The 57,671-nt window shown below is 45.0% G+C and carries 43 protein-coding genes and 1 pseudogene (2 of these 44 running past the window's edge); 21 read left to right on the forward strand and 23 right to left on the reverse strand.

Annotated features, from left to right (window positions below; translation table 11 throughout):
- Together fusA and FCL48_RS07445 are read left to right on the forward strand one after the other, a co-directional pair.
- On the forward strand, positions 1-1,862 hold the 3' portion of the coding sequence (gene fusA, locus FCL48_RS07440) for an elongation factor G (RefSeq protein ID WP_136871626.1). It extends 202 nt beyond the left edge of the window; 1,862 of the gene's 2,064 nt are visible here — the last part of the coding sequence; its start codon lies beyond the left edge, outside the window; its stop codon occupies positions 1,860-1,862.
- A 12-nt stretch (positions 1,863-1,874) separates the two neighbouring features.
- Positions 1,875-2,387, forward strand: coding sequence for a molybdenum cofactor biosynthesis protein B (locus tag FCL48_RS07445; RefSeq protein ID WP_136871627.1), 513 nt, complete (start codon positions 1,875-1,877; stop codon positions 2,385-2,387).
- A gap of 253 nt (positions 2,388-2,640) precedes the next feature.
- On the opposite strand, the gene purM is transcribed toward FCL48_RS07445, so the two are convergent.
- The gene (gene purM / locus FCL48_RS07450) at positions 2,641-3,693 is read right to left on the reverse strand and encodes a phosphoribosylformylglycinamidine cyclo-ligase (protein WP_136871628.1); all 1,053 of its coding nucleotides are present in this window, start codon (positions 3,691-3,693) and stop codon (positions 2,641-2,643) included.
- A gap of 193 nt (positions 3,694-3,886) precedes the next feature.
- Here purM and FCL48_RS07455 point away from each other — a divergent pair, with 193 nt between their 5' ends.
- The 3 genes from FCL48_RS07455 (at position 3,887) to FCL48_RS07465 (ending at position 6,813) form a co-directional block, all read left to right on the forward strand.
- Positions 3,887-4,087, forward strand: coding sequence for a DUF2065 domain-containing protein (locus tag FCL48_RS07455; RefSeq protein WP_136871629.1), 201 nt, complete (start codon positions 3,887-3,889; stop codon positions 4,085-4,087).
- Between the two features lie 206 nt (positions 4,088-4,293).
- On the forward strand, positions 4,294-5,676 hold the full coding sequence (gene mgtE, locus FCL48_RS07460; protein WP_136871630.1) for a magnesium transporter: 1,383 nt from the start codon (positions 4,294-4,296) through the stop codon (positions 5,674-5,676).
- A 27-nt stretch (positions 5,677-5,703) separates the two neighbouring features.
- Entirely contained in the window at positions 5,704-6,813 is a 1,110-nt protein-coding gene (locus tag FCL48_RS07465) for a S1C family serine protease (protein WP_136871631.1), read from the forward strand.
- Positions 6,814-6,861: 48 nt separating this feature from the next.
- On the opposite strand, the gene FCL48_RS07470 is transcribed toward FCL48_RS07465, so the two are convergent.
- A complete protein-coding gene (locus FCL48_RS07470; protein WP_240744781.1) occupies positions 6,862-7,908 on the reverse strand; it encodes a hemolysin family protein in 1,047 nt (348 codons plus the stop codon).
- 154 nt (positions 7,909-8,062) lie between these two features.
- Between FCL48_RS07470 and FCL48_RS07475 the strand changes: the two genes are divergently transcribed.
- Positions 8,063-9,580 carry a leucyl aminopeptidase gene (locus FCL48_RS07475; RefSeq protein ID WP_136871633.1) on the forward strand — a complete coding sequence of 506 codons (1,518 nt, stop codon included), beginning with the start codon at positions 8,063-8,065 and terminating at the stop codon, positions 9,578-9,580.
- A 198-nt stretch (positions 9,581-9,778) separates the two neighbouring features.
- Here the strand turns inward: FCL48_RS07475 and FCL48_RS07480 are convergent, their stop codons facing one another.
- Positions 9,779-9,994, reverse strand: coding sequence for an RNA-binding S4 domain-containing protein (locus FCL48_RS07480; RefSeq protein WP_136871634.1), 216 nt, complete (start codon positions 9,992-9,994; stop codon positions 9,779-9,781).
- 761 nt (positions 9,995-10,755) lie between these two features.
- Between FCL48_RS07480 and FCL48_RS07485 the strand changes: the two genes are divergently transcribed.
- The 3 genes from FCL48_RS07485 to FCL48_RS07495 all read left to right on the forward strand — a co-directional run bounded on the left by FCL48_RS07485 (position 10,756) and on the right by FCL48_RS07495 (position 14,052).
- Positions 10,756-11,259 (forward strand): hypothetical protein, encoded by a 504-nt coding sequence (locus tag FCL48_RS07485; protein WP_136871635.1) that lies wholly within the window; start codon positions 10,756-10,758, stop codon positions 11,257-11,259.
- A gap of 256 nt (positions 11,260-11,515) precedes the next feature.
- Positions 11,516-12,793, forward strand: coding sequence for an O-acetylhomoserine aminocarboxypropyltransferase/cysteine synthase family protein (locus FCL48_RS07490; protein WP_371418668.1), 1,278 nt, complete (start codon positions 11,516-11,518; stop codon positions 12,791-12,793).
- Between the two features lie 203 nt (positions 12,794-12,996).
- Positions 12,997-14,052, forward strand: a complete 1,056-nt coding sequence (locus FCL48_RS07495) for an ATP-grasp domain-containing protein (RefSeq protein ID WP_169309123.1) — start codon at positions 12,997-12,999, stop codon at positions 14,050-14,052.
- A gap of 218 nt (positions 14,053-14,270) precedes the next feature.
- On the opposite strand, the gene FCL48_RS07500 is transcribed toward FCL48_RS07495, so the two are convergent.
- On the reverse strand, positions 14,271-14,876 hold the full coding sequence (locus FCL48_RS07500) for a superoxide dismutase (RefSeq protein WP_371418669.1): 606 nt from the start codon (positions 14,874-14,876) through the stop codon (positions 14,271-14,273).
- Positions 14,877-15,302: 426 nt separating this feature from the next.
- Here FCL48_RS07500 and FCL48_RS07505 point away from each other — a divergent pair, with 426 nt between their 5' ends.
- Complete coding sequence (locus FCL48_RS07505) at positions 15,303-16,958, forward strand: PAS domain S-box protein (RefSeq protein ID WP_136871639.1); 1,656 nt, start codon at positions 15,303-15,305, stop codon at positions 16,956-16,958.
- A gap of 49 nt (positions 16,959-17,007) precedes the next feature.
- On the opposite strand, the gene FCL48_RS07510 is transcribed toward FCL48_RS07505, so the two are convergent.
- The 5 genes from FCL48_RS07510 to FCL48_RS07530 all read right to left on the reverse strand — a co-directional run bounded on the left by FCL48_RS07510 (position 17,008) and on the right by FCL48_RS07530 (position 21,756).
- Positions 17,008-17,427 carry a hypothetical protein gene (locus tag FCL48_RS07510; RefSeq protein ID WP_136871640.1) on the reverse strand — a complete coding sequence of 140 codons (420 nt, stop codon included), beginning with the start codon at positions 17,425-17,427 and terminating at the stop codon, positions 17,008-17,010.
- Positions 17,428-17,547: 120 nt separating this feature from the next.
- Positions 17,548-18,342: a DmsC/YnfH family molybdoenzyme membrane anchor subunit gene (locus tag FCL48_RS07515; protein ID WP_136871641.1), complete on the reverse strand. Its 795-nt coding sequence runs from the start codon at positions 18,340-18,342 to the stop codon at positions 17,548-17,550.
- The gene (locus FCL48_RS07520) at positions 18,339-18,905 is read right to left on the reverse strand and encodes a 4Fe-4S dicluster domain-containing protein (protein WP_136871642.1); all 567 of its coding nucleotides are present in this window, start codon (positions 18,903-18,905) and stop codon (positions 18,339-18,341) included. Before FCL48_RS07520 ends, FCL48_RS07515 begins: the two co-directional genes overlap by 4 nt.
- An 11-nt stretch (positions 18,906-18,916) precedes the next feature.
- Positions 18,917-21,199 carry a molybdopterin-dependent oxidoreductase gene (locus FCL48_RS07525; RefSeq protein ID WP_136871643.1) on the reverse strand — a complete coding sequence of 761 codons (2,283 nt, stop codon included), beginning with the start codon at positions 21,197-21,199 and terminating at the stop codon, positions 18,917-18,919.
- Positions 21,196-21,756: a molecular chaperone gene (locus FCL48_RS07530; RefSeq protein ID WP_136871644.1), complete on the reverse strand. Its 561-nt coding sequence runs from the start codon at positions 21,754-21,756 to the stop codon at positions 21,196-21,198. The genes FCL48_RS07525 and FCL48_RS07530 overlap by 4 nt, the downstream gene beginning before the upstream one ends.
- Positions 21,757-22,225: 469 nt before the next feature.
- On the opposite strand from FCL48_RS07530, the gene FCL48_RS07535 reads away from it, so the two are divergent.
- Complete coding sequence (locus FCL48_RS07535; protein WP_136871645.1) at positions 22,226-23,746, forward strand: bifunctional GNAT family N-acetyltransferase/carbon-nitrogen hydrolase family protein; 1,521 nt, start codon at positions 22,226-22,228, stop codon at positions 23,744-23,746.
- Between the two features lie 304 nt (positions 23,747-24,050).
- On the opposite strand, the gene FCL48_RS07540 is transcribed toward FCL48_RS07535, so the two are convergent.
- From FCL48_RS07540 to FCL48_RS07560, 6 genes are all read right to left on the reverse strand, one after another.
- A complete protein-coding gene (locus FCL48_RS07540; RefSeq protein ID WP_136871646.1) occupies positions 24,051-24,434 on the reverse strand; it encodes a response regulator in 384 nt (127 codons plus the stop codon).
- Positions 24,427-26,151 (reverse strand): PAS domain-containing sensor histidine kinase, encoded by a 1,725-nt coding sequence (locus FCL48_RS07545; RefSeq protein ID WP_169309124.1) that lies wholly within the window; start codon positions 26,149-26,151, stop codon positions 24,427-24,429. The genes FCL48_RS07540 and FCL48_RS07545 overlap by 8 nt, the downstream gene beginning before the upstream one ends.
- Positions 26,138-26,503: a hypothetical protein gene (locus FCL48_RS24945; protein ID WP_169309125.1), complete on the reverse strand. Its 366-nt coding sequence runs from the start codon at positions 26,501-26,503 to the stop codon at positions 26,138-26,140. Before FCL48_RS24945 ends, FCL48_RS07545 begins: the two co-directional genes overlap by 14 nt.
- Before the next feature lie 132 nt (positions 26,504-26,635).
- Positions 26,636-28,039, reverse strand: coding sequence for a sigma-54-dependent Fis family transcriptional regulator (locus FCL48_RS07550; RefSeq protein WP_136871648.1), 1,404 nt, complete (start codon positions 28,037-28,039; stop codon positions 26,636-26,638).
- Positions 28,040-28,141: 102 nt separating this feature from the next.
- Positions 28,142-28,582 (reverse strand): response regulator, encoded by a 441-nt coding sequence (locus FCL48_RS07555; RefSeq protein ID WP_136871649.1) that lies wholly within the window; start codon positions 28,580-28,582, stop codon positions 28,142-28,144.
- 16 nt (positions 28,583-28,598) lie between these two features.
- The gene (locus FCL48_RS07560) at positions 28,599-29,834 is read right to left on the reverse strand and encodes a response regulator (RefSeq protein ID WP_136871650.1); all 1,236 of its coding nucleotides are present in this window, start codon (positions 29,832-29,834) and stop codon (positions 28,599-28,601) included.
- Between the two features lie 558 nt (positions 29,835-30,392).
- On the opposite strand from FCL48_RS07560, the gene FCL48_RS07565 reads away from it, so the two are divergent.
- The 6 genes from FCL48_RS07565 (at position 30,393) to FCL48_RS07590 (ending at position 42,094) form a co-directional block, all read left to right on the forward strand.
- Positions 30,393-30,917, forward strand: coding sequence for a CBS domain-containing protein (locus FCL48_RS07565; RefSeq protein WP_136871651.1), 525 nt, complete (start codon positions 30,393-30,395; stop codon positions 30,915-30,917).
- A gap of 41 nt (positions 30,918-30,958) precedes the next feature.
- Positions 30,959-32,446: an SLC13 family permease gene (locus tag FCL48_RS07570; RefSeq protein ID WP_136871652.1), complete on the forward strand. Its 1,488-nt coding sequence runs from the start codon at positions 30,959-30,961 to the stop codon at positions 32,444-32,446.
- An 82-nt stretch (positions 32,447-32,528) separates the two neighbouring features.
- Positions 32,529-33,965 (forward strand): sodium:proton antiporter NhaD, encoded by a 1,437-nt coding sequence (gene nhaD / locus FCL48_RS07575; protein WP_305791008.1) that lies wholly within the window; start codon positions 32,529-32,531, stop codon positions 33,963-33,965.
- Between the two features lie 934 nt (positions 33,966-34,899).
- Positions 34,900-38,448: a hypothetical protein gene (locus FCL48_RS07580; protein ID WP_136871653.1), complete on the forward strand. Its 3,549-nt coding sequence runs from the start codon at positions 34,900-34,902 to the stop codon at positions 38,446-38,448.
- 907 nt (positions 38,449-39,355) lie between these two features.
- The gene (locus FCL48_RS07585) at positions 39,356-39,895 is read left to right on the forward strand and encodes an outer membrane beta-barrel protein (RefSeq protein WP_136871654.1); all 540 of its coding nucleotides are present in this window, start codon (positions 39,356-39,358) and stop codon (positions 39,893-39,895) included.
- Between the two features lie 435 nt (positions 39,896-40,330).
- Positions 40,331-42,094, forward strand: coding sequence for a SulP family inorganic anion transporter (locus FCL48_RS07590; RefSeq protein WP_136871655.1), 1,764 nt, complete (start codon positions 40,331-40,333; stop codon positions 42,092-42,094).
- Positions 42,095-42,328: 234 nt separating this feature from the next.
- Here the strand turns inward: FCL48_RS07590 and FCL48_RS07595 are convergent, their stop codons facing one another.
- The 3 genes from FCL48_RS07595 to FCL48_RS07605 are packed head-to-tail and all read right to left on the reverse strand — an operon-like array spanning position 42,329 to position 45,311.
- Positions 42,329-43,135 carry a mechanosensitive ion channel family protein gene (locus FCL48_RS07595; RefSeq protein ID WP_136871656.1) on the reverse strand — a complete coding sequence of 269 codons (807 nt, stop codon included), beginning with the start codon at positions 43,133-43,135 and terminating at the stop codon, positions 42,329-42,331.
- A 9-nt stretch (positions 43,136-43,144) separates the two neighbouring features.
- A complete protein-coding gene (locus FCL48_RS07600; RefSeq protein ID WP_136871657.1) occupies positions 43,145-44,365 on the reverse strand; it encodes a hypothetical protein in 1,221 nt (406 codons plus the stop codon).
- Positions 44,366-44,420: 55 nt separating this feature from the next.
- A complete protein-coding gene (locus FCL48_RS07605; RefSeq protein ID WP_136871658.1) occupies positions 44,421-45,311 on the reverse strand; it encodes a mechanosensitive ion channel family protein in 891 nt (296 codons plus the stop codon).
- A 745-nt stretch (positions 45,312-46,056) separates the two neighbouring features.
- On the opposite strand from FCL48_RS07605, the gene FCL48_RS07610 reads away from it, so the two are divergent.
- The 4 genes from FCL48_RS07610 (at position 46,057) to FCL48_RS07625 (ending at position 51,713) form a co-directional block, all read left to right on the forward strand.
- Positions 46,057-47,889 carry a SulP family inorganic anion transporter gene (locus FCL48_RS07610; protein WP_136871659.1) on the forward strand — a complete coding sequence of 611 codons (1,833 nt, stop codon included), beginning with the start codon at positions 46,057-46,059 and terminating at the stop codon, positions 47,887-47,889.
- Between the two features lie 575 nt (positions 47,890-48,464).
- Positions 48,465-49,370 (forward strand): iron dependent repressor, metal binding and dimerization domain protein, encoded by a 906-nt coding sequence (locus FCL48_RS07615; protein WP_169309126.1) that lies wholly within the window; start codon positions 48,465-48,467, stop codon positions 49,368-49,370.
- A gap of 1 nt (position 49,371) precedes the next feature.
- Positions 49,372-50,190 (forward strand): FeoB small GTPase domain-containing protein, encoded by an 819-nt coding sequence (locus tag FCL48_RS07620; RefSeq protein WP_136871661.1) that lies wholly within the window; start codon positions 49,372-49,374, stop codon positions 50,188-50,190.
- A 98-nt stretch (positions 50,191-50,288) separates the two neighbouring features.
- Entirely contained in the window at positions 50,289-51,713 is a 1,425-nt protein-coding gene (locus tag FCL48_RS07625) for a nucleoside recognition domain-containing protein (protein WP_136871662.1), read from the forward strand.
- 244 nt (positions 51,714-51,957) lie between these two features.
- Here FCL48_RS07625 and FCL48_RS07630 read toward each other — a convergent pair whose 3' ends face one another.
- The 5 genes and pseudogenes from FCL48_RS07630 to FCL48_RS07650 form a co-directional block, all read right to left on the reverse strand.
- Positions 51,958-53,622, reverse strand: coding sequence for a response regulator (locus FCL48_RS07630; protein ID WP_136871663.1), 1,665 nt, complete (start codon positions 53,620-53,622; stop codon positions 51,958-51,960).
- 48 nt (positions 53,623-53,670) lie between these two features.
- A pseudogene (locus FCL48_RS25865) lies at positions 53,671-54,015 on the reverse strand (PleD family two-component system response regulator); the annotation flags it as partial.
- Between the two features lie 13 nt (positions 54,016-54,028).
- Positions 54,029-54,616, reverse strand: coding sequence for a chemotaxis protein CheB (locus FCL48_RS07640; protein WP_136871664.1), 588 nt, complete (start codon positions 54,614-54,616; stop codon positions 54,029-54,031).
- On the reverse strand, positions 54,617-55,441 hold the full coding sequence (locus FCL48_RS07645) for a protein-glutamate O-methyltransferase CheR (protein WP_136871665.1): 825 nt from the start codon (positions 55,439-55,441) through the stop codon (positions 54,617-54,619).
- A gap of 20 nt (positions 55,442-55,461) precedes the next feature.
- Positions 55,462-57,671 carry the 3' portion of a response regulator gene (locus FCL48_RS07650; protein ID WP_136871666.1) on the reverse strand. The gene runs 1,705 nt beyond the window's last position, so the window shows 2,210 of its 3,915 coding nt (coding positions 1,706-3,915); its start codon lies beyond the right edge, outside the window — the gene reads right to left on this strand; its stop codon occupies positions 55,462-55,464.

Genomic DNA, 57,671 nt, shown 5'->3' on the forward strand with positions numbered 1-57,671 from the left:
AATGGAATAAGCACGATGTCTATCTCATGGATACCCCAGGGGATGACAATTTCCTCAATGATACCATGTTCGCAGCCCATGTAGCGGATGGTGCATTGTTTACTATTGGTGCTGTGCTTGGAGTTAAAGGACAGACGATCAAGTTTGCCAAGATTATAAAAGATCAGGGGCTTCCAACAGTGATTGCGATCAACAAGATGGATCGTGAACGCGCTGATTTCAGAAAGACCGTAGCCGAAATTAAGGAATTGCTGCCAATTAAACCCGTTGTCATTCAATTGCCCATAGGTGAGGAAGAAAACTTTAAAGGTTACGTCGATGTTGTGACTGAAAAAGCATTTCTTTTCGATGGAGACAAGGGGCTGGTGACACCAACAGAGTTTCCTGCCGATTTGGTCGACGAGGTCGCAAATTTACGTGAATCGTTGATGGAAAATGTTGCAGACAGTGATGATGACCTTATCGAAAAGTTTTTAGAAGAAGGGGAATTGACCACCGAAGAAATTGCAACCGGTCTTAGAATCGCTGTAAGAAAGGGCCTGCTTGCACCGATCTGTGTATGCTCAGCGACCCATAATCAAGGTACGGCGCCTCTTCTTGATGTCATTAATGATCTTATGCCATGCCCGTCTGACAGACAGCCTGTTACCGCTACCATTGAAGGCAAGGAAGAGCTGGTTGAAATCAAGCCTGAGGCTGATCAACCATTTGCTGCACTGGTTTTTAAGACCATGGCTGATCCATATGCCGGACGGTTGACTATTTTCAGGGTGTTTAGCGGTGTTTTAAAAGGTGATTCTTTCTATAATCCCAATAAAAAGACCAGTGAAAGGTTTGGCCAGTTGTATGTTATGGAAGGAAAAGAGCAAAAAGCTGTAGACAGTGCAGGTCCTGGTATGATCATTGCCGTAGCCAAGTTGAAAGAGACGACGACGGGTGATACGCTTTGCGATGCTTCTTTCCCTGTGATTATTGACTCTCCTGAGCCCTTAAAACCAGTTATATCTTTTGCTGTGAGTGCTCAGAAAGGTGATGAAGAAAAAGTATTTTCATCGATCACGAAAATGCTTGATGAAGATCTGACACTCAGTCTTACCAGGCAGCCACAAACCAAACAGGTCCTGCTCTCTGGTGTCGGCAAGGTTCATCTTGATGTCGTTGGTTCCAGAATTAAAAGAAAATTCGGCGTTGAAATGGAGCTGAGCACTCCGCGGATTCCGTATATGGAAACTATTCGTAAGTCTGCAAGAGTACAGGGGAAACATAAGAAACAAAGTGGTGGTCGCGGCCAGTATGGTGACTGCTGGATCGAGATTTCTCCTCTGCCTGGTGGAGGATATCAGTTTGAGGATAAAATTGTGGGTGGTGTTATTCCACAGCAATATCGGCCGGCTGTAGATAAAGGTATCCAGGAGGCAATGGAGAAAGGTGTTCTCGCCGGTTACCCTGTAATAGATGTAAAAATCGCCTTGGTAGACGGATCGTTTCACAATGTTGACAGTTCTGAAATGGCCTTTAAGATTGCCGGTTCACTTGCTTTTAAAAAGGGTGCTCAGGAGGCAGGACTTGTTCTGTTAGAGCCATACATGAATATGGAAATAAGAGTGGGCAAGGACAATGTTGGTGATGTCATGGGAGATCTTAACTCCAGAAGAGGTAAGGTGATGGGCATGGATTCTATTGATGGCCTGGAAATAATTAATGCTCAGGTTCCACAATCCGAAATTTTACTCTATGCAACAGATCTGACCTCAATGACAGGCGGTCTTGGAAGTTTTAGTATTAGTTTCTCCCATTACGAGGAAGTCCCAGCGCAGATAGCCGATAAAATTGTTGCCGAGGTTAACGCTGAAAATGCGTAAGTGGTAAAGTTGATGAGATCTACACCTGGCCATTACACATTCGCCGTCGTCACCATGAGTGACAAAGGTGCGAGGGGGGAGCGTGAGGACACCAGCGGCGCCTATCTCAAAGAGACACTCAGCGCTGAAGGTTATGTTTGTGTAGACTATCTGGTTATTCCAGATCAGGTAGACGTTATTGTGAAATCTCTGGTCGAGCTTGTCGACAAGAAAGGTGTGGACCTCATTGTCACCACAGGTGGAACAGGGGTCTCTCCGACCGATGTGACCCCTGAAGCGATGGATAGGGTGTTTGAAAAAGATATTCCGGGAATGGCTGAAGCAATGCGCAGTGCAAGCCTTGCCAAAACTTCAAGAGCCATGCTTTCAAGAGGCCGGGTCGGCATACGAAAAACGAGTCTTATTGTTAACCTTCCGGGAAGTTTAAAGGCCTCACGGGAGAATCTCGACGTGGTACTTCCTGTACTTGAACACGCTCTTGAGAAAATCAAAGGTGAAACAAGTGACTGTGGTGCGGTCGAGTAGTGTATAAATGGGTTTCTTGTTTCTTTTCTGCAGAAATCAAGGAGTCAGCATACTGCTGTTCCCCTGTACTGTATGAGGAACTGGTAACTTGGGGGTGTTCGTTATCTTGCCGTAGTCAAAAACCGCAATGAAATTCGCTTGAAAAAGTAAAGGCTGCTCTGATATCAGAGCAGCCTTTACTTTTTGTCTCTTTCGACTGGCCGCTTTTGACCAGGCAATGGATATTTAAGACAGTGCTGTTGTTAGATGCGGGTTATTGTATTACAACCAGATCAGTGGCATCTTCTGAGTGGTGTGATATTTCGCCTATTATGCTCGCAGTCTCGCCCAGAGCCTGAAAATGGTGACAGATGTCATCTGCTTTCGCCTCATTTACAATAACCATAAGGCCAATCCCCATATTAAATGTGCGATACATTTCCTCTAAAGGAATTTCGCCCCGTTTCATGAGGAAATTGAAAATTGGATGTCTTTTCCAGGCGGTGCTGTCGATTACTGCTTTACAGCCTTTTGGCAGTATTCTAGGAATATTATCTATGAAACCGCCTCCGGTATTGTGCACCATCCCATTGATGGGAAAATTTTTCAGCACATTTAAAACCGATTGTACATAGATTCTGGTTGGTCGAAGTAATTCTTCACCCAGAGTGCAGCCCAGTTCACTATAATATTCGTTTACTGCAAGATTGTTATCGGTGAAGCAGACTTTTCGAACCAGAGAATATCCGTTGGAATGAAGGCCACTTGAAGCAAGGCCAATAATTTTATCTCCGGAACGAATATCCGAGCCATCAATGATCGCGTCACGATCGACAATGCCGGTTACAAATCCTGCAAGGTCATAATCTTCATTTCTGTAAAGACCCGGCATTTCTGCAGTTTCTCCTCCGACAAGGGAACATAATGACTGTTTGCATCCCTCTGCGATACCGGTCACAACTTGCTTTGCAATTTCAAGGTCAAGTTTGCCAACCGCAAAATAATCAAGAAAACAAAGAGGTGTTGCACCGCCTACAATGAGGTCATTGACACACATTGCAACAAGATCGATACCGATGGTATCATGTCTTTTGCAAAGATGGGCGATGGCAAGCTTTGTCCCGACGCCATCGGTCGAATTCACGATGACAGGCTTTTTGTATTTCGTTGTGTCGATTGCGATGTGTGAAGAAAATCCTCCAATTCCACCAAGCACACCCCGTTGGTGGGTTGATGCAACAATTTCTTTAATTTGCTCAACAAATGCGTTGCCCTTATCGATATCGACGCCGGCCTCACTGTATTTTGACTGTGTAGGTTTTGTCATGTTTTTGTAGGTTATGAGGAGTGCTTTCTAAAAATGAAAGAGATGAAAACGTTATTATCAGTTTTCCTATAATATTCAGAGGTTCATCAAAAAGCAATGCAATTGAACTCTGAAGGAACAATCAAATGCTACAAATGGGTACAGAATAATCTGTGCATTGAAAAATTTGAAACCTTTTGTTAGAAGGCTCCCTATGAAACTCTTTATACTACTCATCGGATTGATACTGGTACTCGAAGGTTTACCGTATGTCGCAGCCCCTGAAATAATGCAGGACTGGCTTAAGAAACTGAGCACCATGGAACCAGGTAAGCTCCGTGCCATGGGACTTATTGCCATGCTTACAGGTTTGATTATCTGCTTTGTCATGCAGAAAACAACTTTGTTTATCTAGAGCTGAGCTTCGTCAGATGAAATCTGTATTTTCTAAAAATGCGATTTCTTGATGGTGTCTTTCTGAGCACGGTAGTTCAGGTTGAATTATTTTTTAGGGTAAGAGTAAATAGGCTCGATATTCATTCTTGAGTAGGGTAAGCATCTTGTAAGGTTCCTCATGGGTGATCCTTTAATTTACTTAATATTTTTTTCGTCGGTGCTGCTATGGAAGGTAAGGTTAAAAAAGAGTTAGTCGGTAGCGAAGGGATGGTTATCCTTGACATGGTGCGCCGTCTTAACAGACGGGGCGCGATGGAACACCTGTCCAAACTTATTAATAAAACCCACCCTGCTGATATGGCCTGGGTGTACCGATATTTGAATGATGCCGAAAGGGAAGCGGTTTTCAACCTGATTGTTAAGCTGAATTTTGTTGGTCCATTCCTCAGTGAACTTGACACTCTTCTTGTTGCAGACCTCGTAAAAGGCCTGACCCCTCAGTATATGGCAAGTATCGTCGCTGACATGCCGTCAGACGATGCTGTTGATATCCTCGAAATTCTGCCCGAAAGCATTGCCGACGACATCCGTATGCATATGGAGCAGGAGGACCGGGATGAGGTAGAAGAGTTATTGCAATACGATCCAGAGAGTGCCGGTGGTCTTATGTCTCCGGACTTTATGTGTCTGGATGAAGAGCTGACGGCAGGAGACGCTATCGGCAGTATTCAGAAAAGAAGCGAAGAAAAGGAGATGGTGTTCTATCTGTATTTAACCCATGGCGAGCATAAGTTGTCTGGAGTCATTTCTCTGAGAGAACTACTCATGCACCCCGCCGAAAAGAAACTTCGCGACATCATGAATCCCAATGTTATTTCTGTGACCACGGATACCGATCAGGGTGAAGTTGCCCACGTTGTATCCAAATATAATTTCCTGGCGGTGCCAGTGGTCGACTCAAATTATACTCTGGTTGGAATTGTTACCGTTGACGATATCATTGATGTTATTCGTGAAGAAGCCTCCGAGGAATTTCTGCAGATGGCCGGTGCCGGTAAGGATCGGGAAATTCTCCTCAAATCAACAAAGGAGAGTGCTTTTATACGTGCTCCATGGCTTTTTGCGTCATGGATTGGTGGTATAATGGCGATGTTAATCATTGGAGCCTTTGAGGAAGAGCTTTCCAAGGTTATAGCCCTTGCGTCTTTTATTCCCATTGTCGTAGGAATGGGGGGCAATATTGCAACACAATCTTCAACTATTGTGGTGCGTGGGATAGCCACAGGCCGGATTAATCTGGAAGAATCTTCCAAGGTTGTTTTTAAAGAAATGCGGGTCGGTCTGATTCTGGGTCTTATTTATGGCCTGTTTCTTGGTGTCATCGCATTTTTTGGCTTTAGAGATCCGGCTCTTCTTGGAGTTGTTGTCGGTATTTCAATTTTCTTTTGTATGGTGATGGCGGCAACCCTTGGAACCATTATTCCGCTTATCCTGAAACGTTTTGATATCGATGCCGCCATTGCAACGGGGCCTTTTGTTACCACTTCCATTGATATTCTCGGGGTGTTGATGTATTTCTGGGTGGCAAAGATTTTTCTGCATCTTTAATGGATACAAACCCGGCAGAGGCCTTTCATGACCATCAAAACCTCACCGATCACTTTAATTGTGATTCTTGGGCTGCTTGTCTGGCTCCTTGTAGACCCCATTGAACGTTTTTTCCCTCCAACAGAAGTTGTCCCACGACCAGTCACAGCAAGAGGCGAACTTGCTGCGGATGAAAATAACACGATAGAAATCTTTCGGCAGAATTCGCCATCGGTGGTGTATGTCACCAGCATTGCCCTGCGGCGGAGTCTTTTTTCCTTTAATGCTGTGGAAATTCCCCAGGGAACCGGTTCAGGTTTCATCTGGGATCTCAAGGGGAGAATTGTCACCAACTATCACGTTATCAGTGACGCCAACAGGATTGAAGTTACTATGGCGGATAATTCTACCTGGAAGGCAGTTTTGGTAGGCGTTGCACCGGATAAAGACCTTGCTGTTCTGCAACTTATCTCATTGCCCAGCAAACTCAGGCCCATTGCAATAGGGGAGTCTGATAACCTGCTGGTCGGGCAGAAAGTTTTCGCCATTGGCAATCCGTTTGGTTTTGATCAGACAATCACCTCCGGAATCATATCGGCTTTGAACAGAGAAATTCAGTCCATCACCGGAAGGAATATACGAGGTGTTATCCAGACAGATGCAGCTATTAACCCAGGCAATTCAGGGGGGCCTCTCCTCGACAGTGCAGGGCGTTTAATTGGCGTAAACACAGCAATATACAGTCCTTCTGGTGGGTATGCGGGCATTGGTTTTGCGGTACCCGTCGATACCGTCAACGCAATTGTACCTCAGATCATCCAGCACGGGAGAGTTGTCGAACCTGGTATTGGTGTTACTTTTGTTGACAAAAGGATTGCACAACAGCTTGGGGTTGAGGGGTTGCTTATCTTGCAACTGGCGGAAAATGGTCCCGCGGCTCGTGCGGGACTACAGGGAACGACACAATATCGGGGTGAAATTATCTTGGGCGATACCATTCTAGAAATTGACGGGGTGAAGGTTTCAAGTGTTTCCCAACTGCAAAGCGAAATGGAACGTCACGGACTCGGCGCCGAAGTTGAATTTACTATCGCCAGGAACGGAAACGTGAGAAAGGTTCTACTTCGTCTTGTTCCAGTGAGTGAACATACCTCCTGATCCACCAGTAAAAACCTTGCTCCCTTCAATATAAGATGTATTTGCCGTCTAATCCTCTTCTTGAGGACGGGCTTCAATGTTCTGGGCGCGAGCCAATTCCCGCATATCCTGGGTGTTATCCGTTTCATCGATAATCTCCCATCCGACAATCTCTTCAATAACATCTTCAAGAGAAATAACCCCTGTCATGGTGCCATATTCATCGACTACGACAAAAAGATGGGTTCTTCGATCAAAAAAATCGACAAGGATCCGGTTCAGCGGGGCGGTTTCAGGGACAAAATGTGCGGGTATTTTAAAATCGGCAAGAGATACATCTTTGTCTCCGTCTGCTGCAGCCCGCAGAACATCTTTTAACATTATGATGCCAGAAACATTGTTTGGCTCTTCATGGTAGACGGGGATTCTGCTGTGACTTCCAAGTTTTTTTAGGAGTTCTATGGCTTGGGAGACTTTGAGGTTCTCATCCATTGAAAAGGTTACGGTCCGTGGAGTCATAACCTGACGGACAATTTTTGCTTTGAGGTCGATGATGTTATTAATGACTTTTTCCTCATTTTCTTCCAAATCCCCCGATTCTCTGGAGAGGCTTGCAATGGTCTGCAACTCTTCTCCTGTGATGGTATCTTCCGATCGTTGGGGTAACAGCCTCGTTATGGACCTGCAAAGCCAGACAATGGGTTTTAGAATAAAAACCATCCCCTGTAAAGGGTAGGTGATCATAGGCGCAAGTCTATAGGCATAAGTTACGCCGATGGTTTTAGGTAGAATTTCTGAAAAAAGAAGTATTGTAAGAGTGAAGAATGCAGAAAAGAGAATCAGATTTTCATCCCCAAAGAGTCTTGAGGCTGCAGCACCGGCGACTGCAGCTCCGATGGTGTTGGCTATTGTGTTAAGAGTCAGTATGGCGGTGATCGGTTCGTCTATGTCTGCTTTGAGTCGCTGGAGATGTTCGGCGGTCGCGTGGCCGCTTTTTTTCAGCATCTCCACCTGGCTTGATGATACAGAGTATAAAACAGCTTCACATACAGAACACAGGGCGGAAATGACAATAGCAAGGGAGACGGAAACCACTAATGTTTGAAGCAAGGACATTCTTTTTTATGAAGGTATAGGGTTTGTAAAACAATTTGACCTGTAATCTCTACAGGCACTCAACGAGTACATCTTGGCAATTAGTATTTACAGTTATATATTAGATTATTAAATAGTCGATGTTTTTAAAATAATTATTCTTTCAGGGTTTGATATGAATGTACCTAAAATTGTTGTGTTCGGCAAGAATGTCTCGGAGTTTAAGGGTGATTTACTTGTAGCCTTTGTTGCTGCTGATAAAAAAAATAAGTTCATCTGTGACGATTATGTCGCCACGGTTCTTAAGCAGTTTGCAGGTCAGGCTGACTTTGAGGCAAAAAATGATGAACAACTTCTTTTGTATGCACCATTTTCACAGGATAAAGCTTTTTTAAAGGCGAGCAGACTTCTTCTCATCGGACTTGGAAAAAAAATTTCCAGATTAAAGCCTGAAGAACTGTTTGAACGGTTGCGGGTCGCCGGTGGCAATATTGCAAAAGTTTGTAAAAAAAATAAGCTATCAGAAATCGGTCTCTGGCTCCCTGAGGTAAAGGGTGTCGAAGAGGCGATAATGGCACGCTATTTGGTTGAGGGTGTTGGCCTTGGTGTGTATGAGTTTTCAAGTTATAAAAAAAAGGATGAGGACGAGTATCAGGGACTTAAAAAGATCGCACTGGTAAATGTAAGTGATGAGCAGGTCGTAACCGGTGAGGTAGAACGTGGTCTCAACAATGTGCGGGCAACCCAAACAGCAAGAGATATGGCCAATGAGCCAGGGAACCGGTGGACACCAACGCATTTCGCGCGGTTTGCAACAGATTTGGCCAACCAATACAAGTTGAAATGCACGGTCATCGAAAAAGGAGAAATGGAAGAACTTGGGATGGGTGGAATTCTTGCCGTAAACCAGGGTTCACATGAAGCTCCTAAATTGATCATCCTTGAGTACAGTCCTGCAAAACCCGAAAAAACCATCATGCTGGTCGGAAAGGGTCTTACCTTTGATTCTGGAGGTATCAGCTTAAAACCTGCTCAGGGAATGATGGATATGAAGTATGATATGTGTGGGGGAGCAGCAGCACTTGCGGCAATGGAAGCTGTGGCCAGGGAAAAACCATCGGTTCGGGTTATCTGCCTTGTTCCCTCAACAGATAATATGAACGGTGGGGGAGCGATTAAACCAGGCGATGTTATCACCCATTATGGTGGGGTAACCGCTGAGATTGAAAACACAGATGCAGAAGGGCGACTTATCCTCGCCGATGCCCTTGCCTATGGCATTGAAAAGTACAGCCCTGATTTTATCATCGATCTGGCAACACTTACGGGAGCAGTTATTATTGCTCTTGGTCATCATTTTACCGGTTTATTGAGCAATAACAAGACACTGACCAAAGCCCTGAAGGATGCGGCAAGCCTGGCCGGTGAACCTGTATGGCAACTGCCCCTGCACGAAGCTTTTGCAAAACAGATTAAATCAGAGGTCGCTGATATTAAAAACACTGGCGGGAGACCTGGAGGAACGATTACAGCTGCTGAATATCTGCATACATTTGTCGGTAAAACGCCCTGGGCTCATCTGGATATTGCAGGAACAGCCTGGGATTACACGAGTAAGAGTTACATCCCCAAAGGTCCCTCAGGTATTGCCGTGCGAACGCTCATTGAGTACATACGCAAGGTTGGAGCATAGTCTCTTGCTTCCATTCTCTTGATTTTTTCAGCTGACAGGTTTTCTACCATGTCCCAGACACAGTCCGGTCTTATCTGGGGCATGGTAGAAAAAATGGAGTGGAACCGCTGTGCAATATTCTGCTCATTGATAATGGCCAGTCGGTCTCTGGCTGTATGTCTGCACTCGGCCCTGTGAGCTACCGGGATACTGTTGTGACTAAATGTTATGTACGACCCGGGCCTCCATATTGGATAGAGTCACAACGTCATTGTGCTGAAGCTGTCTGCCGCGTCTGGTTTCTCGTTCACCGTTAACCGAGACTTCACCCTCCTGAATTCTGATTTTTGCCTCAATGCCGTCCTGTACCATATCGGCAAACTTGAGAAACTGTCCTAAACGAATGGGAAGTTTCTCGACGATTATTATCTTCATGGCTCGATGTTCCTGTTTTTGAAAAATATTCATAATTGATTTTTAAGTATAAAATCGAGTAAATTTTCTCAGCTCTCAGTTGATCTATCTTTTGGGGGCTGCCCCCGTAACTCTCTAATTCCTATCTCCCCGGCCTGCAACGTAGATTTCCTTTTCAAGGTAAAGATTTTAGATGAGGCTACCTGTGGTAAAAATAGTCAACAGTTAATTAAGTGACATCATTTAACGGATTCTTATGGATATCTCGAGTTTCAGCCGGGCGGGTAACGCCGACAATACTTTTAGAAAAGCATCAGAAATAACTAATAAAATTGTCACAGGTGAGGTATAATTCTCCAATTTTGTGGATCTCAGCCTTGGCAAGAAGGGTATCAGCCTGATAGTTGGCGATGAGCAAAGATATTCCGCTCAGCGACTGTTTTGCTATATGTTGCTCCCGATCTGGTGGTTGAATATTCGTTATTAAAATTATTTGCTTGATAGTTTTGTCTTATATGCTGCAGTCACCAGGGTTTGAAGTAAAGGGGGAAGATGTCTCTTGTGTATTGTTTACCCCAGAGGAGTGTTCTTAGCTTTTTACTTCTAACCTGGAAAGTTGAGTAGAAATGTTTTAAAAACACAAGGATGTTGACTGATTCCTCTTGCTTTGTTGTGACTTTTCTTCAATAATAGTCGATTAATGATGAGAAGCGAAATGAAACCCTGCAGTTTTATGTTGTTACAACTGCAAGATTTAATCTAATTTTAGGGGAGTTTTGATTATGCAAATTATGACGCATTGTAAAAAACTGGGATATTATTGCTGTGTACTGTTATTGGCAGGGCTTATAGGTGGATGTGCATCGCGGTCAAACAAATCCATGGAGCCCATGGGTGACAGTCAACTGGCACCAGTAGCCACTATGGTTGAGAGCTATGGTGATATCGAACTGCCTATTGAAATGGTTCTGGATGCAAATAAAAGTATGGCCATGCGCACGGATTCTTTTCAGGGTGGTATCCACGTGTATAAGGGGAGGGTTCAGGTCTCTTCACTTCGCGATTACATCATTGCATCAATGCGTAATAACAAATGGAAACTGGTTGGTGAGGCTTCCTATAACAATGTAATGCTTGCCTTTACCAAGCCCAATAAGACCTGTATGGTCGTACTTGCAGATTCTGCAGCTGGTGCTCTTGGAAAAACCCAGGCGAATTTTTATGTCACCATGGATGTTGCGGCTGCAAACCGCCTCAATCCTTTTGGGGAACCAATAAAACAATAATTTCATTTACTTGAAAATGGCTGGAAGTCTTTTTTAATGTAGACTTTCAGCCAAACTGTTGCTTTCTGAATTCCAGATCTTTTTTTTATTTCCCACCGTTTTTCCCGCCAGAAACGCATTACCTTCTTGATATCTTTGTTGAAGAACTTATCTCTTATCGTTCAATGTTTAGATTTACCCGGATAAGGTTTGTTGTAATTTCTCTTTTCAATGAGATTATTTAACATACACAGATACATATTTATGCAATGGTGAAATAGTGAGCAGTGAATGGAGCATTGAAACGAAAGCGGTTCAGGCAGGATATAGCCCTAAAAACGGTGAGCCACGGGTTATGCCTATCGTCCAGAGTACCACCTATAAGTACGATACCTGCCAGGGGATTGCTGACTTATTTGATCTTAAAGCCGCCGGGCATATGTATTCGAGAATCAGTAATCCGACGGTGGAAGTGTTTGAAAATAAGATGGCCCAGCTCGAAGGTGGAGTTGGTGCCCTGGCTTTGTCCTCAGGGCAGGCAGCATCGACCATAGCCGTACTCAATATATGTGAGGCTGGCGATCATATGGTGGCCCTGTCAACCTTATATGGAGGGACGTTCAATCTCTTTAAACATACCTTGAAAAAACTGGGAATTGAAGTGACCTTTCTTGATCCGGATCTGCCGGTTGAAGAGATAAGGGCAGCCTTCAAGAGGAACACCAAGCTTATCTTCGGTGAAAGTCTCTCTAATCCCGGAACAAAAGTTTTAGATTTTGAAAAATTCGCGGCCATAGCCAAAGAGATGGCCGTTCCTTTTATTGTCGATAATACTTTTCCCACCCCATATCTTTGTCGTCCCCTTGAACTTGGCGCAGATATTGTCATCCATTCAACGACAAAATATACCGACGGGCATGCAACTAGTGTTGGCGGCATGATCATTGACGGCGGAACCTTTAACTGGAGTAATGGCAAGTTTCCAGGTTTAACTGAACCCGATGATTCCTATCACGGCCTCAGATACGTAGAAGCCTTCGGCCCCTCCGCTTATATCGTCAAGGCGAGGGTGCAATGGGTGCGTGATGTTGGTTGTTATATGTCACCTCAGAACGCCTTTCTTTCCAATATGGGCCTTGAGACCCTGCATCTCAGAATGGAACGGCACAGTGACAATGCCCTGGCCCTTGGCCGGTTTCTTGAAAAACATGAGAAGGTGACCTGGGTAAAATATCCGCTCCTTGAAAGTGATCCTAATTATGAATTATGTAAAAAATACATGAAGGCGGGTAGCGGAGTTCTTACTTTTGGCGTTAATGGTGGTAGCGTAAATGCCGAGAAGGTGATGAATGCACTTACCCTAGCTGAAAAAGTTGTCCATGTTGCCGATGTTCGTACCGGTGTCCTCCATCCTGCAAGTATGACCCATAGGCAACTCAGTGAAGAAGATCAACGTAGGGCAGGGGTGTTGCCGGAACTGATCCGGGTTTCCGTTGGAATTGAATCCATTGATGATATTATTAAGGATTTTGACCAGGCATTGCAGCAAATCTGAGGCTTTCCGCAGTACAAGGCTCCGATCATATAACAAAAATGATATTGGAGCCTTGTGTTTATTTCTTTCAATTAATCAACCATCTCCCTGCAATGTTTATTTTTGACGCGCCGTATATCTCTGATGTAGCCGTAAATTATTTGCTTGAATCCCAGCAACCTGTTTTCCAGACCGCATTCTCTCAAACACTTTTGCCAAAAGGAGTGAACGAGGTTTCTTGCTCCCAGGCAAGAGAGATCCTTGCCAAGAGTCGTTACAGCTGGCTCTATACCAATAGTGAAAATGCCATTGCTGCAATTGTTGATCTTTTAGGAAAAGAATCAGAGGTGTTGAAAAAGGTAGAGCTCTTTAAAGACAAACTGAAATTTAGAGTAGCCACTTCTCAGATGTTTCCTGATATTTATTTTAAGGAATTTGGAAGAGATGAAATTGGTGCGCTGAATTTTTCAGAGATAGCCCAAGCATTTATAATAAAACCTACTGTTGGGTTTCTCAGCGCGGGTGTGTACCGGGTCAATAGTGAGATAGAATGGTTCGAGGTACAAAAAGAAATCCTTGAAAAAACCGATGTAGTCTCCGCCTCATTTCCAAAAGAAGTTCTTGATGGCAGTAAATTTATAATTGAATCGGTGATAGAGGGAACCGAGTATGCCATTGATGCATATTATGATGATGATAACACCCCGGTTGTGCTCAATATTTTAGAGCATAGATTCAACGGCGAGCATGATATGGGTGATCGACTCTATATCACCTCCGCAGAAATTGTTACTACGCATCTTGATGCCGTTGAAAATTTTCTTCGTCAACTCGGAACTCTTCTTGATTTGCGGGGAGTACCGCTCCATGCTGAAATCCGAATAGATCAACATGGAACTGTGAGGCCGATCGAAATCAATCCTCTACGTTTTGCAGGCTGGTGCTCAACGGATATTGCCTTGTATGCATTCGGAATAAATGTGTACGAGTATTTTACAGAGAAAAAGCGGCCTGTCTGGTCTGAGATTTATGAGGTTAAAAAAGGGCTCCAATTTGCTATGGTGATTGTGGAAAAAAGATCTCCTGTGGCTGATGGCCAGATGTTTGATTATGAAGCGCTTACGAGTGTATTCTCTTCTTTTCTTCACTTGCGTCCGATCGACTACCATACCAAGCCCCTCTTTGCCTTTTTATTTTTACAGGTTGATGAAAATCACACAGACGAACTTGATATGGCACTGAATCTGGATCCTCAGGGTTTTATCCGCCGTGTTGAGTAGAGCTTTTTTATGTGCCGGGTGATTCAGCGTTGTTTCTTATTCCCAGTTGTTCTTTGTTCTATCTGCTGCTCAAGGTAAAATACTATTTGCCTATCTATTCATTGGAGTGTTGTTGGTTTTTGCCAAACCTTTGCATATTGGTGACAGGAATTTGATAGAAGACCGTCAGTTGTCTGAAACTGACCAACCACCGACTATCAAGTCGGTGGTTGTGTAGTTTAAACCACAGCTTCGTAATTTTCGTTGACCTTATGCCAATTGATAACATTAAAAAATGCCTCGATATACTCTGGTCTCCTGTTTTGATATTTAAGATAATAGGCGTGTTCCCATACATCTAAGCCAAGGATGGGCTTTTTCCCAAGGCTCAAAGGGCTGTCCTGGTTGGGTGTTGTAATTATAGCAAGGCCACCCTGCTCAGCGACAAGCCAGGTCCAGCCGCTACCAAACAACAGTGCTGCGCTGTTGGAAAATTGTTTTTTAAAATTGTCAAAATCGCCGAACTGTTGAACGATCGCGTCTACAACTGGTCCTGTTGTCGGGACGTCTTTTTTAAGGATTGGCCAAAAAAAAGAATGGTTTGCATGGCCGCCACCGTGGTTTCTCACAGCTGTTCGTATTTGTTCCGGAACTTCTGATAAATTACTCACGAGCTGATCCAGACTAAGCTCAGAAAGCGCGTTGTGATTTTGTAATGCACCGTTTAACTTATCTACGTAGGTCTGGTGATGCTTGGTGTGGTGGATCTCCATCGTTTTGCTATCAAAAAATGGCTCAAGAGAGTCATATGAGTATGGTAAATCTGGTAATTTATGGTTCATTATATTCTCCCAAATAGTACTTTAAACATGCAACGAAATACTTTTCTTTTAGATCACATTTAATCTCGACGTAGACATTCTCTCTGCAAATGCTATGTTCGGGATAATTGACTACTACGATGTGGCAATTATGTTCATTTGTCAATAAAGTGAAAAACTATTTATTATATGATTTCAGGAGATAGAGCGGTGTTTATGTTTTCTCTTATTACATTTGTACGGCATTCAAAATAGGACATAAAAAGGCTCAAATAGGACCTGATACAGTTTTTTAGCTTGCAAAAGCACAATAAAAAGTCTGGTTCAGAACGGATTTTTCTTAAAGTATCTGCGGCAGATATTCCGGTCAGATGGTACAAAATAATATTTTAAAGTAGAGGAGATCTGCTCAATGGAATACAGGACGGTTACTTTTAGAGGAGTCGGTTGGTGAAGAAACTGCTCAATCACATACTGCAGGAAATGGAACTCTTCCTTGTGAAATGGACAGAATATATGGAGGAGGCGGGTTATCTTGAGCATACTACGGCTAAAAAAGAGGACTGTATCCTCAGTCTTCGTGGCCTTATTGAACCGATGTTATCCCTGCTTGAAAATGACTCACCGTCTCTACGTTTTTCTTCAATTTTGCAGAACAACAGGGAGCTGGCGTCTTTTCTTGTACAGACCGGCAGGCGCCATCAGGCGCGGGGCCTGCAGGCTGAAATGTTTTTTGGCTGTTTCAAGACGCTGGTACACGCGGTGGAAGATATCATTCTCCATTGTGATTATGACGACGGCGAAAAGCTCCAGAGCTACATGACGTTTCGCAGGATTGTAGATGCTATTGAGACAATCACCATAGCGGAGTGGGAGAACCCGACCCTTGATACCAGACTGGATACTCTGGCGGCAAAAAATCGAAGTCTCACCTTAGAGAAAAACAAGTATGAAAATATTTTTGAGGCGACCTCCGATCTTGTTCTGGTAATCAATGATGCCGGGACGATACTTGAGATGAATGTCGTTGCCAGAGAATATTTTGGTACGAAATGCCTCGGCGATAGAGTGTTTCGCCATATTGAACATGCCGACTATGATCTGGAAATGTTTCTCCAGAGATACCCACACAGTCGGAGCCATGAGTTGCGATTGAAAGACAGTCAGATCAGTTACTCGATGGTTGTTGTCCCCCTCAAAAAAGTGTCTCTTGCCTCTGCTGGCTATGTCATCATTCTCAGCGATATAACCTCGATCGTGGACCACAGAAAACAGCTGGAGCAAACTGTCCTGGAACGAACGGAGGCCCTGCGCCAATCAGAGCAGCTTTTCAAGTCACTTTTTTCTTCAGCCGGTGAGGGTATCCTCCTGGTGGATACATCCCTGAATATTGTCCAGGCAAATGAAAAGGCCACTAAGATGTTCGGTATAGGCCGTGGCCAGATCAAGGGCAGGAGCTGTGTACGGATAATACACCCGGACAGTATAGACAGCTTTCTTGAGGCATCATCGATAAAGGATGGAGAGGTCTGGCACGGAGAGGTAAATTGCATTTGTGCAGGTGAAGACATTTTTCCAGCCAGTATAACGGTTAATAAGTTTTTTCTGGGTGGCGACGTTTTCCTTCATATTATTGTCTGTAATATTACTGAGCAGAAGGCCATGGAAAGTCATTTGCGGGACGAGAAAACAAAGGCCGAGGAGATGAATGTTACCTTGAAAAATGTGATGAAAGCAATAGATCGGAATAAAGAAGAGTTCGAACTTTCCATAACCCAGAAAATCACCACCAGCATTATTCCATCCCTGCAAAAACTGGCTTCTGAAGAAAATTCTGAAATTCGCGATATGTATATGAAGATACTGCGTGATCAGCTGGCGGGCTTGACCAAATCTGCCAACTCGATACGCAATGAAGACATCATTCGTCTGACAAAGTCGGAGGTACAGATTTGCCAGATGATCCAGTCTGGCTCGACTTCCAAAGATATTGCCGATGCCATGTCAATCTCCCTGGAAACCGTACAGACACATCGCAAGAACATTAGAAAGAAACTTGGGTTGAGTCGAAAGGGTGTAAATCTTTATTCTTATCTAAACAAATAATCTGCAGTTAGATGTCCTGCGGTTTTTGCGAGAACCAACAAGCAGCGGTTCACCTCTCCGTCGCCTTAATTGTAAGAGCCTTTTCAAATATCTCTGTAGCATCTACTCCTGCGCAACTTGATTTGCTTATCAGGGAAAGGCGGATTGACATTTTGTATGTACCAGCCTTCATCATCTTCAGCTGAATCGCCGGGAAACCGGGGAGTATTTCCGGTTTGGCACCTGCAGGGTATTCGAGCAGATCAACCAGAGTTGAGACGGTATAGCCTGGCGGGAGGGTTTTGGGAAAAAGGGTGAGATGGATAAAATATGGTTCGCGGGCATAGGCCTTATCCTCGCTGGGAGCAAGGGTAACGGTATATGGCTCATGGGTTACGGGAGAGACGACCTGTGGCCTTGCAATGACCGGGGATGACATATAAAGGCTCCAACAAAGGATAACTGTCAACAGGGGAGTTTTTCCAATCATCTTTCTTCTCTTTAAAATAAACCGGAAGACGAGCTGTGATAGGCTGTCCTCCGGTAAAGGACCTCATCTGTAACCAGACATTTCAATTTTTTAACAATGGTTCTTGAAATATCGAATGTATTATAGACCGCCAATGTTGCTTGCAGCATGTACCGTTTCTTGAAAAAAAGCCGCCCGTCCCAAAAGTTCTCCGATGAGAATGATCAACGGCAACCAGGGTGGAATGTCCTTTATTTTCCAGATCAGAAGCAATGGTAGAACCAAACCTATAACAATTCGCCCCCAATACAAGGGTGATTCGATCCAGGCCTCCGCCGTTTGTGCCATCACGGTGCCTCCGGACAGCCAGATACAGGGCACTATCAGGTAGACAACCAGTCCAACGATCAGGCTGACGGTCAATATTCTGCAAAGCCAGGACCTATCTTCTGAAGGGGTGAACCAGGCGGAAAAACTGGTACCCAGAAGAAGGGCTGTGAGCAGGAAGAAGACCATGGGGAGGGCGTTATTGAGCGCCGGATACCCCGGAGGTGCGTACGTCATCCCCATAAAAACCAGGGTAAGTAAACCAACCAGGGCCGTGAGAAAGGCAACCAGTCCGCTCTTTTTCTCTTTTTCCGTAAAAAAGCCAAAAAGAGCAAGACAGAGGAAAATACTAACGCCAAGTAGCTCCCATGAAAGCCAGGCTGTGCTTAAATGCTTCAGAGCCGTATAGGCCTGCAGGGGGTGGCCAAGGTGGAAAAAGGAAGCGACCATACCCGTTACCAGAAAGGCGAGTACTATTCCCCATTGCCTGCGGCCTTCGCCGATGAAATCATCACCGGCAATCTGTCTGCCACTATTCATTATCGTAAGTCCAATTGCTGTCTGACTGAGGACGCTGAACAGCACCAGCGGCATTTCTATATTACTCATATGTCTTCCCTCCCGATAACTTTTGGTAACTGCGGTACCACGAATCGTACCGATGGGTTGAGTTTTTCGTGCTTGGGAAACCCTGGAGGATATTGCACCGTATCCGGTCTGTCAAACGTTGCCAGATCGACAATCTGAAGGGCTTCCACCGGACAGCTCTGGACGCACTGGGGTTTAAGCCCAGCATCGACCCGCTGCCAGCATAGGCTACACTTCTCGGCTTTTTTCTGTTCCGGGTTATAGCGAGGTGCTCCGTATGGGCAGGAGCGAATACAGTTACCACAACCGATACATTTATCCTGCTCATGGACGACAATGCCATCTTCCCGCTTATAATACGCCTTTACCGGACAGACATTCAGACAGGTTGGATTTTCACAATGGTTACAGGCAAGTGAATAAAAAGCGCGTTCGTGATATGGGTAAATCTCTTCACTTATAGGATAAACCTGTCGCCAGACAACAGTCTCAGGTTGATGGTATTGGTTCTTGCACGCCATAGCGCAGGTAAAACAGCCGATACATCTTTCTGCATCGATAAAAAAACCATAATGTTTCTTCATGGGGCTTCTCCTCAAACTTTGGCCAAATCGGCGAACTGATCATGGATGGCAACACCGGGTTGACCTGTTTTATAGGCTCCCATATCAGAGGAGGTATCATCAACCACATTCTGGACATTGTATGGATTGTTTCTAAACCATGCCTCGTACATGAGTATGGCGTCGCTGGGAACTACGGTGCTCAGCTTCGCTGTGGTCTTCACTTCTCCGATGGAATTGAAGACGCGAACGGTGTCACCATCTTTGATGTTTTTTTCAGCAGCCAGTTGTGGATGAACATATACAAACGGCTTTGGATTGAACTCTTCACTCCAGTCCAGATTAATGAACTGTGAGTGTAAACCAAACTTAGTGTGCGGGGTGAGAACTCGGTATTTATCTGTTTTTTCACGCGGAGCAACATATTCGGGCAAAGCCTTGTTTCCCCACTCAGCAGCCAGTTCTGATTTGAATTCGTATTTCCCTGAAGGTGTTCCAAACTTAAGATCATGCCAGGCAGCGGACGGCATTTTGGCTTTTGCAGGGCCTTTTTTCAGATCTTCCCAGGATTTGATGCCAAACAGATCATAAATGCCCTGGTTGAATTCTTTAGTCATCCACTCCTTGCTGTCGATCTCCGTTGGAAAGGTGCAGGAGCCTGGTTTGAGGGCATTCATTTTCTTTGACAGGGTTGCTGCAATCTGGATGTCCGATTTGGTCTCGTACATCGGCTGAATGGCCCTTTCATTAATGGAAAGCCAATAATGCCAGTAAGAAGCGTTGATGGTCCATTCCTCAAAAAGTGTTGTCACCGGTAAGACAATGTCCGACATATTGACGGTTTCATTAAAGAACTGGTCAACGGTCACAACCATTTCAAGTTTTTCAAAGGCCTTGACCATCTTGTTGCGGTCGAAGTCCTGGCTGAAAGGGTTCTTGCAGGCCACCCAGAGCATGCGTATTGGTGGATCATTTGCGTCGAGAATAACCTGGGCGGTTTTGTTGATATTGAGAATTCGGTCCGAGTAGGATACGGCGGCGGCATCATTACCTCCCGCAAAATGAAAGTCTCCTTTAACCTCCGCTTTTCCCGGTACGCCTTTGGCCCCCTCGGGCTGTTTTTGTAACAAGGCGTGGTAATTAAAGCCCCAGGTTCGCAGGTGGCCGTATCGTGCTCCACCGCCGACCTTACCGACATTGCCGGTCATGGCAACCAGGGCATCAATCGCCCTTACTGCAGCTCCTCCATTGACATGACGCTGCAAACCGTATCCAATCCAGATGGTTGCCGGTTTGGCTGTTGCAAACTCTTCGGCCATTTCGATAATATTTGTGGCCGGGACACCAGATTCTTTAGCGGCCCATTCGACGGTCACATTTTCTCTTAGATAACTTGCAAACTCTTCAAAACCAACAGAGTTGGCCATGACCCAATCTCGGTCATAGAGTTTGTTGTCGAGAATGTGTCTGGCCATACCAAGGGCCAGGGCTCCGTCGGTTGAGGTCCGTATCTGCCAATATTCATCAGCTTTTGCAGCCATCTGGGTCATGATAGGATCGATGACCACAATTTTGGCACCACGCCGTTTTGCTTCATAGACGTATTTGACGGAATGAACCGAGTTCCAGGCCGCATTGCCCCCCCAGAGGATGACATAACGGGCATGAACCATATCTTCCGGGTCGTTACACCACATGTCGCCCATATCAAAATTCTGGGCGTCGATGCCAGCCGGCCAGCACGGTGTTCCTGTCAGTCTGGTCGTGTACCCCAGGGAACTCATCATGCCCTCAATGCCGTAATTGGTGATCCCGAAGTTTCCGGAATATTTAGACAGGGCCAGCCCCAGAAGATTGCCGTCCTTTTCCTGGATCTGGAGTATTTTTTTGGCAATACGGTCCATGGCTTCGTCCCAGGAAACCCGCCTCCAGTTACCGGTTCCTCGTCCCTCCTGAACCATAGGGTACTTGATGCGGTCCGGACTGTAGGGACGACGGGTATACCCATACCCTTTTACGCAGAGCCCACCTCTGGTAAAGGTTGACTCTGTCGCTCCTTCAATGAATTGTACCACTCCATCTTTGACGTAGGTTTTGATGGAGCAGGTATCGTAGCAGTTTCGTGGACAGGCGTTTCGAAAGATTTCATAGTCTCCCGCGTAAACAATTTCCCCCGCCTCTGTGCGCGTGGGCCTGAGCAGGCCACATGGCAGATTGGCTAAAACTCCGGCTGCCAGAAGGCCTTTCATAAATCTTCTTCTGGTCAGGGGGCATATCCCGGCTTGTGTTTCAGGTGTGTTCTCGGTTGTGCTCATACCTTTTCCTCTCTTGCTGATTGGTAATTCTTAAGTCCGCAGGTCTGTTTATCCAGCCAGTCGGACAAACACAGCACTACATGGTTTATAGCTGGGTGACGTGATGGGGCCGTCAACACCCTGTCGGCAAACAGTGGGACCCACCTCGTCATATGGTTCATAAAACGTGCATGAAGTTCCTGTATCTCTGAGTGGCCCAGCTTTTTGAGAACATGGTTCATTGCCAGAGCCGCATCGAGTTCCAGGCTGATATGGTCATCGGGAAGGCTGTTTTTCCATGGAGATTCCAGACCAAGAGCTGCATACATCTGTCGTACAGCCATTGTCGTCTGGCCCATAACCAACCCCTGGGCATCGAGATAAACGGAGGAGAATGGTGGTGCCTCAAGGGCGGCGGGACCAACGAAGAGGCGGTTAAAAGCAAACTCTACCTCCTGCCAGTCTTCAACTACAGGTGGAGTCGCCTCAAAGCTGCCACTCAGTTGCTGGTAAGAGCGTTTTAGTTTGCCGGCATCACCTGCCAGAAAAAAATCTCGAATCGCTTCAATGTCGTTCATAATCTTTTACGGAGTCTTGTTTAGCAAAATGCCAGTCCTTGATGTTTTTATGGGCTTCAGTATTGTCTTTACAGGATTGAGGAGTGAACGACAAGGTGAGGTAATGGTTAATTACTGGGTATATTTAGATACCCAATAGAGGAGTGTAAATAGGTTGTTTGGTTAAATAGAGATGGAAGTACACTTTTTAAATCTCAATGAGAAATGCCCAAGCCATAAATGTGAAGGTGTCATCAGGAGATGTATAAATTCATAGTCTTTTATTCTTTTACTTTTTACTATAAGGTGGTGACATTTGTTGGGATCATATAAGCCTTCGCACGAAGGTTTCATGATGTCCAGTCTGTTGTCTTGTTTTTTTCCAAGAAAAAAATATCTTAAAGGTGCTTGTTCAGCTCTGCTGGCCTGGCTTAATAATCAACGCCATGACAACATATTTCGTTTAAAACTCAGGATAACGGTCACAATAATGGACACCATAGATAAAATTGAACTTACCTACCTCTCCTTAGAAGATCATGCCAACATAGTTGCCTTGATGGAGGATGAATACCGACATTTAGATGATTCAAGCTGGACATATCAGGAATTTTCAACACTTCTGAAGAAATTTCCCAAAGGTCAGGTCGGAATAAAGATAAATGGCAGTCTTGCCGGTTTCGCCCTCAGTATCGTCGTCGACTACAGTAAACTCGATGATTCTCATACCTATAAAGAAATAACTGGAAATTATACGTTTGACACGCATGACGATGATGGAGATACGCTTTACGGCATAGATATCTTTATCCGTAAAAAATATCGGGGATTGAGACTCGGAAGACGTCTCTATGAATTCAGGCAGGAGTTGTGTGAAGAACTTAATCTTAAAGGCATTATGTTTGGTGGAAGATTACCAAATTATAAAAAATATGCAGATAGACTCACTCCAAGAGAATACATAGCAAAGGTCAAGGCCAAAGAAATTCATGATCCTGTCTTGAACTTTCAACTCTCAAATGATTTTTATGTAAAAAGGGTGTTGCGAAACTATCTTGAAGGCGATGTTGACAGCTGTGAATACGCATCGCTGATGGCATGGGATAATATTTATTATTCAAAGCCGTCAAAAAAACCAATGCCCCAAAAAACGGTAATTCGCTTAGGGCTTATTCAATGGCAGGTTAGACCATTTAAGAATATTGAAGAGGTTCTGGAACAAGCTGAATATTTCGTGGACGCGGTATCGAATTATAGAAGTGATTTTGCGTTGTTCCCTGAGTTCTTCAATGCACCGTTGATGGCGACGTTTAATCATCTTGGAGAAGCTCAGGCCATCAGAGAACTCGCCAAATTTACCCCGATCTTTGAAAAGGAATTTTCGCGTCTGGCTATTACCTATAACATCAATATTATAACTGGCAGCATGCCTGAGCTTATCGATAATAATCTGTATAATGTTGGTTTCGTGGCTAAAAGAGATGGAACAGTTGAGAAATACGAAAAAATACACGTTACTTCAGACGAGCAAAAAGTATGGGGATTGAAGGGATCCAACAAATTAAAAACATTTAACACTGACTGTGGCAAAATAGGTGTACTCATCTGCTACGATAGTGAATTTCCGGAGCTGAGTAGAATTTTGGCACAGGATGGAATGAAAATTCTTTTTGTTCCTTTTCTGACGGATACGCAAAATTGTTATTCAAGAGTCAAAATCTGCGCCCAGGCAAGAGCAGTTGAAAACGAGTGTTATGTCGCTATTGCAGGTTGTGTTGGCAACCTGCCGCAAGTTGAGAACATGGATATTCAGTATGCGCAATCAGCAGTCTTCACCCCATGTGATTTTGCTTTTCCACCAGACGGCATTAAAGCACAATCCACTCCCAACACAGAAATGATACTTGTTGTAGATGTCGATCTGGAATTGTTGAATGAACTTCACAATGTGGGGAGTGTTACCAATCTCAAAGACAGACGCACCGATATCTACGAGATACGATTGAAGTAGGGGAGGGATTCCGTCAATTCTTTATAGAGACAGAACAGATCTTCATGGAACTGACGGGATGGGAAGATCCGTTCTTTGATCGTTTTGATTTCAGAATCTATTTCTGGGAGTGTGATTAAAGAAATTATTTTCACATTGTTCAAAGACTCTGGATATTTGCACCTTGATAGAAGGGCTCAACCGGTCTTGATATTATTTGAATTAAAGTTTCCCTCGACAACATGTTTGCGGAACTGTTCCTCAGGGGAAATACCTACAGCTGTTTTAGACTCCCCCCGATTCTTCGGGGGGTACCTATGAGAAATCATGTCGCAGCTGTGGCTTCGGTAATTTTTTTAAGGAGCAGGCTGAGCTCAACCGGTTTGATGATATAATCAATCGCACCAAGCGCCATCCCTTGATTTCCCAGGCTAAACGAGCCGTGGCCGGTCAGGATGATCACTTTAAGCTCCTTATGGTTTTCCCGTAATTTGGCTAGAACCTCGAGGCCGTCGAGATCCGGCATTTGAAGATCTAGCAGGAGAAGATCTGGAACCTGGCTGGCGATCGCCTCAAGGGTTGCTTCCCCAGAATGAACTATTCTTGTAGTATAGCCCCGTAGTTCAAGCCTGGTGGCCAGTGTCGAGGCAAATTCTTCCTCGTCGTCAGCGATAAGAATATTAAAGTTGCTGTGATTGTCTTTATTCATTGTTTTGGTTTTGTAGTGGAATGGTTATTGTGAATGTGGTTCCTTGGCCAAGGCGGGATTGTACACCGATATCTCCACCTAATTTCTTGACAAGTCCATATGTTATTGACAATCCGAGACCTGTTCCTTTTCCTGTCTCCTTGGTCGTGTAAAAAGGCTCAAATATGTTTGGCAGTACTTCTTCAGCTATCCCCGGACCATTATCTTCTATGCTTATCTGCAGGTCAGACCCTGCTGCTTGGGAGCGTATCCGGATGAGTCCATTTTTACCAATGGCATCTATCGCATTGTTGATAATATTAAGAAAAATTTGTTGTAACTGAACCCGATCACTTGTGGCCAGTGGTAACTTATCATCAAGATCAAGATCAAGACCTATCCTGTTATACAACATTGCATTTTCAAGAAACTGTAAGACTTCACGGATGACTTCATTTATATCAAGTTGTTCTGGGTGGACCTCTGTTCGTCTGGCAAAGCCCAGCAACCTGTGGGTGATAACTTTACAACGGTCAACACTCTGATTTACTGCCTGCAGACTTTTCAGGATTGTTCCTTTGTGGTCGAAGTCATCCTCTGACATTGCCAGAATATCCTCAATAAGGCCTATTTTTTGGTCAATGATCGCGAGCGGATTATTGATCTCATGACCAACACCTGCGGCAAGCCTGCCGATGGAGGCAAGTTTGTTCGTATGTTCAGCTTTTGTAATCATTGCCAGCTGGGTTTCGTCTGATTTCCGGATCAAGTTTGTCAGTAGTCTAACAAGGCTAAGGCTAACGATTAAGCTGATAATCAGGCAAGCCAGAATGATTTGGAAGAGACGACTCTGAAATCTTTTCCAGTCATTTTGGTGAATATACTGTTTTTCGACAAGCACCAGATTCCAGGGACTGCCTTGTATTGCTCCAACTGCTTTAAAGATATTCTCGCCACTCTCAGAAAAGCTACGCTGAATTCCTGGTTTGATTGAGTATTTGAATTGGGAGTGAATTTTCCCAAAATAGAGCGACGATGTCTGCAACCTGCCCTGGTTGTCCACGAGAAAGAGATCATTCGTGGCATTACTTTTGATGGTATTGGTAAATTGCTGCAGGGCTGCGGCATCAATGGTAGCTCTCAGCACCCATCTAGACTGGGTTTTCGGGTCATAGTTACCAACAGCAATGGCAAAGTGGGCAACACCCCTGTTGCCGGTATACACGTCGCTGACATACACCTCCTGATCAAAGGTTTTCTTAAACCACTCTTCACTGGAGTAGTCAGTACCCTGGAGGTCATAATTGCCGTAATATGCCTGCTGGATCCCACGTTCATCAATCACCCCAAGATCTGCAAGTAAGGGATAATAAGATTGGATCCGGGTAAAAAGCTGTTCCAGCTGATTACCTGAGATCAGTTCGAGAAAACGATCTTGTTTCGCTGCAAACTGAATAACCGTTTTGAGACTTTCAATCATGTGCTCTATGGATTGTATGGAACGATCAAGCTGCCATTCAAGTTGTTCTTCTTCTGATATTTGCAACAGGTCCTGGTAGTTGTAATAGCCAATGCCACCTGCCAGCAAAAGAGGCAGCATGGCCATACCGAACATGGTGGAGAAGAGAATAGTACGCAATTGCTTGTAACTTCTTTTTTTCAGCCCGAGATCAAAAAAACTCTTGAAGACGTTTGGGCTCAGCTTGGAAATTACAGCTTCGCGTTTATTTGCTTTCATAAGAAGAGGCCTCTCTTTCATCTGGATAAAGGACGGCCCCCTGCTGCAAGGTGCCATCAAGTATTTTTTCAAGAGCCGTCTGCCAGTTACCGATGATTCCGTCCAGCACATTTACCTTTTTCCAGAGGAGGAAGTTGTAATGCAACTCCTCGATACCATTGCAGACCAAGGATGTAATGTGCTCTTCAACGATCATCTGGCATAACCCTTCATCAGAGGCCCGGTCCATAATTATGGTTTTGGGCTCCCCAAGCAAGGTGCCATTGTTATATTGAACAATGAGAATTTCAGTAGCTAAATCAAATCTTGGAGCTACAAAATCGCCTCGAATGGGCATCATTAATTTATTCACAAAAGAACCTCTTAGCTTGTATGTACGATGGGCTGATTGCCTGAAGGTTTATAAAGCATCCGGCAGAACCTCGTCAGAACCATGTGTGTTGATGTCGAATAAACCAATGCGTTGGTGTATGCCTCATTTTTCTCAGGGAAGCAGACCGTATTTTTTCATCTTGCGCCAGAGCTTCATCCGCGTCCATTCAAGATCCGACGCTGCCAGCTTTCTACTGCTGTTATGTTTTTTTAAGGTATCGATGATCATTTGGCGTTCGATATCACTCCAGCTCTCAGGTGTTTTTTCCGGTAAAACCACCAAAGAAGGTGGCCTTTCCTGGGGCTGTGATGTTTGGTGATTAATGTGGTTTATCTCATCGTCTCCTGCTGCAACGGGGCTATCAGCGACTGGTTCAAAAATATAACCCGGCAAATGTTCGAGGCCTACCTTCTTTTTTTTGCACATGTTCACGGCATACTCAATAATATTACTCAGCTCCCTGACATTTCCGGGATATTTATAACCGAGTAAAGTTTCCATTGCCTCAGAGGTGAAGCCAGCTATGTTTCTTCCCAAGCCCGTCATGAACTTATTCAGGAAATGATCAAGCAGGTACCGTATGTCTACGTCTCTCTCGCGAAGGGGCGGGAGGTGAATATATAGGACATTCAGACGGTAAAAAAGATCTTCCCGGAACATTTTCTTTTTTACCTGTTCCCGGAGTGAGCGATGGGTTGCAGCGATGATTCGAACATCAACGCTGATAATCTGTTCACCACCTATTGGGTAAAACCGTTTGTCGTCAAGGACAGAAAGCAATTTCACCTGCAACTGAAGGGGCATATCTCCGATTTCGGTCAGAAACAGGGTGCCCCTGTCAGCCAGTTTAAACATTCCTGCTTTATTGCGTGTTGCCCCAGTAAATGCACCTTTTGTGTGACCAAAGAGCTCAGATTCGAGAAGGTCAGCGGGAAGGGCACCGCAGTTTATTTTAATAAATGGAAACCGGGCCCTGGGTGAGTGGTTGTGAATGATCTCGGCAATTTTATCTTTGCCTGTACCTGTTTCACCTGTTATCAGGGCTGAAGCATCGGTTTGCGATATGAGCGGTATTTTGTTAAATACCTGTTGCATCTTGGGGCTGTAGCCAATTATTCCAGCTGACGAAAAACTCTTGTTGCTTTGTTCTTTTTTAATCTCTTCAACGTGCAACACTTCCGCGACAACAAGCAAGCCACTTCTCACATTTTCACTATTTGAAAGAGGGGATATATGGTAGTGGACCGGGATCTTGCGTCGATAGCAATTGAGAATATCTCCCTCTGTGGACACAGGCTCTCCTGTTTCCATGACTGACTTAAACAGCCGGTCTCTGCTGTTGCCAACATTACTGCGTAACACCAGTTCACTGTGAATCCCACGGACCTCATCAGTAACGTGGCCACACATTGCTTCCATGAGCCGGTTCATATCAATGATTCTAAAGATATGGTCAAGAATCATGGCTGGACATGGTATCCCCTCAAGGAGGGATTTTATGTCCGGAGTAAACATAATACCTCTTGCACATGCCGCCTGGTTATCAAAAATGATCTCGATCTTTGTTTGTTGGCAGGTCGCGTATTGAACAAGATGTTACACAGCGGAGATACCATTTCACCAGCCTCTACTTTTGATAATGTTTTCAATCTCCTTTTTGGATTGTTTCTGTAAGATGACAACTCTTTTTTTATGGGCTTCTTCAATCTTGTGAAGTAGAGCGGTTATGTCGACCGGTTTCTCCAGCAGGTCCTCTGCTCCGATTTTCATCGCTTTGACACTGCTTTGAACAGAGGCATGACCTGTGAGAATAATAATTTCTGCATCGGGGTGATTTTCCTTAATGCGCTGCAAGGTTTCCAGGCCATCCATGCCGGGCATGGAAAGATCAAGTATTATGACGTCAAAAGAGTGTTCATCAACCATCTGGACTGCGTCTTCACCCCGGTTGACTGTTTTCACCTTGAGATTTCGGGCCTCAAGTCTTTTGGAAAGAGCATCGGTGAAATCCTCTTCATCATCGACCAGAAGTACTTTTGCGTGCAGTTCTTTGTCCACTTGTATCCTCCTTTTATCAGCCTTTTTTCGAGGTAAGGTTTTTACCAACTGCAGCGGCTGCCTTTTCACTTGCAGCTTTTATTGTGGCTGACAATTCTTCGATATCTACGGGTTTGTTCATGTAGGCAAAGGCGCCTAACTCCATACACTGTTGCATGTCATCCATGGTCCCATGGCCCGTCAGAACAATAACTTCCACTTCCGGCGCGAGTTCTTTTGTCTGGCGCAGCACCTCAACCCCGTGGAGACCAGGCATTTTTAAATCGAGAACCATCACATCTGGCTGGTCTTCATTCACCAGCTCAAGTGCAGCCTCACCATCATACACCCCATAGGTTCCAACATCACGGCTGATTAAGCGCTCGGAGACTGTTTGGACAAACTCTTTTTCGTCATCAACAAAGAGGACCTTGGAAGGCAGTTCGAATTTCTGTCGCCGGTAGATAGAGTTTTTTGCACCGGGGCTTTGTTTGACGGTGATTTTACCCACACCTTCCACCTGACGGGCTAGGTCAGAAAGCTCTTCCTCGAGTTTTCGGAGATTAAAAACATCCTCCTCGACGGTCAGAGTGACATCACGATTTACCACAACTATACCAATTTTATGACCTTTTTCGAGAAGTATGTGTTCGATTTCTGTCATTAACAACATGTCGCTGACAGCTTGTTGTGACTCATTGGTATGCAATACGGAAGTTGTGTGAAAACACTTTATAATAGTTTCCACCAATTCGGTTTCAGTTTTCTGAGCCACAGGAATGACCAGATCGTAAAGAGAGCTTTCGTATGCCTCTTTGTTAAAGAGAAAATCAGTCCAGCCATAGGCCAATTTATCAAATTCTTTTCTTGATTTCTGGGCCTGTTTTTCGCTCATTCCAACGGATCTAGCGTAGGAAACACGCTCTGCATGGGGAGCCACAACCAACACCTTGAGAACGTGACTGATGCTGGCGGGAATGAGTGAGGTGAGAAATCCATCAAAAAGCCATTGATGAGTGCTATTCAGCTTCTGGTACAGGGTGTGTCTGAACATGTTGATCAGCTTTTCTCTTTCCAGGGTAAACTTGTTGAACACAGAAGTTTTCCCGAACATTGCGTTTCTCAACTTGTCTTCACTGATGCCAAATTCTGCGGCAGTATCAGTTATCAGATTGTCGTCAGTGTAAATTTTCAAGGTCAACCTGTGAGCTAATTCTTTGGCAATGTTTTCGGCTGGGGTATGGCGACATGGAAATATAGCTATTGATGACATGGTTACCTCTTTGAAATTATTTTGAGCATATCAGTGTAACTGACGGGTTGATGTAACAATCTTTAAATGGTTATAGCACCAATCATGCCATAAACGATAAAATAGTTAATAATATATTAATATCAGTAACCTACCTGTGATTCTTGTGGAAATAGCAGGGCAGTCGTGTGGTCGTTTGATGTAACATGTAACGAAAAGTAACGATACGTTTCGTTTTTGAATGTATTGTGAGCTTTGAGCACTGTAAAGTTATGTTTATACGATTAATATCAATTTGTGGTCTCACTGTTTTTTTTCGTTACCAAGTTAACTTTGATTGTCAATCTGTCTGTAGTGTAACATAAAACAACGATATGTAACATGAAGGTGAGGGCGCTGCTCGCGTTCTTTATAGGCAACACAGCTTGATAATCTGCTTATGTGATTGATATGGATAGTATATTTCAAAAATAATCGGAGGTGGATCGTGTTTTGCAATATTTGTGTTAGGCCTGTTGTTTTGAAGATGTTCCTGCTGAGAAGGAACCCTTTCAAAGAAATCAAATTTATGGAGAAGCCATGAGCAATATTACCCCCAATGTTCAGAAAATTATGATTCCAATTGACAGCTATCCTTGCATACGTGTGGAGGAACCTATTGGAAGCGGTGTGGCTCTGTTATTACAGCACAGTTCTGCAGATAACCAGCACCTTCACTACGAAGAACTGCTCGTGTTAGACACCAATGATAACCTGGTTGGTATGTTGAATATCACCAATATATTATCAAGCTTCTTTCCATCGATACTGGGACAACTTCCCGACCAGATGTACGCTGGCAAAAAACAGGCTTTTACCGACCTCTCGGTTTTGCTGGGAGAAAATTTCCGTGTTGAATGTAGAAGGCAGGCATCTACCTCCATCCGTCAATATATGCGCAAACCGCATAATCCCATTGAGGGCTCCATGTCTTTGCTGCATGCATTGGAAATAATGATAAAGGACCAGGAAAGTATCCTGCCGGTTACTGAAAACGGTATCCTTGCCGGGGCGGTCAGGATGGCTGATATTTTTCGGATGCTTGGCAGTTACTGCACCATATAGGTTGGGGAACTCTTTTAGGCTTAAGTGAACAGGGTATTAGCATGAGTAAAATAAAAGTAGCAGAAATACATGCAGGAAGTCCTCCTGTCAATTATAGGCGAATCATTGCCATGTTTATGGGAATCGCCTTATTTTCTATTATTTATTGGTCACCTCCATGGCCGGATGCCATTGATCCTTTGGGAACAAATTTTGTGTTGAGCACAGAGGCAAAAGGAGCCATTGCAGTTTTTGCGCTCGCGGCTACCTGGTGGGTGTTCGAAGTCGTTCCCATAGGGATTACAAGTATTGCCATCGGGGCCTTGCAGGCTCTTTTTTTGATTCGCTCTCCAAGTGTTGCCTTCAAGGACTTTATGGACCCCTCGGTGTTATTTATTTTTGGCTCCATAGTCATCGGCATGGTTTTTACCAAGACGGGTCTCACTAGAAGACTTGCCTATAGGATGTTGTCCATAGTGGGCGAACGCACAAGCATGATCTATCTCGGTTGCTTTGTTATGACGGCTGCGCTCACTCACCTCATGGCCCATACGGCTGTCGCGGCAACCATGTTTCCCCTTTTGATGGCAATTCACGCGTTGTATTCCGACAGTGATGAGCCAACACGATTCGGCAAAGGGCTGTTTATCGGTATGGCCTATGTAGCCGGTGCGGGAAGTATTGTTACCCTTCTTGGAGCGGCAAGGGGTGCTGTAGCTCTTGGGTTTTATAAAGACATTGTGAAGGTTGATATCAGTTTTTTCGAATTGTCCATGTACATGTTTCCCATAGGATGGCTCATGGTGTTTCTACTGTGGGGCTTTTTCATGATATTTTGCAAGCCTGAGAAAAGGGCGATTACCGGCTTGAAGGAACGTTCAAAAATCATGTATGCAGAATTGGGGGCATGGAGTCGCACGGAAATCCTTACTGTGACCATTGTGTTGGCAACTATTGTACTCATTGCTCTTAAAAACTTTATCCCTGCTCTGTCTTCTCTTGATAAGACTGGCATCATGCTCTGTTCGACCATTGCATTTTTCATGCTCAATATCCTCAAATTAGAGGATCTGGAGGAGATCCCGTGGAATATTATCCTGCTCTTTGCCGGTGCCATGTCTATTGGTTTTTGTCTCTGGGAAACGGGTGCAGCTAAATGGATGGCCGTTAACTGGTTACAGCTGTTTACAGAGGCTCCAGCTATGCTTTTTATTTTGGGAATGGCATTTTTTGTTATGATAATGACCAATTTCATCATGAACGTGGCCGCAATCGCCATCTCCCTTCCTGTGGCCCTGGTGATAGCACCGTACCTTGGTGTAACTGGCGAAGTCATACTGTTTTCTTCCCTGGTTGTGGCTGGCATGCCGTTCCTGTTGTTAGTGGGTGCTGCCCCCAACGCTATTGCCTATAACTCCAAACAGTTTACCACGGGTGAGTTTGTCATGTATGGCATTCCTGCGTCAATCCTGTTGATGTTTGTGACCTGGCTTGCTGTTACCGTTATCTGGCCTTTAATGGGCATGAAAATATTTCTTCCGGTTTCCTAGCAAGGAAAGCCTGTCAATAGATCAGCTGAAAATACACCAGCACCAGCTGGATCTAAAATCTTTTAATGAAGAGGAGTAACAAATGCGGATGAAGTACCTATTGAGCCTGTCGACCTTCCTGACAACGATACTGATAACCTGTGGTATAGCCATATCTGCCACAAGTTCGGGTGGTTCCCAGGAGATACTATCTCTTACCAGCCACTGGGTTGGTTATATCGGAATAGCAGTATTTGTTATTGCCTATGGCTTTGTCATGCTTGAAGAGGTTACCCATATGAGGAAATCAAAGCCAGTGATGCTGGCAGCCGGTATCATATGGGGGCTGATCGGTCTGATATACTCTATGAATGGTATCACTGGAGTGGCGGAGGTCGCTATCAGGCATAACATTCTCGAATATGCGGAGCTTTTCCTGTTCCTGCTGGTTGCAATGACCTTTATAAACGCCATGGAAGAACGATTGGTGTTTGAAGTACTGCGTGTAAAGCTTGTAAATGCAGGCTTTGGTTTTCGGAAACTGTTCTGGATTACCGGTCTGCTTGCATTTTTTATCTCACCAATTGCCGACAACCTTACTACCGCCCTGCTCATGTGTGCGGTTGTAATGGCAATCGGTAAAGAAAATAACAAGTTCATCCTGCTCGCCTGTATCAATATAGTTGTCGCAGCCAATGCAGGAGGTGCCTTCAGCCCCTTCGGAGACATAACCACCTTGATGGTTTGGCAGAAGGGTATCGTTCAATTTCAGGAATTTTTGGTCCTGTTCATTCCAGCCGTCGTGAACTGGCTTGTACCGGCAGCGATAATGCACTTTGCCGTTCCCCACCTCAAGCCAGAGGCTACTACCGAAGAAATCAGGCTCAAACGTGGCGCACTCATCATCATAGGACTCTTCCTATGGACGATTGCTACTGCGGTCAGCTTCCATAATTTTCTACATCTGCCGCCTATGGTTGGTATGATGGCAGGACTCTCATTGCTCAAGATGTTCGGTTTCTATCTCAAAAAAACGCATAAGCCAAATGACGCGACCTATGATCCTGCAAAGGCAGAAGAACGGATTGGACAAATAGTACCATTTGATGTTTATGCAAAAGTTGCCCGGGCTGAGTGGGATACGCTGCTCTTTTTCTACGGTATAGTCCTCTGTGTTGGAGGTCTTGGTTTTATGGGGTATCTGGCGCTTTTGTCACAGTTTATGTACCTGGATCTTGGACCAACCGCAGCCAATGTTCTGGTGGGTGTTCTTTCAGCCATCGTCGATAATATCCCTGTGATGTTTGCCGTTTTAACAATGATGCCGGATATGTCCCACGGTCAGTGGCTACTCGTTACCCTGACCGCAGGGGTCGGTGGTTCCATGCTGTCCATCGGATCAGCGGCTGGTGTTGCTTTGATGGGACAGGCGCGCGGGAAATACACCTTTTTGGGGCACCTGAAATGGACACCGGTTATTACCTTAGGATATGTTGCAAGCATCGTGGCCCATTTTCTTGTGAATGGTAAACTGATGTAATGACGAGGGCGCAAGACGTAGTTTGTATACTGCCAAGAGAAAAAGAAGGTTTTTTCTGGGGAATGAGCTGTTCCAGTCTATGCTCACTGACGGTATTTTAAAAAAGTCGAATCTTTAGCTTTTTTTGTGTTGGAGCGATATGTCAAACAAGTAACGTCTTAATTGGTTCATCATAACTCCCTTAACAGTTTGTTCTTTTAAGGGAGTTGCACCAAAAAATTCTTTTTTTCATATTACTGCTGGATTCAAGTAATAAGTGCTACAGTGACGGATATGTCAATAGGCCTGAGAAATATGGCGTTAATAGAGCCAGTGGTGATTTATGGGTCTGAAATAGGATTCATACTGTGTCAGACCCATAAATCTTAAGAACTGTATGCTTATGGCTTAATCTAGAAAAAACGATAGAATAAAAGTATACAATTGTTCGGTGTAACCCTTGGCTGATAAAGCCCGTCATACATGTATCGAGGATTGAGTGCAGTTCATTGTCAGCAATATAAATACTAATGATTCCGGAAAAGATATTTAGCGAGGGGAGAAGTAAAGATACCTTCAAAAACAGATAAGAACCATTTGCATAAACCCAACAACCCTGCCTTTTAAATCTAATTCCCATGCATCAACGACGGTATCCTTCTTGAGGTGAAAGAGAGAAGATCATAAATGTTCTTTTCGTTTAAATAGCACAGAAATATAAAGCTGTTTTAAAGAGTGTTCGTTTTTTTCTGGAAGCCGGAGGCTCGAATTAGCGTGTTCTGTTATTGTGTGAGCAAACGTAGTTTCTGACATAATTTTTATGTTAGGCTACCTTCGGCCACTAAAAGATACTAAAACAGACCAATAGTGTTAAATAGGTTATGATATAAAGGTATTCTTTACCAACCCATGGCTAAAAACCACCCCCCCTATAGAACTGATGAGGAATTAATCGATGGCTCGCGCTACACCTTTAAAGGGTAACTGGTTGATAAAGCTCATTGCTCTGGCAGGTATGCTTGAACTGGTGTATCTGGTGATAGCAAACCTGTTATTGAACGTGCCATATATACAAATGAAGCTGAGCAGTAAGCCTGATCAGTTTACAATACAATGGTCCTCGGGCTGGACTTATCTGCCGGGGCATCTGTATGTCAATAATCTGCAGGTAGAGGGACGGACACCGGAACGGCAGTGGTCGGTTTTGATGTCCGAAGGTGAATTCGACCTGGCACTTTGGAGACTGTTTTCCCGAACCATACAAATGCAGAGTTCAACAATGTCAGGTCTTACGGTAACCGTGAATTCAACGATTACAGAGATCCCGGGTGCTGCTGAAAGTCAAAATCCTGCTGCTCCGGCTGGACCACCCGAAGCCCTGCAACCACTTGAGAAGATCAACATCCCGTCTTCTATTGAACAAAAGAAAACTGGGGCAGGATGGGCTTTTATAATAGGGCATGCTGATATTGCAAATATCGATCAGATCAAAATTGATACCTATATTTTTACAGGACATGGAGGGGTGCAGCTCAACGAGCTGACATTCGGGACAGACGGCGCGCTGGCTTTGGAGAGAGGGACGCTGCAGATAGAGTCTGGCCTTCTCATGTCCGGTTCGAAGTCTATAGGCACCTCTTTGGAGAGTGATATCGAATTACGACTTGAGCGTTTTGTGCCTGCGGAACAGGATGGCCTGACAGCCACCGGGTTTATCTCTGGCAGTATCGATTTAAGCGGTGACCTCTCCTCATTTGCTATTCTCAACCGTTATTTGAGTGATAGTGGATGGCTGCAGCTTAAAGGAAGGGGTGCACTCACCACTCATCTCCTGATTGAAAAGGGACGTTTAGTAGAAGGCAGTGAGCTTTCCATTGAGTCACCTGATCTGGCTGTTGAACTGGAGGAGAAAAATGATTCCGGTTCAGGTGATCAGTACAGTATTCGAGGGGCAGGCACGGTGAAGGGGGATGTCAGTTCGAGGTCCGGTGATGCCAAGACACAACTGCAGGTGGAACTGAAAGATATCGTTATGCATACAGAACCGCAGGAACAGCTTCTCTTAAAGGGTAAAGCCTTTCATCTGCTTCTCACCGGTCCGCCTGTATACTTGAGTGAGACGTCGGCAGAACCTGTGGTTCGATTGCAATGGGATGAGGCGGTAATGCCGGATATCTCACTGTTGAATGATTACCTACCGGGCGAAATGCCGTTTAGGATACACGCGGGCCGCGCACGCCTGAATGGATATCTCAACTACACAGACCGAGTTGTGTCAGGCATATTTGAACTGGCTGGAGAAGATGTCAGTGGTGAAATTCTTAACGAGTCAGTAATAGGCCGTCTTGGACTTGAGCTGCATCTGAAGCAGGCTGATATCAACAACCGGCAACTTGACCTCTCCGGCACACGTCTTGAGCTGCAAACAGGCCACTCTGATCCGGGAACTGCAGATCAGACAGATCAGGGGGCTTTACGGACGGAGCTGAAAATTATAGAGGGCAGGCTGACATCTGCAATTCCCTTGAACGAACTTAAGGGTTTTCAGGGGAGGCCGCCACTCAGCGGCATTCTTCAGCTAGAAGGCAAGATCGGCAATATAGATTTTCTCAGCGATTTCTTATCTGACCGAACGGCCCTTGAATTTGGTGGTGATGGCGTTGTTCGTACTAACCTGCGTGTGCATGAAGGGCAACTTGCCCCGGGGAGCATTCTGGAGATCGAGTCAGACAAACTGTTCAGCAGTTTTTCAGGATTTACAGCAAGCGGTTCCGGTAATGTTTTGGTTGAGCTTCAAAAGGTAGCTGAAGTTGAGGAAATTTCTCTGAAAATGGATCTGCGGGATATGAAATTGCATCAGGTGCAAGATGGCAGGCTGCTTTTTCAAGGCAAGGGTTTGCAGTTGAGTGCAAGCAGCCCGCCGGTCGATATCCGCAACCGGCATGATTTGTTAAAAATTGAAGTAAAATGGCAGGATGCGTTGGTGCCAGACCTCGAAATAGTCAACGGATATTTGCCGGAAAACCCGCCGTTTTTATCGAGTTCAGGGTCTGCCCGCACGAGTGGTCATATTGAATTTGACAACAGCAGCATTTCAGGCGACATTCGTTTGGCTGGAGAGAATGTCACTGGTATGCTGCTTAAACAACCTGTAAGCGGAAAACTTGATCTTGATCTGTTGATCAAACAACTCAAGCCTGAGAGCCGTTTCCTCGATATTTCTGGAACCCGCATCCTGATGCAGGCAGGTTCCACCGCAGGAGAAACAAAACCCTTAGAAACACGTATTACTATTGGTGAGGCAAAATTGAAGCTGAGTCCAGATTCTCTTCAGGAAGAGAAATCTGGGGCGCCTCCTCCGTTGAGCGGAGTAGTCAGGCTTGAAGGATCAGTGGCCAATATCGGTTTTGTCAACAGCTTTCTCAAAAATTCTCAGGGATTAAAAATTGCGGGAAATGGCCATCTGAACGCTGATCTGCGGTTTCTTGAAGGGCAGATGGCTCCCGGCAGCACGTTACAGATCACTTCTGATAATCTGTCCAGCAGGTTTCTTGATTTTGAAGCGAACGGGTCGGGAAAGGTCAGTGCGCGGATAGAAGGGGAAGCAGATGCACCTGTGGCAAAAATCGAGAGCTCTATAAAGAGTTTTAGACTGCGCAGGCTCGGGGAAACCGTTTCATACGTCAGTGGGAACGGGTTTCAGATAACCACAGAGGCAAGAAGCTTCGATTCGATTCTAGGGCTGCAGAATCTGGAGACATCGGTCAGATTGATGGCTGCCGAAATTCCGGATATTACAGTCTACAATAGTTATCTACCAGAAAATGCCGGCATATCAATTGATTCCGGCACGGGTAAAGTTGCCGGGGAGTTCCATTTGAGTGGTAATTCAGGCAGCGGCAATCTCGATATGATGGCAGAGGGTGTCGAAGTCAACGTTAAAGGCCAGGTAATAAGGGGCGACCTGCATATCTACACCCATCTCGCTGATGGAAATCTGGAAAAGATGATCTTTGATGCTTCAGGCACCACGTTGAGAATAGAAAACGGCTCTCTGCTCAGCCAAAACGGTACCCAGGCCGAGGATTGGTGGGGCCAGCTCGATATCAAACGAGGCCACATGACCTGGAAGCGTCCTCTGCTTCTGAATGCGGCATTGAATCTGCAGCTGAGTGACAGTGGTTTACTTGTACATCTGTTCGTGAAAGAGAAGAAAAAGTGGCTGACGGATCTGCTGACGATTAAAAATGTTACAGGAAAAACAAAAGTGCTACTGAATGGAAATTCCATTCTGCTCAGCAAGGTCCGTATCACCGGTGAACAATTACTGGTGCTTGCCGATGTGCTTTTGAGCGAAAAAAAGATACGAGGTGGTATGTATGCCAAATATGGGATTCTGCGGATGGGGATTGAACTTGAAGACGAGGATCGTACGTTGAGATTAATGAAGCCGCTTAAATGGTACGACAGCTTTTCAAAAGATTTTGAAACAGTTGCACGTTAGGAACAGTGGAACCATTGACTCCCAAAAGACGAGGATATGAAAACTTAGCGGGACAAGAGTTCGGTTTTTTTCTGACGTTTTAATGCAGGAAGTTTTTGAGGAAAAAGTTCAGGATTTTAAAAAACGTGAAATCGTCGAAAGTAAAGGACTTGCTGTTCTATGGGAGGCTACCGTCATCACAGCAGGTTTTTACCATTTCTACCTCAATTTCATTACCTTAAAGGGTCGAGGGTCGGCTTGGATGTCAAGTCGGTATTTTCAGTGCTCAGCAGGGATGCTGAACTGGAAAGAATGTCTATCGACTAAAGAACATCCGGAATTGAATTGTTCACATATTTGATACATGCAGACGAGCCGTCGACCAAGGCATTCGTCCGTGTCTGGGGTGTTTTTTTGTACAAAAACCACGACAGGGATTTGGCTTATAGAGATTTTTTTCTAGGGAAAATTGGTAGCTTGAAATGATTCGGGCTCTCAGTAAGCCTTAACTTTTGAAGTGTACTTTTCGATTTAAGATTACTAACGGACATCCCCTATCCTGTTTTATTCTTCTTGTTTAACAGAGAAGAATGCCTAACTATAATATTGCACTAAATTTGATTGCTATCGTAAGCATTATGATTAGAATACTTTGGAAAGCATGTTACCTCTGAACGAGTAGAAAAATTGAGGTTTATTGCTGTAATCAAAGTAGAGCTAACAGGCAGAAAGTGATGAAGTTGGAACGTGATAAGTTATAAAAAAATTTCAGCTTACGTCAATCGATGCTTGTGATGACTATGAAGCGGGAAAGAATAACATGGTCCCATATTATCACCCGAGGCCAATCACAGGCTCCGGAAAACACTGAATAGATCAATAGACAACAGTCTGTTCAGGTAAAACACTCTTCCAAAGGAGGGAAAAGATGAAAACTCATTCTACTCTTATCGCAGCAGTGATCGGAGTTTCCATGCTGATCACGGGATTAGTCACTCCAGGGCAGGCTTACCAAAGTAAGGGGGACAGTTCACTACAGCTTGGAGGTGGTTTTTTTCATGCCCAGGGGGCGGATGTAGGAACCTTGAATGTTGATTTGGGATATGGCTATTTTCTTACCGAAAATTGGCAGCTCGGGCTTATCCAGACTTTGGGATACAGCTTTATAGAGGATGGTGATGATCAGTGGGTGGCCTCGACCATTCCATATGTGAATTACAATTTTCGAACCGACGAAAGCTTTCAGCCATTTGTCGGCGCTTTTATCGGTGCCAGCTACAATGAAGATGACATAACCGGTACCATGGGGCCGCAGGTCGGCTTCAGATCATTCGTTAATGACAGCACCTATATCGTCGTGAAATATCGTTATGAGTGGTTCTTTGATGAACTGGACTATGACGACATTGAAGATAACAGCAGTGATGGAAACCATGTGGTCTCTCTTGGTGTGGGGTTTGTGTTCTAATTATTTTATATAGTTCTTTTTCCCTGAAGGACAATCAATACTATGGTGGGAGGCAGTAATGTGCTTCCCACCTTTTTTTGTTTGAGCATGTGGAGATCGTAACTTTATTTATAGCCACCTGAAACATTTGCTGGACAATTGCCACGGTTTGAGCCTCAAGATTCATGTCGCTGTGTCAAATGTAACGCTGTCTTGTCATTTTTTTTTGTTGAAGTCGCCACTGGATTTCTGGTGGGCACTGTACAATATCGATCATTGATTGTCCCAGTTTGAGGGTCGAAAAGATGTAAGGCAGATTTGAGGATACCAGCGTATTCTAATTTTTGTTGGACACTTCTGTTATCCTTCTGTCATTTTTAATAAGAGTGGATTAACGTGGTGTTCATATTTGCAGGGAAGTATCATTTACCACCTTCATCACTTATTATAGAGGATATGAAAAAATTCTTTCGTGAAACACTGTGTGAGGCTGGCCATCGTTTTATCCCATTTCTGGACTGGATAGGCGAACTCAAAAAGCCAGCTGTCCTCAAGGCAGACATACTTGCGGGAATAACCGTGGCTCTGGTTCTTATTCCTCAGGCCATGGCCTATGCGCAATTGGCAGGTTTACCTCCGCACTATGGACTGTACGCTTCATTTTTAGTTCCAATTGTCGCTGCTATTTTTGGGTCTTCCAGGCAGTTGCAGAACGGACCGGTTGCGATAATTTCGCTGATGACAGCCGCCGCCCTGGCCCCATTGGGTCTGAATGTTGAACAAACAGTTATGTATGCGGCCCTGTTGGCCTTAATGGCTGGTGGAATTCAACTCACGCTCGGTTTTTTGCGTCTGGGGGTTATGGTTGATTTTCTGTCGCATCCTGTCGTCATCGGTTTTACCAACGCTGCTGCACTGGTCATTGCCAGTATGCAAGTTGGTAAGCTCTTTGGAATTGTTGTTACTCCCGGAAATCATCTGCATGAAACACTCTGGAAACTGGCCATTGCGATACCAAAGAATACCCACATGGCAACGTTGTTTATGGGGAGTGGGGCACTGGTTTTATTAATTTTACTTAAACGGTTTTTTCCCAAATTACCTGGAATTCTGATAACCGTCGTTATCACAACTGTTGTAGCCTGGTTTACGGGTTATGAGAAATCAGGGGGTGCTGTGGTCGGTCATATCCCTGCAGGCTTGCCATCCTTTGTCTGGCCGGAATACAACTCCGAGCATGTCAAAGATCTTATGCTTCCGGCTGGAATGATTGCTTTTCTGAGTTTTGTGGAAGCATTTTCCATTGCCAAAGCGGTTGCCTCTAAAACTCGTCAACGTCTCTCTGCTGATCAAGAAATGGTGGGGAAGGGGCTTGCTAATCTGGTGGCAGGCGTCTTCCAGGGCTACTCGGTATCCGGTTCTTTTTCCCGCACAGCAGTCGCCTTTGACGCAGGTGCTAAAACGGGATTTGCTGCAGTTGTCTCTGGAATCGTTGTTGGTATAACCTTGTTGTTTCTAACTCCTCTGATGTACCATCTGCCGATCGCAACACTTGCAGCTATTATCATAATTGCTGTGGTTGGGTTGTTCCAGATTGCACCTCTTGTCCATTCCTGGAAAGTTAATCCCCATGATACTGTAGTGGCCCTCGTAGTTTTTAACTCCACAATTTATTTTGCACCACACCTGGAAAAGGGCATATATATTGGCATAGCATTATCTCTTGCGTTTTATATTTATCGAACAATGCGGCCACATTTTGCTGAAGTAGCCATGCATGAAGATGGCACCTACCGAGATGCAAATTTATTTGGGATGCAAACCAGCGAGAGCCTGGCTCTTTTTCGTTATGACGGTGATTTATATTTTGTAAACGCAGGTTACCTGGAAAAACGACTGGTCAATGCCGTGGCGGATAAGCCTCAGTTGCTTGTCGCAATGTTGGACATTGAGGCGGTTGAACAAATCGACACAACCGGTGAAGAGATGCTGGCCCATATGTCAGAGTGGTTTAAAGAGGCCGGTATAGAGTTTTATATCACCCGTCCAAAATTCAAGGTAGTCGACGTGCTCAAACGTACCGGGTTATATGAGAAAATCGGCCAGGAGCATATCTATAGTAGACGCCAGGACGCACTTGAAGCCATTCAACAAAAGTACGGTGACCGTATTGATATAAAACATTTACAACACTACATTCCTGTTGAAAAAACTGTATAGATGGGGGGAGCATAAGTCGTCAGAAAGGGTTGATGAGGGTACCTCAATATAGGGGATTTCTAGCACAGTGTTTATCATATTCCTTTTTCAGCGGAGGATATTTTTCGGTGAGAAGTGCTACCTGCTACAAAGGACCAGGCATGAACTGAAAGAGAGACAGTGGCGCTACAGGAAAATGCTATGGGATAATTTGGGAAAGTATACTTGAGTTTTTCTTGCGGTCTCTGTCGACGATCACCCATTGGTAAGAGTTGGTATTGCGGCATATTCCACACCGACCCTGTTCAGGGCTGCCTTACCACGAATCGTCAGGTCGGTCACAAAGTGAAATTGTTGACGAGGTTCAATCGGGTATGCCTTAAGGCGATAATGGGTTGCCCAGGGTTTTTCCGAGACAATGACGCTTATTGGTTTTCTTATCTGTAAAAAAGCACTCGTCAACGCTACATCATAGAGAAGTCGCTTGACCTGAGTTGCATCGTGATGAGGATGAAGATAAAAATCAGCGACACATTGCAGGTTCTGACTGCCGTCGTTGGCATTGAAAATGAGCTGATCCCATAATTTTAGATGGGGAATAACCACGACCGTGTCATCGGGAGTGACAATCTCTACACACCGCATGTTGATAGCCTTTACTTCCCCGTAGGCTCCGTTGATCTCAATCCAGTCTCCAGGGCGATAAGGTGCCTCGTAAAGGGTGACAACCCCGGCAAGCAGACTGCTTGCGAAGTCTTTGAAGGCAACCCCCAGGCCAAGCCCAAACAACCCCAGGAGAACCATCAGGTTTTCCATTGTAGGTTCGATTAAAGAAGTGATTGTCAGCACCAGGGCGATCACGATAATGAGCAGACGCAACACGGGTATGGAAGACAGGACAAAGAAACGAAAGCGGCCGGAAACCCTGTTGGCCAGCCATGAAAGAGACCGGGAACTCAAGGCGATCAAGAGCCAGGCACCAAAGACAATCAGACCGAGCTGGAGAAAATTGACATCGGCCAGGGCTTGTAATAAAAAGGAATTTTCAGTCAGATTGTTCATATACCGCTCCTAAAATTGATCAACCAGGTACCCATTGCTCTGCAGGAATTGGCGTGCAGCTGGATAGCCCTGGGCTGTAACTTTCCAGACGGTATCATTTTGGGTCACCAGTCCCTCTTCTTCCAACCAGTAAATATTCTCCATTCCCTGACTTGTCGGCAGAAGCAGCTTGAGCAAATCATAAGGCAAGCCGTTATGCAGGAGCAGTGCATGCAGAATAAAAGCCTCACCATGGCCAATCTTTGCGGGAACCACCGGAAGCTTGAGTTGGTTCCAGGGGATAATCCAAACAGTATGATGAGGAATATTGTTGTTTGTGTTCTCGTCCTCCTCTGAGAGCTTTTCATCTGGTTCAGCCTGCATACTGGTTCGCCAGATAGCCTGAGCAACACCTAGAATACCTCGACTGTGTGCTGCCAGAATCTGCAGAAACTTACTGTACTCGTTTGGTTTTTCACCGATTTCCGGTGCTGGAAGGACGTAATGACCAGTGTCAGAGAGACGGAAAAGAAGTGGGCTGCTATTGCACTCACTGATCTGCGGCTGAAAATGAGCAGCCAGGCGGGGTTCATCAAAGGCCTGAAGGGTGAGTGTAGTTGGGGTTCGACCATGCCACAGATGGGAAATAAAAGCCCAGGCCCAGCTATCACAGCCAATGATACCTTGCCCAATTTGACCTGCGCAGGCAAGATCGAGAAAATGACGTAACAGCTTTAAGCCTTCTACATGCCGCAGATAGAGGTTTTCCAGGGCCGGAAGCACCCAAGGGCTGCCATCACCAATCTGCGCAGCGAACCAACTGGTATCCCCAGCTAATATCTGCTCTGGAGTCGGGCCCTTTAAAGTGCGCCAGGCATGTATCTCCGCCCACGCCTCAAGAGTCTCGATGTTACCGCTATGGGGCGGGCCGACCATGACAATCACTGGCGGGGTAGGATCTTCCTGCTGGAGCCAATCTTTGAGTTCACTATCCAACGCTTCGGCACAACGTTGCCAGACAGGAGCAGGGGCAAGACGATCCAACTGGCAAAGCGGTAACGACAAAAGTTTATCTGTAGAAATCAGAGGCCCATCCTGTTCCGGCTTACTGCGTTGGAACAACCGACGAAAGGAGGTATACCGTTCCCTTGCACTGTAGGTCACCGGTGCGCTCGGAGGTTGATAGGAGGCAACGGAAACATATTGCCAGGATGGCGTTTTTTGTGTTTCGACGGTAGAATTTGGATTCATTTTTTTTATGCAACGTTTTTGTGAAGTTTACTAGGGTGCACGCAGCTCCTGATACTCATTTCAACGTGTTACTCTGTGCATGCCCATCATCGTTTAAGATAACCTTATGGGGGGCCAGCTGAATCGTTTCAAAAGGCATATCCACTCCAGCAGCGATCAACGCCTTGTATATTTTTTCCCGAAGCTCGAAACGTTTTTTTACATGATCTCGTTCCTCTTCGAGCCACACGCGTAATTCCAATTCAATATTATAGTCGCCAAGGCGAGTAACCACAACGCTTGGTGGTGGTTCAGGCATATAGTCTGTATCCTGCTGCACCAGAGAGAGCAGGACCCGCCTCACTTCATCAAGATTTTCCGCGACACCCACCGTAACTGCGACATCCAGACGTAAATGAGGAAAATTGGTGTAAGAAGTCACTGTCTTATTCATGATCTCAGCATTCGGCACGGCCAGCATTTTACCATCGTTGGTTACGATGCGCGTGGTCCTCAGGGTGATGCGATCCACTCGACCATATTTGCCATCAATTTCCACCAAATCGTCAATAGTGAAAGGGCGGTCCATAAAGACCAGAATACCTGATATAATATTGGAAAGGGTGTCCCGTAAGGCAAAACCAATAGACAGTCCCGCAACTCCAAGAGACCCTAGTAAGGCCGTGGTCTTAATTCCGGCAGAGCTGAGCGCAACAACCACAGCGACTCCAAAGATGCTGAATTTGATCACCGTCTCGGCAAAGGCGATGCTGGTCTTGTCAAAATGACGTTTGAGGCGCGAAGCCACTAATCCGTTCAATAATCGCCATATCACATAAAAGATAACCAGTACAATTACGGCAATAATTGTCTTTATGATGAGTTCTCCAAGCATCAACCCTAAATGCTGGAGATCAAAGAACTCTCTCAAGCGGGACAACAAACTTTCTAAGAATTGTAGTGACATCTGGTCCTCTCTTAGGATACTGTTTTAACCTTTCATGAAATAGTGGTTAACAGTCTCGCTGAAACACTCCGATTGTACAGGAGCACAGGAGTACAGGAGCTTGCCCCAGGTATCAGTATGAATGGCTTTATTTGTGACAACCTGGTATCACTAATGAAAACTGATAGGCTGGTCGGCAAGAAATAGAACAAAGAGTGTTGAGGTGAACCTCCCTGTCACCCTGTAAGAGTATTTTGTATCTGCAATGCTTATCAATAACATCCTGGAACTGCAAAGTAAACAATTTGAAAAAGACAGAATTGACCGCGGTTGTTCCCTAAAAACAGAAAAGTTATGTTCCAACATCAAACAACCTCTTTTTTTTGTTAAGGGTTTTCGTCTGTTCATGGCTGAGAGGATGATCTCATGAGCGGTTTTTTTGTTATTGATTTGCCGTTGATTAGCTTGCGGTTGTTTGAAAATCTTTTAAATAACAAAGTATGTCGGGATGGGTAAAAGCGTGGGCAGGGCAGTATCGATGCTGAAATTGTAAAGGATAAGAGCGCCGGCCATTGGTTCTTGAAATGAATAAATCCCTTATTAGAAAAAAGTCTCTTTACACCCTCAGATTGTTGGTGGATTGCTGCAACCCTTGAAGTTTGTAGTAGAGCTGGTTGGCTGAACGCAGTCTATTTGAAATGATGTGTTTGCTCGTAACAGCCGGTGGATTGTACTGATAGAAGTCCTTCTTGATAGGAAAAAAAACATGAAAAAACGATCTGCTCGTAGTCAAACTGTCGAAAGAGCGGAGTGGATTTATCGATTGTTGCCATTTTTACTCTGGTGGCCTCATGTGACCAGGAAAACACTGCGCGCAGACTTGGTCGCGGGACTTACCGGATCCGTTGTAGCTCTCCCCCAGGGAGTAGCCTTTGCCACCATCGCCGGGATGCCACCGGAATATGGCCTTTATACAGGAATGATACCGGCTATCATAGCCGCTCTGTTCGGGTCTTCATGGCTGCTTGTTTCTGGTCCCACGACTGCCGCTTCTATCGTACTGTTTTCCTCGTTGAGCTTACATGCCACTCCCGGTAGTCCTGAGTATATCCAGCTTGCTCTCACCCTGACCCTGATGGTTGGATTGATTCAACTGAGCATGGGGCTTGTTCGCTTTGGCTCTCTGGTCAATTTCATATCCCACTCCGTCATTGTCGGGTTTACTGCAGGAGCTGCTTTATTGATCATTGCCAGCCAGTTAAAACATTTTTTTGGCCTGACCTATCCAAGAGCCGTAAATTTTCAGGACTCAATCTACAACTTCTTGCTGCATATAAAAGAAATCAATCCGTATACGACAACTGTTGCTTTGCTTACAATCATTGCAGGAGTACTGGTGAAAAAATATCGACCAAGTTGGCCTTATATGATTGTCTCAATGCTTGTGGGGAGTGTTGTTGCGGCGGTAATTATTTCTCTGTTTGGCAAGGAAACTGCAGCTATTGCAACGGTGGGTGCCCTGCCGGCAACACTGCCACCACTCTCCCTGCCTCACCTGACGATGGGCAATATCAAGCTCCTGGCTCCTACAGCTCTGGCAATGACACTTTTTGCTCTGACCGAAGCGGTATCCATAGCCAGATCTCTTGCAGACAAAACGGATCAGAATCTCGATGGCAATCAGGAATTTATAGGTCAGGGACTCTCAAATATTATTGGTCCTTTTTTCAGTGGTTATGTGGCTACCGGTTCTTTTAACCGGAGCGGCATGAATTATGAAGCCGGGGCTAAAACCCCTCTTGCTGCAATATTTGCTGGAATGTTGCTGGTCCTGGCAGTTCTTTTTATTGCCCCTATGGCGACCTATCTGCCAAATTCAGCGATGGCGGCGATTTTGTTTCTTGTTGCCTGGAAACTGATTGATCCACACCACATCATAAAAATTGTCAAAACCAGCAAAACAGAAACAGTGATCCTTGGCTCGACCTTCCTGGCGACCCTGTTTCTTGAACTGCAGTTTGCTATTATGCTTGGCATTATGCTGTCATTGGCAATTTACCTCAATCGAACGTCCCACCCCAAAACATTGGTGCGGGTACCGGACCCTCGACAGGAATCCAGGGCCTTTATCACCGATCCCATGCTTCCGGAATGTCCGCAACTCAAAATCATCCGGATCGATGGCTCACTCTATTTTGGAGCAGTCAACCACGTCAGGAACAACCTGCAACAACTCATGCAGGCAAAGCCCGAACAGAAAAACCTTCTGCTCATAGGAAGCGGCATTAATTTTATTGATATGGCAGGTGCAGAACTGCTGCTTCAGCTGGTAAAAGAGAGAGAGGCCGCTGGCGGGCATCTTTATTTTTATGACATGAAGGAAGGGATTTGTAATCATTTTAAATTTTTGCAATATCTTCTTGATATAGGAACGGATAACATTTTTGTCTCGAAAACTGAGGCTATTTCCGAAATATTTACGAGACTTGATAGGTCCATATGTAACAATTGTTCTTCAAAAATATTTCTTGAATGTAGTTCAACTGCTGTTGGCTCGGCAGCCTTTGTTTGTTCAAATACAGATAAGGTGCCGGAATGATATGGTAAAAAATAAATTCAAGGTGTCTTTTTCAGCAATCCATGGTAGGTAATAACATATAATCTCTTTATATTACCCAATCAGCCGTTTCTTCTAGCAGTAAAAGCTCTTGACCACCTCGACTGAAAGAGTTGGTACAGATCGGTCAAATAGTTGGCGGCAACGCTGCTCAGTTTTTTCTTCAGAGGAATATCGTAAACCGGATTGGGTAAGATTTTAAAAATAGAGGAGGGGAGACAGGGGGATTATTAACTATTAACACATAAGATTTTTTACAGCTTATTCTCGGTTGCTTTAAACAGGGGCTTTAATAGGAGTTGAACACAAAATTTCAGACATAAAAAAGCGCGTATCCAATGATCGGTAAGTGCTTGAATCTATAAGTTAGTGGCCCAAGAAAACTCATATTCGTCCTCCCCATCCAAAAAAAAGATAGCGATACACGAAAATATGCAGTCCGTTGAATGAACAGACAAAAAGGAAGGATTCTTGAATTCTTTATTTTCAGTTAGTTATGCACTACCATATAAAACGGTTGATGGTGGAGAAATAAATTTTACGCGAATGTAATGGATATGAACGAACAGACTCTGATACAGCATACGCTGAAGTTCCTCGCAGAGTGCGAATATGAAGGACTGAGTGCTTCAGCCGAAACAATTGCCGGAAAGCTTACGCTTCCGCCCGGACAGGTAGATCAATTGCTGCAGGATCTGCGGGAGGCAGAGCTGCTCGAGGTGGACTGCTTCGAGCTGACGGCAAGCGGTAGGGAATATGCACTTCATGTGCTCCAGGCGCATCGCCTCTACGAAACCTACCTGGCGAGAAAGACAGGACTCCCGGAATCTGTCTGGCACAAGCTTGCAGATGAACGGGAGCATGCCCTATCGAAAGACGATGTCAAGAAACTGGCCGAAGAACTTGGACATCCGCGCTTCGACCCGCATGGTGATCCTATTCCAACGTCAACGGGCGAGATGCCCGTAAAGCGTGGAAAGTCGCTGGTTGAATATCCCGCCAATTGGGCTGGCCGTGTGGTGCATATTGAGGATGAACCCTCCAACCTGTATTCCCGCATTGCCGAGGCTGGAATTACCACGGATACCGTGCTTCGAATCGAGCGGAGAAATGAAAATGAAATGCACATTCGTGTGGAAGGAGAAGCCTTTATTTTCCACGATACGGTTGCTGCACAGATAACTGTGGTTGAGCTGGAAGCGGGTGAAACCTATGATGACTCCGTTGAACGGCTGTCCAGCCTCCGCATTGGAGAAAAGGCAGAAATCATTGGTATGTCCTCGTTGTGCAGGGGACTTGAAAGGAACCGACTGCTCGATCTTGGAGTAGTGCCCGGGACCGTCACTACCGCAGAGTTAATGAACCCCTCGGGCAGTCCCGTTGGCTACCGCCTTCGCGGCGCCTGTATCGCGTTACGAAAACAGCAGGCTGATCATATACGCATCAGAAAAGTGAGGCAGTGACATGGCAATGCAAGCGCATCCCACCACATGTAAAGACTGTGCGGCCCCTACTAGCTCCAGGCTGGAGAGATTGGGAGTAAAGCTCGGACAGTCCGATTTTGTGGTTGCTCTGGCGGGCAACCCGAACACGGGAAAAAGTACCGTGTTCAACTCTTTAACCGGTCTCAGACAGCATACCGGAAACTGGCCCGGTAAGACAATTGCCAGGGCCGAAGGCGGCTTCTCCTATAATGGCAAGAAGTTCAAGTTAGTCGATCTCCCGGGTACCTATTCTCTGCTTTCAGCCACCGAGGATGAAGAGGTAGCCCGGAATTTTATTCTGTTCGGGCAGCCTGACGTGACAGTGGTTGTGGTTGACGCAACCCGTCTTGAGCGGAACCTCAACCTGGCCCTGCAGGTTCTGCAGATAACCGACAAGGCAATTGTCTGCGTAAATCTGATTGATGAGGCCCGGGCGCATGGGGTAACCGTCGACGGTCGTGGTCTGGCTCGTGATCTGGGTGTGCCTGTGGTTCTGGCTGCGGCTCGCCAGGGCGAAGGGATCGATCAATTGCTCAGGGAGATTGACGATATGGCCAACGGACGCAGTTCCTGTCGCCCGCATCGCTTGAAGTATGATATCCCGACTGTTCAGGAGAGTATTGAGGAACTGGTGGATGCCCTGGCGAAGGAGTTTCCTGGAATGCCACATTTGGAATGGATCGCTTTGAGACTGCTTGAGGGGGATCCGCGTATTGTACAGGCTGTTGCCTCCGGAGAAATTGGAATACTGGAAAAAGACCACGTAGCAACAGGCACGATCAGCGCCTGCGGCAACTGATGGATGTTGCGTGTAAAAGACCGCACGCCTTCACGCCGCCGAATTTGACCGAATTGGCTTGGATTGTTACCTTACCTATAGCTTTGAGAAACTGAGATATGAAACCGGAAGAAATTGTTGAGCGCGCCAGCGAGCTGCGCTGGAAACTCCCCCAGGATTACCATGATCGCTGGGTTGAAAGCATCTATGCAGAATCAGGCCGTATCGCCTCCCGTAATGTTGAGCAGCAAGGTAAGGGTCACCGGCTCACCTGGGAGCGACGTCTGGATTCTCTGTTAACCAATCGTTGGACCGGTATGCCCATCATGGTATTCATGCTGGCAACGGTGCTATGGCTCACCATTGAGGGCGCAAATCTTCCGTCTGGCTGGCTGGCGACCATCCTGGTGGAGAATGGCCACCCTTTTCTTAAAGGGTTGGCGGACTCTGCCCATTTGCCCTGGTGGCTTTCTGGAGTGCTTATTGACGGACTGTATCTGACTATGGCCTGGGTTATCAGTGTTATGTTGCCACCTATGGCTATCTTTTTTCCACTGTTTACCATCTTGGAGGACTTCGGCTATCTTCCCCGGGTCGCCTTCAATCTTGACCACCTGTTTCAACGGGTCGGTGCCCACGGGAAGCAGGCACTGACTATGAGTATGGGGTGGGGATGCAACGCTGCCGGAATTGTGGCCACTCGGGTAATAGATTCCCCGAGGGAGAGGCTTATCGCCATTATCACCAATAACTTTGCTCTATGTAACGGTCGATGGCCGACCCAGATATTACTTGCGACAGTGTTTCTGGGCGTACTGGCACCCCCAGCGATCGCCGGGTTGGTTTCTGCCGGTGCTGTTCTCGGTGTGGCGTTGCTGGGCGTTATGCTAACCTTCCTCTCTTCCTGGATACTTTCGCGCACTGTGCTAAAAGGTGAGACCTCGACATTCACTCTGGAGTTGCCGCCTTTCCGTCCACCGAATCTGCTCAGGACCCTCTACACATCACTCATCGATCGAACCCTGATTGTCCTGTGGCGGGCCATCGTTTTCGCTGCGCCAGCGGGTGTTGTGCTCTGGTCCATCTGCAACATTCAATTGGACAACACATCGCTTGCCCAGTGGATGATCAATATCCTGAATGGACCCGGGTGGCTGATTGGGCTCAACGGGGTGATTCTGGTTGCGTATATTGTCGCTATACCTGCAAATGAAATCGTTGTTCCCACCGTACTTATGCTGACCGTCATGACGACAGGCGTTACCGGAGTAGGGGAGCAGGGAGCGGGCGTGATGTTTGATGCAAGTGGGGACTCGGCTCTTGCGTTGTTGCTCAATACCGCTGGCTGGACAACACTGACTGCTGTCTGCCTGATGCTGTTCAGTCTCTGCCACAACCCGTGTTCAACGACAATTTATACGATATGGAAAGAGACCAAAAGCCTGAAGTGGACGCTTGTCTCAACACTGATGCCAGTCGTTTTCGGGATTGTCATTTGCGGATTCGTTGCTTTTTTCTGGCGCATGTTCACCGGTTGGTCATGAACTTGTTCCGAACTCGGTTCTCTTTACGTGCCCATGTTTTCTTTAATTAAGGCATCAATAGCTGGCTGATTTAAGAAATAGATAGACCAGCTGATAATGCTGAGTTAGCCGTTTCTGGTATTTGCATAACAAAGGCCACTTGAATGATTTTATGATAGGAATTTTCAATCAGTCAAGAGACCGTGGCGATGAAGACAAAGAGTTTTTGCACATTTTTCGCAGATTCTCAATCGCTTATCCTGATCTATGTACTTAGCTGTTTATCAGGATTGTATTCATCAAGAACCTTTCTTACCATCTGAATCAGCGTGGCCTTTTCAAATGGCTTTGGTAGAAACGCTTTTGCTCCTATATCTATCGCCGCATTATCCGTAATCCGCTTGTTGTAGCCTGTTGCAATAATAACTGGAATGTCTGGTCGTATAGCAAGAAGATTGCAAGTCACCAGGTCACCAGGCATTTTCGGCATGGTCATATCAGTTATAACGAGATCAAAGAGATTGGGATCTGCTCTAAAAAGTTTAACGGCTTTTTCACTGTTTGTCTCAAAACTCACTACATAACCTTGGCTTTCTAGCATACGACTAACTATCTTACAAATTGTCAGTTCATCATCGATCAGCAAGATTCTCTCACGACCTGATGGTAATTCCCCGTCATTTTTACAATCCTCTTTTTTATCCTCTTGAGTTGTGGTCGGAAGAAGAATGGTAAAAACTGTCCCATGCCCCACCTGGCTTTTAACCGATATATGACCATTACATTCTTTAACAATATTTTGTACTGTCGCAAGTCCCATACCGGTACCTTCTTGAATCCCTTTGGTGGTGAAGAAGGGTTCAAAAATAGACTGAAGGATTTCTGCCGGGATACCACAGCCATTGTCTGAAATTTCAAAGCATTGGTAAAGGCCGGGCTGCATTTCTGAAGAAATCGGTAGATTTGATTTTTTCATAACCACATCACGTAGCGATAATTCAAGCAAACCATTTTCGTTCATTGCATACGAAGCATTGGTACATAGATTCATGACCAGTTGATGGATTTTGACTGGATTTGCCAGAACAAGAGAACTGCTGAAAATATTTTCTCGTATCTCAACTGAAGCAGGAATAGTAGAGCGGAGAAACTTGATTACTTCTTTGACAACAAGATCGACCCGTACTGGCGCAGGTTTCTCATCAGTTTTTCGTGCGAAATTGAGGATTTGCTTAACCAAATTTTTTGCTCGAATACCGGCTATATAGACCTGTTGCAGATCTTCCTCCAATGGTGAGTCTTTCTCAACTCTTTTCAGCGACATATCAGTGTAGCCCAACACCACAGAGAGAATATTGTTGAAATCGTGAGCAATACCACCAGCAAGAGATCCGATAGCTTCCATTTTATGGGCCTGTATGAGCTCTTTTTGCAATTTTTTACGAGCAGTAATATCAGTTGAAATATGAATAACTTTCTCCAACTGCCCTTCTTCATTGCATATAGGTGTACAGGAAACTATGTATGTTCTTCCAAAAGATTGAACTTCTGCCTCGGTTACTTCTAATTCCCCAGATTTGAGGATCTCAGAAAAAGGGCAACCTGGTGCTGTACTATCGCTATTGTGGAAAATAGTGTTGCATGTTTGGCCGACTATATTCTCAAGCGTTAGACCTGTCTGGTTAAGAGTAGCCCTGTTGGCTGCGATTATTTTATGATCTTTATCAAGGATCATGGTCATGTGGCCAATAGCTTCAAAGATTTCCTGCCATTCTTTTTTCGTTTTGAGGAGCTCTTTTTCGGCCTCCTCTCTTTTGTCTATTTCAGCGAGAAGATTTTGTATTGCTTTGTTAAGATGTTCTGTTTTCTCAAGGACCTTACTCTCTAGAGTGTTGTTCGCCTCAATAAGTTTCTTTTTCGATTCGTTCAATTGCCGTTTCTGTTGATCGAGAGTGAGGAAGACGTTTATTTTGCTCAGCAGAACTTTGGGATTATAGGGCTTAACCAGAAAATCAACGGCCCCGGCATCGTACCCCTTAAACACATGGTAGTCGCTGGAATAGACTGCAGACACAAAAATAATAGGTAATTCGCTGGTCTTTTTTTCGCTGCGCAAAAATTCAGCTAGTTCATACCCATCCATATCGGGCATATTGACATCAAGAAGTGCGAGGGCAAACTCATGGTTGAGTGAGGCTACAAGAGCAGCATTGCCACTCTCTGCCCGTATTATTTCTACCTTTGTTTCCTTGAGAATCTGCTCCAAGCTAAAAAGGTTCTCTGGCTTATCATCAACTATGAGTATTTTAGGTTTTTCGTACAAAATACTGACCTCTCTATTTACTCTGCGTGTTATTTAAAAGGTGGTGTAAAAAACTATTTATTTCTGCAACCGTTAGGACTTTATCTACATGTCCTGTATTAATGGCAGCACCTGGCATCGTGGGATATGCTGCCTCTTGTAGATCCTGAGCAATGGTTAACCCACCGTATTGCTTAATGGTTCGTATCCCCTCTGCACCATCATTATTTGCCCCTGTGAGAAGTATGCCGATAAGCTCAGGACCCCAGGCCACTGCTGCACTTTCAAAGAACACATCAATAGATGGTCTGGAATAGTTGACTTTTGCATCAATGGATAGAGAAAACGTTTTATCCATCTCCACTAGCAGATGATAATTTGCCGGTGGAAAATAGATATGGCCAGGCCGAACTTGTTCTTTGTCGGCTGCTTCATTCACTGTAAGCACGGTCTGTCGGCTGAAGATTTCAACCATACTTCCATCATCATGAGGATGAAGATGGCAGATGATTATAATTGGCAGGTTTACCTCTTGTGGTAGGTGTGACACTATATCCAAAAGTACATCCAGAGATCCTGCAGAGCCTCCAATCGTTATTGCTTTATAGACGTTATGGAGCATCTAACTTATTTTCTGATAAATTTTATTCTTCGCATCAATTTCTCTAAACCTGTCATGATGTTTTGAGTACAAGAGACTTTCTTTTGCTCCCAGGCATAAGAAACCACCATGAACGAGGCTATCGTCAAATAACTGCATAACTTTTTCCTGTAATTCTTTATTAAAATAGATGAGCACGTTACGACAGAGTATCAGGTGTGCCTCTGTGAAAACTTGGTCTGTTACCAGATTGTGATTGGCAAAGGTGAGCGTCTCCTTAAGTGTACTCTTTACTACCATTGCGCCATAGTTAGCCTGGTAATAATTGGAAAAGGAATATTTTCCTCCTGTATTCTGATAGTTTTGGCTATATTTTTTAACGTTTTCCAGAGGAAAGATGCCTTCTTTGGCTTTTTCCAGGGCACTGTCATTAAAATCGGTGGCAAAAACGGTTGTTCTCTTGCCCAAATTCTCCTCTTCCATCAGAATTGCCAATGAATATGCCTCCTCTCCAGTGGCACAACCTGCATGCCAGACCTTTATGTACGGATAGCTTTTCAGAACAGGGATGACTTTGTTTCTCAGAGCAAGAAACATGGCTGGATCTCTAAACATCTCAGTTACGGTTATAGAAAATTCTTTAACCATTTGACCAAAAAACACTTCGTCGTGAATCAACATGGGTATCATCTCAGAGATTGAGCCAGCCCCCACAAGCTGCATAAACTGTATTATTCTCCGACGAATAGAAGCTCTGGCATAATTCCTGAAATCGTAACCGTATCGGCAGTATACAGCCTCGAGCAACAGTTGGATTTCCAGGTTTTCAATATCACTTAATTTCATTACTTTATCCAGTTACGAGCTTATCTGTAAAGCCAGACGCGCATCATGGAGAGCAAACGATTAATGTCCACCGGTTTTGCCAGATAATCATTAGCTCCGGCTGCAATACAATCGTCTTTATCCCGTTGCATCGCTTTGGCTGTCAGAGCGAGAATAGGCAGTTGAGCAAAGCTGCTACGTGCTCGAATTCTTCTGATGGTTTCGTAGCCATCCATCTGTGGCATCATGATATCCATTAAAACCAGATCCACATCGTCTCTTTGGTCAAGTATTTCAAGAGCTTTTCTGCCGTTTTCTGCCTTTATTGTGTTTATACCTTTGTCATTTAACACTTTTGACAAGGCAAATACGTTACGCATATCGTCATCGACGATGAGGATGTTTCGACCTCTCAAATTTTGATCTGTATCATGCAGTGACGATATCATCTGCCGTTTTTCCTTGGACATTTTACCCACTATACGGTGCAGGAAAAGGGATGTCTCATCAAGCAGTCGCTCTTCTGAGCGTACACCTTTGATGATGATAGATTCGGAGTACTTTCTGAGTTGGTTTTCCTCTTCCAGCGATAGTTCTTTTCCTGTGTACACAATAATTGGTGGGAGCGAGAGTGATATATCCTGCGATAGTTTTTTTAACAGATCAAAGCCGGACATGTCAGGAAGTCCCAAATCCAATATCATACAGTCATAATGTGTCTTATGAAGCGCGGTGATGGCATCTTTTCCATTGGCAACCTCATCGATAACAACATCATTTTCACCGATGAGTTTGCAAATTGCCCGGCGTTGATTTTTATTATCCTCAACAAGTAATATATCCTTCATCTCTTTACTGATTACAGACTCGAGGTTGATTAGTGCAGCCTCCAGCTCTTCAAGACTTACGGGTTTGGTCAGGTAGCCAATAGCACCTTTGATAAAAGCTGTCTGAACAGGACTATCTGCAGACATAAAGTGAACAGGAATATGACGCATTGACGGGTTTTCTTTGAGCGCTTCAAGCACCGCCCATCCATCGATTCCAGGCAGTTTGATATCCAGTATAATGGCCTTGGGTTGATGTGTTTCTGCAAGTGCAAGGCCTTCTTCACCGGTGTGAGCGACCAGAACTTTAAAACCTTTGTCTTTACAGAAACGCAACAGTGTTGTGGCGAAGTTTTTATCATCTTCAATAATAAGAACGGACTTGTCCTCAGGAGAGAAACACCCCTTGTCGTCTGTAACGCAACTATACTGTTGGTCTCTGTTTTTAATACTTATAATGGGTGTTTTGACACATGTGTCGCTGTCCAGTGTCGGTATGGTAGATACAAGTGATGGTGCTGCCAGAGGAGAGGGAAGGGCGCTGAGATCCTTTGGTAAAAAGAGTGTGAAAATCGAACCTGTATGTTCCTTGGTTTCAAGTTGAATCTCACCACCGAGAAGCTGAGCAAGTTCCCGTGAGATGGACAGTCCAAGGCCGGTTCCTCCATATTGTCTGTTGCTACCGCTCTGCACCTGTTGAAAAGCCTCAAAGATAAGCTTCTTTTGATCTTCAGGAATGCCTATACCGGTATCTATTACCGCAAAGGCCAGAGTGTTTTGACAGGTGAGGTTTGGTTGATTGAACACCTGATTTTCATCAGGTTGGTAAATTTTGACAACAACTCCTCCCTTGCTGGTAAATTTAAAAGAATTGGCAATGAAGTTTTTTAATATTTGTTCAATGCGTTGTCCGTCACTTATGATAGTTGAAGGGGTATCAGTGCTGATAGTAATTTCAAAAGATAGACCTTTATCTGTAGCGAGCTGCCTGAAGGTTCTATTGAGGGAGTCTCGTAAAACGGTTAATGGCATCTCGGAAATTCTCAATTCCATTTTTCCGGCTTCGATCTTGGAAAGATCAAGTATTTCGTTGATGAGAGAAAGTAGATCGTTGCCACTGTTATGAATGATTTGAGCCGATTCAACCTGTTCTTCGCGTAGATTTCCTTCTTTGTTGTCTGCAAGCAGGCCAGAGAGCAACAACAGGCTATTGAGTGGTGTTCGCAATTCATGGGACATGTTTGCCAGGAACTCGGACTTATATTTACTGGCACTTGCCAGGTCTGTGGCTTTTTGCTCAAGATCCTTGCGTAGCTGTTCCAGGGATTTATTCTTTTCTTCAATAAATTTTTTATGACGTTCAAGGTAGTTTGTTTTTTCTTCAAGCTCCTCATTGGCAGCTTGCAGTTCTTCCTGCTGCTCTT

Origin of the sequence: Desulforhopalus sp. IMCC35007 (assembly GCF_005116575.1) — a bacterium.
Lineage (GTDB): Bacteria > Desulfobacterota > Desulfobulbia > Desulfobulbales > Desulfocapsaceae > Desulforhopalus_A.

Bases quoted from the DNA above. Each gene is read 5' to 3' on its own strand.
- FCL48_RS07595 (WP_136871656.1), bottom strand. From the start codon at position 43,135: ATGAACAATCTGACTGAAAATTCCTTTTTATTACAAGCCCTGGCCGAT.
- FCL48_RS07525 (WP_136871643.1), bottom strand. From the start codon at position 21,199: ATGAGCACAACCGAGAACACACCTGAAACACAAGCCGGGATATGCCCC.
- FCL48_RS07470 (WP_240744781.1), bottom strand. From the start codon at position 7,908: ATGTCCTTGCTTCAAACATTAGTGGTTTCCGTCTCCCTTGCTATTGTC.
- FCL48_RS07445 (WP_136871627.1), top strand. From the start codon at position 1,875: ATGAGATCTACACCTGGCCATTACACATTCGCCGTCGTCACCATGAGT.
- FCL48_RS07560 (WP_136871650.1), bottom strand. From the start codon at position 29,834: ATGTCATCAATAGCTATATTTCCATGTCGCCATACCCCAGCCGAAAAC.
- FCL48_RS07640 (WP_136871664.1), bottom strand. From the start codon at position 54,616: ATGCTCCATAACGTCTATAAAGCAATAACGATTGGAGGCTCTGCAGGA.
- FCL48_RS07590 (WP_136871655.1), top strand. From the start codon at position 40,331: ATGAAAAAATTCTTTCGTGAAACACTGTGTGAGGCTGGCCATCGTTTT.
- FCL48_RS07530 (WP_136871644.1), bottom strand. From the start codon at position 21,756: ATGAACGACATTGAAGCGATTCGAGATTTTTTTCTGGCAGGTGATGCC.
- FCL48_RS07570 (WP_136871652.1), top strand. From the start codon at position 30,959: ATGAGTAAAATAAAAGTAGCAGAAATACATGCAGGAAGTCCTCCTGTC.
- FCL48_RS07550 (WP_136871648.1), bottom strand. From the start codon at position 28,039: ATGTTTACTCCGGACATAAAATCCCTCCTTGAGGGGATACCATGTCCA.
- FCL48_RS07480 (WP_136871634.1), bottom strand. From the start codon at position 9,994: ATGAAGATAATAATCGTCGAGAAACTTCCCATTCGTTTAGGACAGTTT.
- FCL48_RS07615 (WP_169309126.1), top strand. From the start codon at position 48,465: ATGAACGAACAGACTCTGATACAGCATACGCTGAAGTTCCTCGCAGAG.
- FCL48_RS07605 (WP_136871658.1), bottom strand. From the start codon at position 45,311: ATGTCACTACAATTCTTAGAAAGTTTGTTGTCCCGCTTGAGAGAGTTC.
- FCL48_RS07515 (WP_136871641.1), bottom strand. From the start codon at position 18,342: ATGAGTAATATAGAAATGCCGCTGGTGCTGTTCAGCGTCCTCAGTCAG.
- mgtE (WP_136871630.1), top strand. From the start codon at position 4,294: ATGGAAGGTAAGGTTAAAAAAGAGTTAGTCGGTAGCGAAGGGATGGTT.
- FCL48_RS07465 (WP_136871631.1), top strand. From the start codon at position 5,704: ATGACCATCAAAACCTCACCGATCACTTTAATTGTGATTCTTGGGCTG.
- FCL48_RS07610 (WP_136871659.1), top strand. From the start codon at position 46,057: ATGAAAAAACGATCTGCTCGTAGTCAAACTGTCGAAAGAGCGGAGTGG.
- FCL48_RS07540 (WP_136871646.1), bottom strand. From the start codon at position 24,434: ATGAATAAAGACAATCACAGCAACTTTAATATTCTTATCGCTGACGAC.
- nhaD (WP_305791008.1), top strand. From the start codon at position 32,529: ATGCGGATGAAGTACCTATTGAGCCTGTCGACCTTCCTGACAACGATA.
- FCL48_RS07485 (WP_136871635.1), top strand. From the start codon at position 10,756: ATGCAAATTATGACGCATTGTAAAAAACTGGGATATTATTGCTGTGTA.
- FCL48_RS07475 (WP_136871633.1), top strand. From the start codon at position 8,063: ATGAATGTACCTAAAATTGTTGTGTTCGGCAAGAATGTCTCGGAGTTT.
- FCL48_RS07565 (WP_136871651.1), top strand. From the start codon at position 30,393: ATGAGCAATATTACCCCCAATGTTCAGAAAATTATGATTCCAATTGAC.
- purM (WP_136871628.1), bottom strand. From the start codon at position 3,693: ATGACAAAACCTACACAGTCAAAATACAGTGAGGCCGGCGTCGATATC.
- FCL48_RS07455 (WP_136871629.1), top strand. From the start codon at position 3,887: ATGAAACTCTTTATACTACTCATCGGATTGATACTGGTACTCGAAGGT.
- FCL48_RS07620 (WP_136871661.1), top strand. From the start codon at position 49,372: ATGGCAATGCAAGCGCATCCCACCACATGTAAAGACTGTGCGGCCCCT.
- FCL48_RS07520 (WP_136871642.1), bottom strand. From the start codon at position 18,905: ATGAAGAAACATTATGGTTTTTTTATCGATGCAGAAAGATGTATCGGC.
- FCL48_RS07510 (WP_136871640.1), bottom strand. From the start codon at position 17,427: ATGATTGGAAAAACTCCCCTGTTGACAGTTATCCTTTGTTGGAGCCTT.
- FCL48_RS07580 (WP_136871653.1), top strand. From the start codon at position 34,900: ATGGCTCGCGCTACACCTTTAAAGGGTAACTGGTTGATAAAGCTCATT.
- FCL48_RS07645 (WP_136871665.1), bottom strand. From the start codon at position 55,441: ATGAAATTAAGTGATATTGAAAACCTGGAAATCCAACTGTTGCTCGAG.
- FCL48_RS07545 (WP_169309124.1), bottom strand. From the start codon at position 26,151: ATGAAAGCAAATAAACGCGAAGCTGTAATTTCCAAGCTGAGCCCAAAC.
- FCL48_RS07535 (WP_136871645.1), top strand. From the start codon at position 22,226: ATGGACACCATAGATAAAATTGAACTTACCTACCTCTCCTTAGAAGAT.
- FCL48_RS07600 (WP_136871657.1), bottom strand. From the start codon at position 44,365: ATGAATCCAAATTCTACCGTCGAAACACAAAAAACGCCATCCTGGCAA.
- FCL48_RS07585 (WP_136871654.1), top strand. From the start codon at position 39,356: ATGAAAACTCATTCTACTCTTATCGCAGCAGTGATCGGAGTTTCCATG.
- FCL48_RS07625 (WP_136871662.1), top strand. From the start codon at position 50,289: ATGAAACCGGAAGAAATTGTTGAGCGCGCCAGCGAGCTGCGCTGGAAA.